The organism is Alcaligenes pakistanensis, from assembly GCF_014652815.1.
GTDB lineage: Bacteria > Pseudomonadota > Gammaproteobacteria > Burkholderiales > Burkholderiaceae_B > Alcaligenes > Alcaligenes pakistanensis.
In genome coordinates this window covers 345,647-401,898 of record NZ_BMZN01000004.1, presented here as the reverse complement: position 1 = coordinate 401,898, position 56,252 = coordinate 345,647, and the positions used below count along the sequence as shown (strand labels likewise).

53 protein-coding genes and 1 riboswitch are annotated in these 56,252 nt (G+C 55.7%); of the genes, 20 read left to right on the top strand and 33 right to left on the bottom strand.

Annotated elements, in window-relative coordinates; translation table 11 throughout:
* Positions 1-94 precede the first annotated feature (94 nt).
* A riboswitch (glycine riboswitch) is annotated at positions 95-183 on the bottom strand.
* 154 nt (positions 184-337) lie between these two features.
* Positions 338-1,279 carry a DedA family protein/thiosulfate sulfurtransferase GlpE gene (locus IE156_RS14720; RefSeq protein ID WP_189393298.1) on the top strand — a complete coding sequence of 314 codons (942 nt, stop codon included), beginning with the start codon at positions 338-340 and terminating at the stop codon, positions 1,277-1,279.
* Positions 1,280-1,323: 44 nt separating this feature from the next.
* On the opposite strand, the gene IE156_RS14715 is transcribed toward IE156_RS14720, so the two are convergent.
* The 5 genes from IE156_RS14715 to aqpZ all read right to left on the bottom strand — a co-directional run bounded on the left by IE156_RS14715 (position 1,324) and on the right by aqpZ (position 5,259).
* Entirely contained in the window at positions 1,324-1,752 is a 429-nt protein-coding gene (locus IE156_RS14715; RefSeq protein ID WP_189393297.1) for a DoxX family protein, read from the bottom strand.
* A gap of 24 nt (positions 1,753-1,776) precedes the next feature.
* Complete coding sequence (locus IE156_RS14710) at positions 1,777-2,652, bottom strand: DMT family transporter (RefSeq protein ID WP_189393296.1); 876 nt, start codon at positions 2,650-2,652, stop codon at positions 1,777-1,779.
* Between the two features lie 144 nt (positions 2,653-2,796).
* Positions 2,797-3,711: a LysR substrate-binding domain-containing protein gene (locus IE156_RS14705; RefSeq protein ID WP_189393534.1), complete on the bottom strand. Its 915-nt coding sequence runs from the start codon at positions 3,709-3,711 to the stop codon at positions 2,797-2,799.
* A 139-nt stretch (positions 3,712-3,850) separates the two neighbouring features.
* Positions 3,851-4,270, bottom strand: coding sequence for a lysozyme inhibitor LprI family protein (locus tag IE156_RS14700; RefSeq protein WP_189393295.1), 420 nt, complete (start codon positions 4,268-4,270; stop codon positions 3,851-3,853).
* Between the two features lie 290 nt (positions 4,271-4,560).
* Positions 4,561-5,259: an aquaporin Z gene (gene aqpZ / locus IE156_RS14695; RefSeq protein WP_189393294.1), complete on the bottom strand. Its 699-nt coding sequence runs from the start codon at positions 5,257-5,259 to the stop codon at positions 4,561-4,563.
* A gap of 659 nt (positions 5,260-5,918) precedes the next feature.
* On the opposite strand from aqpZ, the gene IE156_RS14690 reads away from it, so the two are divergent.
* Positions 5,919-6,284, top strand: coding sequence for a nuclear transport factor 2 family protein (locus tag IE156_RS14690; RefSeq protein WP_189393293.1), 366 nt, complete (start codon positions 5,919-5,921; stop codon positions 6,282-6,284).
* A gap of 104 nt (positions 6,285-6,388) precedes the next feature.
* Here the strand turns inward: IE156_RS14690 and IE156_RS14685 are convergent, their stop codons facing one another.
* From IE156_RS14685 to IE156_RS14635, 11 genes are all read right to left on the bottom strand, one after another.
* Entirely contained in the window at positions 6,389-7,258 is an 870-nt protein-coding gene (locus IE156_RS14685; RefSeq protein WP_189393292.1) for a DUF3325 domain-containing protein, read from the bottom strand.
* Complete coding sequence (locus IE156_RS14680) at positions 7,255-7,551, bottom strand: DUF3649 domain-containing protein (RefSeq protein WP_189393291.1); 297 nt, start codon at positions 7,549-7,551, stop codon at positions 7,255-7,257. The genes IE156_RS14685 and IE156_RS14680 overlap by 4 nt, the downstream gene beginning before the upstream one ends.
* Positions 7,548-9,206 (bottom strand): PepSY-associated TM helix domain-containing protein, encoded by a 1,659-nt coding sequence (locus IE156_RS14675; protein WP_229841378.1) that lies wholly within the window; start codon positions 9,204-9,206, stop codon positions 7,548-7,550. The genes IE156_RS14680 and IE156_RS14675 overlap by 4 nt, the downstream gene beginning before the upstream one ends.
* A gap of 359 nt (positions 9,207-9,565) precedes the next feature.
* Positions 9,566-10,927 (bottom strand): SLC13 family permease, encoded by a 1,362-nt coding sequence (locus IE156_RS14670; RefSeq protein WP_189393290.1) that lies wholly within the window; start codon positions 10,925-10,927, stop codon positions 9,566-9,568.
* A 141-nt stretch (positions 10,928-11,068) separates the two neighbouring features.
* Positions 11,069-11,545: an isochorismatase family protein gene (locus tag IE156_RS14665; RefSeq protein ID WP_189393289.1), complete on the bottom strand. Its 477-nt coding sequence runs from the start codon at positions 11,543-11,545 to the stop codon at positions 11,069-11,071.
* Positions 11,546-11,639: 94 nt separating this feature from the next.
* Complete coding sequence (locus tag IE156_RS14660; protein WP_189393288.1) at positions 11,640-12,644, bottom strand: YeeE/YedE family protein; 1,005 nt, start codon at positions 12,642-12,644, stop codon at positions 11,640-11,642.
* A gap of 34 nt (positions 12,645-12,678) precedes the next feature.
* Complete coding sequence (locus IE156_RS14655) at positions 12,679-13,974, bottom strand: NAD(P)/FAD-dependent oxidoreductase (RefSeq protein WP_189393287.1); 1,296 nt, start codon at positions 13,972-13,974, stop codon at positions 12,679-12,681.
* 2 nt (positions 13,975-13,976) lie between these two features.
* Positions 13,977-14,333 (bottom strand): c-type cytochrome, encoded by a 357-nt coding sequence (locus IE156_RS14650; protein ID WP_189393286.1) that lies wholly within the window; start codon positions 14,331-14,333, stop codon positions 13,977-13,979.
* A 165-nt stretch (positions 14,334-14,498) separates the two neighbouring features.
* Positions 14,499-14,825 (bottom strand): thiosulfate oxidation carrier complex protein SoxZ, encoded by a 327-nt coding sequence (soxZ, locus tag IE156_RS14645; RefSeq protein ID WP_189393285.1) that lies wholly within the window; start codon positions 14,823-14,825, stop codon positions 14,499-14,501.
* Between the two features lie 13 nt (positions 14,826-14,838).
* The gene (locus IE156_RS14640) at positions 14,839-15,342 is read right to left on the bottom strand and encodes a thiosulfate oxidation carrier protein SoxY (protein ID WP_189393284.1); all 504 of its coding nucleotides are present in this window, start codon (positions 15,340-15,342) and stop codon (positions 14,839-14,841) included.
* Entirely contained in the window at positions 15,329-16,657 is a 1,329-nt protein-coding gene (locus IE156_RS14635; protein WP_189393283.1) for an FAD-dependent oxidoreductase, read from the bottom strand. The genes IE156_RS14640 and IE156_RS14635 overlap by 14 nt, the downstream gene beginning before the upstream one ends.
* Before the next feature lie 371 nt (positions 16,658-17,028).
* Between IE156_RS14635 and IE156_RS14630 the strand changes: the two genes are divergently transcribed.
* Positions 17,029-17,238 (top strand): cold-shock protein, encoded by a 210-nt coding sequence (locus IE156_RS14630; protein WP_189393282.1) that lies wholly within the window; start codon positions 17,029-17,031, stop codon positions 17,236-17,238.
* 165 nt (positions 17,239-17,403) lie between these two features.
* On the opposite strand, the gene IE156_RS14625 is transcribed toward IE156_RS14630, so the two are convergent.
* A complete protein-coding gene (locus IE156_RS14625) occupies positions 17,404-18,762 on the bottom strand; it encodes an ATP-binding protein (RefSeq protein ID WP_189393281.1) in 1,359 nt (452 codons plus the stop codon).
* Positions 18,763-18,774: 12 nt separating this feature from the next.
* Complete coding sequence (locus tag IE156_RS14620) at positions 18,775-19,437, bottom strand: response regulator (RefSeq protein WP_189393280.1); 663 nt, start codon at positions 19,435-19,437, stop codon at positions 18,775-18,777.
* A gap of 252 nt (positions 19,438-19,689) precedes the next feature.
* On the opposite strand from IE156_RS14620, the gene IE156_RS14615 reads away from it, so the two are divergent.
* From IE156_RS14615 to IE156_RS14600, 4 genes are read left to right on the top strand one after another with little or no spacing between them, the layout of a single operon-like run.
* Positions 19,690-21,285: a cbb3-type cytochrome c oxidase subunit I gene (locus IE156_RS14615; RefSeq protein WP_189393279.1), complete on the top strand. Its 1,596-nt coding sequence runs from the start codon at positions 19,690-19,692 to the stop codon at positions 21,283-21,285.
* Positions 21,282-21,932, top strand: coding sequence for a cbb3-type cytochrome c oxidase subunit II (locus tag IE156_RS14610; RefSeq protein ID WP_189393278.1), 651 nt, complete (start codon positions 21,282-21,284; stop codon positions 21,930-21,932). The genes IE156_RS14615 and IE156_RS14610 overlap by 4 nt, the downstream gene beginning before the upstream one ends.
* 8 nt (positions 21,933-21,940) lie before the next feature.
* The gene (locus IE156_RS14605) at positions 21,941-22,756 is read left to right on the top strand and encodes a c-type cytochrome (RefSeq protein WP_189393277.1); all 816 of its coding nucleotides are present in this window, start codon (positions 21,941-21,943) and stop codon (positions 22,754-22,756) included.
* A 21-nt stretch (positions 22,757-22,777) separates the two neighbouring features.
* Positions 22,778-23,866, top strand: coding sequence for a c-type cytochrome (locus IE156_RS14600; protein WP_189393276.1), 1,089 nt, complete (start codon positions 22,778-22,780; stop codon positions 23,864-23,866).
* Between the two features lie 341 nt (positions 23,867-24,207).
* On the opposite strand, the gene IE156_RS14595 is transcribed toward IE156_RS14600, so the two are convergent.
* The 4 genes from IE156_RS14595 to IE156_RS14580 all read right to left on the bottom strand — a co-directional run bounded on the left by IE156_RS14595 (position 24,208) and on the right by IE156_RS14580 (position 29,058).
* Positions 24,208-24,876, bottom strand: a complete 669-nt coding sequence (locus IE156_RS14595) for a metallophosphoesterase (protein ID WP_189393275.1) — start codon at positions 24,874-24,876, stop codon at positions 24,208-24,210.
* Between the two features lie 142 nt (positions 24,877-25,018).
* Complete coding sequence (locus IE156_RS14590; RefSeq protein WP_229841371.1) at positions 25,019-27,358, bottom strand: TonB-dependent siderophore receptor; 2,340 nt, start codon at positions 27,356-27,358, stop codon at positions 25,019-25,021.
* A gap of 179 nt (positions 27,359-27,537) precedes the next feature.
* Positions 27,538-28,524: a FecR family protein gene (locus IE156_RS14585; RefSeq protein WP_189393274.1), complete on the bottom strand. Its 987-nt coding sequence runs from the start codon at positions 28,522-28,524 to the stop codon at positions 27,538-27,540.
* A 27-nt stretch (positions 28,525-28,551) separates the two neighbouring features.
* Positions 28,552-29,058: an RNA polymerase sigma factor gene (locus IE156_RS14580; protein WP_189393273.1), complete on the bottom strand. Its 507-nt coding sequence runs from the start codon at positions 29,056-29,058 to the stop codon at positions 28,552-28,554.
* A 195-nt stretch (positions 29,059-29,253) separates the two neighbouring features.
* Between IE156_RS14580 and IE156_RS14575 the strand changes: the two genes are divergently transcribed.
* Both IE156_RS14575 and IE156_RS14570 read left to right on the top strand, forming a co-directional pair.
* Positions 29,254-30,387 (top strand): aminotransferase class V-fold PLP-dependent enzyme, encoded by a 1,134-nt coding sequence (locus IE156_RS14575; RefSeq protein ID WP_189393272.1) that lies wholly within the window; start codon positions 29,254-29,256, stop codon positions 30,385-30,387.
* 317 nt (positions 30,388-30,704) lie between these two features.
* Positions 30,705-31,106 (top strand): hypothetical protein, encoded by a 402-nt coding sequence (locus IE156_RS14570; RefSeq protein ID WP_189393271.1) that lies wholly within the window; start codon positions 30,705-30,707, stop codon positions 31,104-31,106.
* Between the two features lie 27 nt (positions 31,107-31,133).
* Here IE156_RS14570 and IE156_RS14565 read toward each other — a convergent pair whose 3' ends face one another.
* Genes IE156_RS14565 through IE156_RS14550 form a run of 4 tightly spaced genes read right to left on the bottom strand, consistent with a single transcriptional unit; the run spans position 31,134 to position 36,485 of the window.
* Positions 31,134-32,618 carry a TolC family protein gene (locus tag IE156_RS14565; protein WP_189393270.1) on the bottom strand — a complete coding sequence of 495 codons (1,485 nt, stop codon included), beginning with the start codon at positions 32,616-32,618 and terminating at the stop codon, positions 31,134-31,136.
* Between the two features lie 4 nt (positions 32,619-32,622).
* On the bottom strand, positions 32,623-33,309 hold the full coding sequence (locus IE156_RS14560; protein ID WP_189393269.1) for a MarC family NAAT transporter: 687 nt from the start codon (positions 33,307-33,309) through the stop codon (positions 32,623-32,625).
* A 27-nt stretch (positions 33,310-33,336) separates the two neighbouring features.
* Positions 33,337-34,809 (bottom strand): metal-dependent hydrolase family protein, encoded by a 1,473-nt coding sequence (locus IE156_RS14555; RefSeq protein WP_189393268.1) that lies wholly within the window; start codon positions 34,807-34,809, stop codon positions 33,337-33,339.
* A gap of 41 nt (positions 34,810-34,850) precedes the next feature.
* Positions 34,851-36,485: a Na+/H+ antiporter gene (locus tag IE156_RS14550; protein ID WP_189393267.1), complete on the bottom strand. Its 1,635-nt coding sequence runs from the start codon at positions 36,483-36,485 to the stop codon at positions 34,851-34,853.
* A gap of 202 nt (positions 36,486-36,687) precedes the next feature.
* Here IE156_RS14550 and IE156_RS14545 point away from each other — a divergent pair, with 202 nt between their 5' ends.
* From IE156_RS14545 to IE156_RS14525, 5 genes are all read left to right on the top strand, one after another.
* On the top strand, positions 36,688-36,942 hold the full coding sequence (locus tag IE156_RS14545; RefSeq protein ID WP_189393266.1) for a YtcA family lipoprotein: 255 nt from the start codon (positions 36,688-36,690) through the stop codon (positions 36,940-36,942).
* Positions 36,943-36,949: 7 nt separating this feature from the next.
* Positions 36,950-37,999: a multidrug transporter subunit MdtN gene (gene mdtN / locus IE156_RS14540; protein ID WP_189393265.1), complete on the top strand. Its 1,050-nt coding sequence runs from the start codon at positions 36,950-36,952 to the stop codon at positions 37,997-37,999.
* Positions 37,986-39,737, top strand: coding sequence for an FUSC family protein (locus IE156_RS14535; RefSeq protein ID WP_189393264.1), 1,752 nt, complete (start codon positions 37,986-37,988; stop codon positions 39,735-39,737). Before mdtN ends, IE156_RS14535 begins: the two co-directional genes overlap by 14 nt.
* A 316-nt stretch (positions 39,738-40,053) precedes the next feature.
* Entirely contained in the window at positions 40,054-41,433 is a 1,380-nt protein-coding gene (locus tag IE156_RS14530; protein WP_229841369.1) for an NCS2 family permease, read from the top strand.
* Between the two features lie 69 nt (positions 41,434-41,502).
* Positions 41,503-42,114, top strand: a complete 612-nt coding sequence (locus IE156_RS14525) for an HAD family hydrolase (protein ID WP_229841368.1) — start codon at positions 41,503-41,505, stop codon at positions 42,112-42,114.
* Between the two features lie 156 nt (positions 42,115-42,270).
* On the opposite strand, the gene IE156_RS14520 is transcribed toward IE156_RS14525, so the two are convergent.
* The 4 genes from IE156_RS14520 to IE156_RS14505 form a co-directional block, all read right to left on the bottom strand.
* Entirely contained in the window at positions 42,271-42,840 is a 570-nt protein-coding gene (locus IE156_RS14520; RefSeq protein ID WP_189393263.1) for an HdeD family acid-resistance protein, read from the bottom strand.
* Positions 42,841-43,193: 353 nt separating this feature from the next.
* Positions 43,194-43,673 carry a copper chaperone PCu(A)C gene (locus tag IE156_RS14515; RefSeq protein ID WP_189393262.1) on the bottom strand — a complete coding sequence of 160 codons (480 nt, stop codon included), beginning with the start codon at positions 43,671-43,673 and terminating at the stop codon, positions 43,194-43,196.
* A 20-nt stretch (positions 43,674-43,693) separates the two neighbouring features.
* Positions 43,694-44,311: an SCO family protein gene (locus IE156_RS14510; protein WP_189393261.1), complete on the bottom strand. Its 618-nt coding sequence runs from the start codon at positions 44,309-44,311 to the stop codon at positions 43,694-43,696.
* Positions 44,312-44,367: 56 nt separating this feature from the next.
* Positions 44,368-44,781, bottom strand: a complete 414-nt coding sequence (locus IE156_RS14505) for a hypothetical protein (RefSeq protein ID WP_189393260.1) — start codon at positions 44,779-44,781, stop codon at positions 44,368-44,370.
* Positions 44,782-44,863: 82 nt separating this feature from the next.
* Here IE156_RS14505 and IE156_RS14500 point away from each other — a divergent pair, with 82 nt between their 5' ends.
* The gene (locus IE156_RS14500) at positions 44,864-45,028 is read left to right on the top strand and encodes a hypothetical protein (RefSeq protein ID WP_189393259.1); all 165 of its coding nucleotides are present in this window, start codon (positions 44,864-44,866) and stop codon (positions 45,026-45,028) included.
* Between the two features lie 24 nt (positions 45,029-45,052).
* Here IE156_RS14500 and IE156_RS14495 read toward each other — a convergent pair whose 3' ends face one another.
* Entirely contained in the window at positions 45,053-46,759 is a 1,707-nt protein-coding gene (locus IE156_RS14495; protein ID WP_189393258.1) for an FMN-binding glutamate synthase family protein, read from the bottom strand.
* A gap of 373 nt (positions 46,760-47,132) precedes the next feature.
* Here IE156_RS14495 and IE156_RS14490 point away from each other — a divergent pair, with 373 nt between their 5' ends.
* From IE156_RS14490 to IE156_RS14480, 3 genes are all read left to right on the top strand, one after another.
* Positions 47,133-49,052, top strand: coding sequence for an FUSC family protein (locus IE156_RS14490; protein ID WP_189393257.1), 1,920 nt, complete (start codon positions 47,133-47,135; stop codon positions 49,050-49,052).
* Positions 49,052-49,516 (top strand): MarR family winged helix-turn-helix transcriptional regulator, encoded by a 465-nt coding sequence (locus IE156_RS14485; protein WP_189393256.1) that lies wholly within the window; start codon positions 49,052-49,054, stop codon positions 49,514-49,516. Before IE156_RS14490 ends, IE156_RS14485 begins: the two co-directional genes overlap by 1 nt.
* A 127-nt stretch (positions 49,517-49,643) precedes the next feature.
* The gene (locus tag IE156_RS14480; protein WP_189393255.1) at positions 49,644-50,174 is read left to right on the top strand and encodes a CinA family protein; all 531 of its coding nucleotides are present in this window, start codon (positions 49,644-49,646) and stop codon (positions 50,172-50,174) included.
* Between the two features lie 23 nt (positions 50,175-50,197).
* Here IE156_RS14480 and acnA read toward each other — a convergent pair whose 3' ends face one another.
* Complete coding sequence (gene acnA / locus IE156_RS14475; RefSeq protein ID WP_189393254.1) at positions 50,198-52,867, bottom strand: aconitate hydratase AcnA; 2,670 nt, start codon at positions 52,865-52,867, stop codon at positions 50,198-50,200.
* Positions 52,868-53,037: 170 nt separating this feature from the next.
* On the opposite strand from acnA, the gene IE156_RS14470 reads away from it, so the two are divergent.
* Both IE156_RS14470 and IE156_RS14465 read left to right on the top strand, forming a co-directional pair.
* A complete protein-coding gene (locus tag IE156_RS14470; protein WP_189393253.1) occupies positions 53,038-54,045 on the top strand; it encodes a GntR family transcriptional regulator in 1,008 nt (335 codons plus the stop codon).
* A gap of 4 nt (positions 54,046-54,049) precedes the next feature.
* Positions 54,050-55,210, top strand: a complete 1,161-nt coding sequence (locus IE156_RS14465) for a 2-methylaconitate cis-trans isomerase PrpF family protein (RefSeq protein WP_189393252.1) — start codon at positions 54,050-54,052, stop codon at positions 55,208-55,210.
* Here IE156_RS14465 and IE156_RS14460 read toward each other — a convergent pair.
* Complete coding sequence (locus IE156_RS14460) at positions 55,207-56,193, bottom strand: AraC-like ligand-binding domain-containing protein (protein ID WP_189393251.1); 987 nt, start codon at positions 56,191-56,193, stop codon at positions 55,207-55,209. The genes IE156_RS14465 and IE156_RS14460 overlap by 4 nt on opposite strands.
* Positions 56,194-56,252 lie beyond the last annotated feature (59 nt).

The window sequence follows — 56,252 nt, the reverse complement described above, 5'->3', positions numbered from 1 at the left end:
CTCTGTACCCCCTCTGTCCGTTTACCTGAGAGCTTATCCATCGGCGGGCGATGGTCCCCTTCGGTGGGCACTGATGTGCCTCTCTCCAGAACGTCAAGGGTTCAAGATTCTTTTGCCTGAGAGATTCCGGGGTCGTTGCTCCGTCGGCGCTTCATCAAGTGAAGACTCTCACCTGAACCGTTATTGACGCAGGTATTGTATAGACAGGTAAAAAGTGCTGGCTACTATCGTTAACCTGTAGGGTTTTAATGAGAATAATTCTTGTTTATTGATGAATTTTGTGGCTGGAGAATCAGCCTACAATACGCGCTATCTGGCAATTTCTGCGCTTGGCAATATGGTCGAATCAATTCTGCAACTTATCGAGCAACACGGTCTGTTGATTGTGTTTTTCAACGTTCTGGTGGAACAGGCGGGGGCTCCCGTGCCTGCTTATCCCGTCCTGGTGGTCACAGGCGCTTTGCATGAGTCTGGCGGGTATAGCTTGTGGGCTTTGTTGGGCGTGGCGGTCCTGGGGGCGATGATTGCAGACTACGGTTGGTATCTGGCGGGACGTCGTTACGGTGGTAAGCTGCTGGCCCTCTTGTGTAAGATTTCTTTGTCGCCGGATTCCTGCATTCGGCAGACTGAATCCATTTATATGCGCTGGGGAGCACCGTCTTTGATGGTGGCCAAGTTCATTCCTGGCTTTGCCTCGATTGCCAGCGTTCTGGCGGGTACGGTGGGTACGCGTAAACGCAGCTTTTTGCTTTACGACATTATCGGGGCCACGATCTGGTCGGGTTCGGCTGTGTTTTTAGGCTCTTTGTTTAGCTCGGCGGTGGACGAATTATTGAATGTGCTGGTTGGCCTGGGTGTGTTGGGCGGGATATTACTGGCCTTGGCTTTAGCTGTGTTCGTTGCCAAGAAATGGTGGCAGCGTCACCGCTTTATCAAGTCCTTGTGCATGGAGCGGGTTAGCGTGCAAGAGCTGCACCAGATGCTGTCCTCGGACACGCCTCCTGTCATTGTGGATGTACGCTCGGCCTTTATTCAGGCGCAGGGGCGGATTCCGGGGGCGGTGACCTTGGCACTGGGGGAAGCGACCTTGAGTCTGGTCACCGACGGGGAAATTGTTGTGTATTGCGATTGCCCCAACGAGGTGTCAGCGGCACTGGTTTCCAAGCGCTTGCTGCAAAGTGGTTATAGCCGGGTGCGCCCTTTGGAGGGGGGGCTGGAAGCGTGGCAGGCCGCCGGTTTTGATGTGCAGCGGGATCAGGCACAGAGTAGCGCCAGTTAAAAAATGGCAGGCATAGAGTCTATGCCTGCTGGATAGCTGCTGCATCAATACAGGTTTTCGCTACGTGACTGACGGTGCGCCTGAGCCAATGCGGCGGCGACCAGTAGCCCTCCGATTACGCTGATATGGTCTTGCACCAGCGCCTGCTCCAGAAAGGCCTCCAGACCTTGCATTTCCCAGAAGCGATGTGCCAGAGGGATGGTGGATAAGGTAAAAACACTGAGCATCAGCGCCCCTAACCAGGCCAGGCGGCTGGCGCTTAGCAGCAGCCATGTGCCCAGCAATTGCACCACAATAGTCAACAGTGCAAACAAGCTTTGTGGTTCAAGTCCGAAGTGCGCCATTTCCATTTTGGCCGCGTTGAAGTCCCAAACTTTGTTTAGCCCGCTCCACCAGAAAATGTAGGTTAAAAGCAGGATGGCCAGCAGATAAAACAGTCGGGACCGCAGTATTTCTTGTATGAAGTGATTCATGATGCTCCTCCTTGGATGCTCAGATCATGGTTTATGCACTGAGGCTTCCAGCGTCGAACGTGCCACAGCCAGTGTTTTTTGACTCATGACCAGCCCCCCCATGACGAGCGCTACTCCCACCAGTTGCAGGGACGTGGGCCAGACTCCTTTGATCAGCGCATCCAGAATAAAAGCGGTCACGGGTACCAGCAGCATGAAGGGGGCCACGGTCACTGCACCCAGCTGTTTGATGGCACTGAACCATAGGGCGAAGGGGCCAGCTGTCAGTACGGTTGCCAGCAGGAACAAACCCACCCAATGAATTGGAATGATCTGGGTAGGAATATCCTGGGTCAGCAACGCAATCAGGCTTAGCTCAACGCCAGCAATCAGCAATTGCCAACCGGTAAAACCCAGCAGCGGGATCGGTGGCGCACCCCATTTGTTCATCAGTACGCCGCCAGTGGCAATGGATAGCATGCTACCCAGGGCGGCAAAAATGCCGATCATATCCAGGTGGGCCTGACTGGACATCACCACCAAGGACACGCCCAGTGCGCCTAAGAGGACAGCACCAATGCGCATCAAAGCAGGGCGAGCACCCAGAATGCCCCAGGCAATAAAAATGGTAGCCAGCGGGGTGAGAGCCTGGAAGATGGCGGCCACGCCACCGGGAAGGCGAGTGGCGGCAATAAAGAACAGACCAAAAAACAGGCCGGTGTTCAAGGTGCCCAGCACAGCCAGACGTCCCCACCAAGCACGGGGGGGCAAGCTGCGGACCAGTACCAGCAAGACGATGGCGCCACCCAATGCCCGGACAGCAGCCAGGAACAAGGGGTTAGGCGGTAGCCAGGTGGTGGTCAGTATGTAGGTAAAGCCCCAGAGAATAGCGGCAATGGCCGCGGCCAGTTTGGCGTTCATGTCGATGCACTCCCCATTATGAATAGTTGCTTGAGGAGACTATAGAAGTGCGACGATGGCTTGAATAGATGGGAATATGGTCATCAGCGTTCCATAATTAGAACGACTATGAGACTACTTCGTTTGGGGCGTGAGGCCGGGAATTCAGGAGGTGGGAGTATGCAAAATAGTCACGAATTCCTGGCCCAGAAAGTCCAGGAGGGCACGTACGGCTGGCACCAGGCCTCGGCGTGATGGGAAGACGGCGTGCACGACACCGGGTCGAGGATTCCATCCGGGAGCGACATCGACCAGCCTGCCATCCTGCATAAACGGAGCGACCAGCATGGCGGGCATTTGCACTACCCCAATGCCTTGCAGCGCGGCTTGCAGCAAGGTCATGCGGTCATCACAGACCAGACGGGGTTGATACGGTACTTCCATCGATGTGTTTTCTGCCGTTTGCAGTTGCCAGATGGGGCTGCGTAGCAGGTGCTCGTCGCTTAAGGCGGGCCAGCTTCCCAGTAAATCCAGCGTTGGCAGTCCGCCCATACGCTCGATCAAGGCGGGGCTGGCGACTAGATACTGTGTGCTCTCGCCCAAGACTTTCATGACCAGACCGCTATCTTCCAGGGGAGGAAAGCGGACGCGCAGAGCCACATCAAAGCCTTCGCGAATGACGTCTACACGGCGGTTGGTACTTTCAATTTCCAGTTTGACCTGGGGATACTCCGCCATATAGCGGGCCAGCAAGCCATTGACCCCGTAATCGAGCAAAGCCAATGGGCAACTGATGCGCACCGAGCCCTGTGGTTCGCTACGATGACGCTCGATTATTTCTTGGGCGGAATCTGCTTCTACCAGCATGGCAAGGCAGCGCTGGTAATACATCTGGCCGATTTCCGTCACGCTGAAATGACGGCTGGAACGCTGGATCAGGCGTACGCCCAAGGACTCTTCCAATAAGGTGATGCGTCGGCTTAACTTGGATTTTGGAATGCCCAAGGCTCGTCCGGCAGGCGCAAACCCACCGTGGTCCACGACTTGTACCAAGTAATAAAGGTCGTTCAGATCGCGCATGGACTGGAGTTTGGTGTCAGGCATGTGGGGGGCGTGTTGCTAATGCGTATAGGAAAGTTAGGGCCCTATGCTAACAAGGACGCCGCTTCATGGCAGGCATCTTCTCAGCGGCGAAAGGCTTAGGGCCCTATTCCAAGGCTTACATTTCCGGTGGAACTGGGCAGCCCAAATCACCTTCTTGGCAGGATAAATAGGTTTTGAAGTCTTTGACACGAGTTTGGGTAAGTTCGTTGCGGCAACTGGTGATCAGCATGGGATGTACGCTGCCACCTTGAGTTTTAAAAGCCGCAAAGTCGCACTCGGCATCGCGGAAACTGACCCAGGCACGTTGAGCGTTACGTAATGCCTTCAAGTTGTCGCCATCGTCTTTCAGGCGAGTGCTGATTTCTTTATAGAGTTTGTTGAGTTCAGCGTCCGTGCTTTTGTACTCGTTGTTAACGCATTGATTGATTGCGCTTTGGTCGGTCAGGCTGTCGCAATCGGCCGCCTGTACGGAAGAGATACTTGCCATCACGCTCAGTCCTAAAGCGATAAGGCCGGTGTGCAATGCTTTCTTCATGTAATTCTCCGGTTTGGTCGGGCTTTCTTGCTCGTATGTAGCGTGATCAAGCGCCAAGGGATGGGCATAGCGGGCGGCGTTTGATCTGTGCATTTCGCTCAAGAGTAGGGTGTAAATCCTACTATATAAGAGAGTCTCGTCTTGGAGGTTGCGATCTGTTTGTGGATTAAATGATGTTCGATGATGTGCGTTGGCCCTGTATAGCATTGAGCCGCATCGCTTTGAACTGGTTGGGTGCCCAGTTCAAGCCGATGCGGCTCAATAGTCCTGCGTGTAGCGATCCGTGATGCTTAGTCGTCGTTGGCGTGCAGAAAGCGGTACACCAATGCACCGATAACTCCGCCTATCAATGGAGCCACCCAGAACAGCCACAGCTGCTCCATGGCCCAGGTGCCCTGGAACAAGGCAACGCCGGTAGAGCGAGCAGGGTTTACCGAGGTGTTGGTGATGGGGATGCTGATCAGGTGAATCAAGGTCAATGACAGGCCAATCGCCACACCAGCCAGGCCTGCATGACCGCGTTTATGCGTGGCACCCATGATGATGAACAGGAAGAAGGCTGTCAGCACAATCTCTGCAATCAAGGCAGCGTTGCGGCTGTAGTTGTCTGGCGAGTGTTCGCCAAAACCGTTGGATGCAAAGCCAGCAAGGGGATCAAAGCCGGTTTTACCGCTGGCGATCAGGTACAGCACGCCGCCAGCAAGAATACCGCCGACCACTTGCGCGACGATGTAAGGAATGGCCTCGCGAGCTGGGAAGCGCCCACCGGCAACCAGACCCAGCGTTACAGCAGGGTTAATGTGGCAACCGGAGATATTGCCGATGGCATAGCACATGGTCAGCAAGGTCAGGCCAAAGGCCAGGGCGACACCTGCAAAGCCAATTCCCAGTTCCGGATATGCGGCGGCGAAGATTGCGCTTCCACAACCCCCAAAGACTAACCAGAAAGTGCCCAGCGTTTCTGCGGTGCATCGTTTAAGTAAAGACATGATATTGCCCTGTGAGTAATTTGACACGGCATGAGTCTATAGTTAATTGAAATGACCGGAATCAAGGCAAAGGAAAATAAATGTCAAAGTTTTCTTTTGTTGATGGTGGGTGTTTTTTTATTGTAGTTGTTAGAAATATTTTTTATGTGGTGGTGCTGTGTCACTGGTAGGGTTTTGTTTTGTTTGTGACGAGTTGGTGTGATTTGGATGAGGCTTAGCAGAGGGAGAGGGATAGTACAGATTACTGATTTTTATGGATATTTTTGATCTTGGAAAGAGGGCTGAAGGAGAAGGGTAGGAGGTAGGAGGTAGGAGGTAGGAGACTGGGGTTTTGTTAGTTTTCCTTATATGAGATTTTTTATTTATTATTTTTCTTTCTGCATTTAAGTCTTTGTTTCTTTGTTTCTTTGTTTATCTGTTTTTTTGTGTGTTTTCTTGGTTTTGTTTTTTTGTTTTTTTTTGTTTTTTTTGTTTTTATTTATTCGATTTAAATTTTATTTTTCATTCTAATTGTAATTAACCTATTTGATTTATCGCATGTAAGCTCTTTGTTTTATTGAGCCCCTTCTCTGCAAAAACCTGAACTCAGCAGCGTATAGTGCCACCTTGATGTCAGCACTATCGATCACCTCTACCCATTTCCAGCCTGGAAAAATCCCATGTCCCAGCCTCTATACGACCAAATCCTTGCCCTTGAGGAGCGTTTGTTCAATCGCTCTACCCGTAGGAATGTCGCTGAGCTAAGCCAGTTGTTGGCAGACGAATTTGTGGAATTCGGCGCTCGGGGTGTTGCATGGGATAAGGCGGAGGTGTTGGAGTCTTTGCCGGAGCAGCAATTTGTGCAGCGGCGCTTAAGTGGTTTCAAGCTGACGATGCTGGCCGAGGATGTCGTCTTGGCAACCTATATATGCACCATGCCCGGCAGCGAGGGTTTGCAAGGCTCTTTGCGCAGCTCAATCTGGCGGCAGACGCAGGGCCGTTGGTTGATGGTGTTTCATCAAGGGACCCAAATCGCTGAGGAATGAGGGGTGAATGGCTGACGAAGGATATGTCAGCCCTCAACCCGTCGAACAATGATCTACGGCCTTGGCTATCAGCAAGATAACTCCGGGCCGTCCTCTTTCCCTTCTTAAAGACTTTGCTGAATAAAAGCCGCTGTGGCAGGGGAGACATGTTGGAAGTCAAAGGCCTGGTGATACAGATCGCCGCTCTTGGCTTCTACTGTTAACCATAGCTGGTGCTCCAGTTTGCTGTCAGGCGGTATGGCGATTTCCACCGCTCGTGTCCAACGCGCGCCCCCAAACGCTTGTCGGGGCGAGGGCTTGGTTTCTGGCTTGTTGATTTGCAGATAAGCACTGCGAATATCCGTGTCGCAGGTCTCGCAAAAGCGGATCTGGAAGGCTTTGGTGTGGGGGCCGGAGCCGGAGCTGGCCGGTGCGTGCGCATTGGTTTCGGCCAAGACAAAACGCCACGGGCCAATTTGGCCTTGTAATGCATCTTCCCGGAATACGGGAGCGGGCCCCAACTGAGCGAGGTAGGCAAGAAATGCCACCGGGATGGCCAGCAAACTGCCAGCAAAAATCAGATTGCGTGGGGAGATGCTGACCGGCACTTGGGCGGTAGAGACAACGGGCTCCTGGGATTCTGTATTTGAGTCTTTAGCACCTGCTTTGGCGACCGGGGCAGGGCGGGCACGTACGGGTTTTTTTTCTTGCCAAGGCCACCAGGGCAGGTAGAAGGCTAGGCCCGCTCCGGCCATGGTCAGCCAACCCAACCAGGAAACGACGCCCATGCTGGCTCCCCATCCCTCCACACACAGTGCCAGAGCCAATGCCAGCAGGGGCCAGCCTATGATACGAAATACCAGGCGCTCTCGTTTAGAGGCGCTGCGATGCAGTAGAAACTCACCCTGCCTATCACTGGCCAGCGCCAGACAGATGAAGCCCGCCAGACTACTGATAAAGACGGCCAGATTCAGCCACAGACTGGTGTTAATCATGACAAGGCTCCTGCAGGGATCAGCAATAAGCTCAGCAGGGCGATCACCGCGCTGGGCAAGACCATGCCGATCCATGCACGGGTGGCGCTTTTAGTGCTGAACACCCACATCACGGCGATGGTGTACCAGACAAAGCTCAACATATTGGCCGCTAGGACTGCTTGCCCTTTAGGCAAAGGCCAGAGCAGGGTCAGCAAGACCGTGGCCGCAGAGGCCAGTGCGTAACCGCCGACGGTGGCCGCCACAATGCGCGAGAAAACCTGCAGGCGATAGCTGGAAGTCAGGCTACTCATGAATTGGCTCCTACTGTCTGCAGACCAGCGTTGGCTGTTGCTTTGGCTTTCAGGCTGGCAATCTGCCATTTACGTTTCATTTTGATGGCGATATAGGCAAAGGTAGCGGCTAAGCCAAACATGGTCAGATCAAAGCCAGCCAAGCCCCAGTCGCCATACGGTAGGGTGATACCCAGGTGACGATCGGTGGTCAGCATGTTCAAAAGCGGGATCAAGGCATAGGCAGCCGCTGTCAGCCAAAGCAGTTCCAGCCAGGCGCGTTTCAGGGGCCGCCAGGTAGCGAACAGAAAAGACCAACCCCAGACCAGGAACAGGGCATGGAATTCCCACGCAGCACGGTCGGCCATCGTGACAGGCAAGAGGCGATTGGCCCAGAAGTAGGCCGCAAGACCCAGCGGTAAACCGGCCAAGGTGGCTGCATTCAAAATTTCCACCAAACGCAAGCCCGCAGCATCAAAGCGCTCGGAGGTGCTTAGACTGGCGTTTTTTGCTGTGCGTTTTTGATGTTGGGTGCGGCGCTTTACCGTCCACAGCACCAAGCCGGTTCCAATGACGGCGCAGCCTAGCAGGCCAGAAATAAAATACAGCCAGCGCAACCACCACTCTGCAAAAACGCCTTCATGCAACGCCAGCAGAACCCGTTGGGTGTCGCCGGTCAGGTTGCTGGTGTCTTCTTGCTCCATCGCACTGCCGTCCAGGGCGTTAAAACGCAGCGTTTCAGCGCGGGTCCAGTACACGCCAGTCACTCCCGTGCGGCGCAGCTCGACATAAGGCTGACTGTCTTGCGGGTGGGTGATTTGCACCGAGGCAATGCTGTTTTTACCCCACTGCTGTTCAGCGCTTTGCGCCATCGTAGTCAGCGATGCCTGGGGCAAGGATACCGGTAGAAAGTCACGTTTCTGGTTGCGAATATCCTGAAAGTAAGCCTGCCGTCCTGCGTCGCCCGTGCCGTACATGACATCCCGCCCCGAGGGCATATAAATGGACATGAAAAAGATCAGGCCGGTGTAGGTAATCATCAGGAAAAAGGGTAGGGACATCACGCTGACGATGTTGTGCGCATCCAGCCAGGAGCGCTGCCCCTTGCCGGGCCTGAAGGTAAAGAAATCGGTGAAAATTTTCTTGTGCGTTACCACTCCGGTAATCACGGCCAGCAGCATTAACATGGTGCAGATACCGACCAGCCAGATAGCAACCGGGTAGGGCATATAGTGCAGGGCATAGTGCATGCGGTAGAGCCCAGTGCCACCGGCAGTGGCGCGGGGTTCGATCTCTGGCTGGATCTGCCCGGTGGCCGGGTCCAGGGTTTCACCCCCGCGACGCCCTCGTTGGCCAGGTTGGGGCATTTCCTCCCAGCCTATGGACAGCCCTTGGGTGGCACGCGGGTTCAAGGCTTGATGCGGCAGGGTAATGCTCCAGGCTTTGGACTCAGGCGCATGGGCCGCCAGCTGTGTCAGCGCCAGATCCAACATGGTGCTGGTCTGCTCAGGCATGATTTGTGCGGGTAGGGGACGCTCGGGTTCCATCCAGCGGGTGATTTCATCGTCGACATAACCGGCGGTGCCGGTCACGAAAACGAAAAACAAAATCCAGCCCACCACCAGACCGACCCAGGTATGCAGCCATGCCATACATTGACGAAATGACTCTTTCACGCTGACGCGCCTCCTACTTCAACACCGTGTCGGGTGTTGGATTGATAAGCATAAAACCGAGAAAAGCCGTGCTTGCCGGGCAACTGGGGTGATGGATACGTTCCATCATTCTTATTAGCTGCGCTCATCACGAACTCCCGCTCTTTTTAGGGGGCGGGTAGTGGGTGATCAAAGGGAAAAGAGGGCATCAGGCTGGTAATAATCGCAGAATAATAGCAATCATTCTCATTCTTATGTGGAAATAATTCAGCTTTTGGGGCTTTCTGCAGAATTTAGTGTGGCGCCATAGCTGTTTTGGCATTGCCCATAGGGGAAATGGGCTTGTGGGGCCTGTCGGACAGCGTATTGATCAACAGGTGTTAGAGCACAACAAACAGTAGCCACACCACTACCGGAGCGATGACCGTGACGGCGGCACCGTACAACAGCAACTGACGGAAGAAGACATCACGTGATATGCCCTGTGCATTGGCCAGTACCAGTGCGCCATTGGTAGAGAAGGGGCTGACGTCCACAATGGTGGAGGACACCGCCATGGCCGCGATAAAGCCCACCGCTCCCACACCGCCATCGCCTTGCAGAAAAGGCACGGCCAAGGGAATCAAGGAACCCAGAACGGCAGTTGAAGAGGCAAACGCTGACACCACAGCACCTACAAACAGCAGCAACAAGGCGGCCATGAGTGGAGAGGTCAGCTGGGCGACGCTATGGCCCACAAAATCAATTGTGCCCATGGACTCCAGTACACCGACATAGGTGCTCACGCCCACAATCAGCATGATTTCCGGCCAGGACACTTGCCCCAGAGCGCGTTTTTGCAGATTGGGGGCCATCAAGGTCAGAACCAGGCCGATGGTAATGGAGGTGAAGCCAATGTCCTGCTTGAAGAACAAGGTCAGCACAGCCAGGATGAACAGACCAAGCAGGGTGGCGACCCGGTACCAATGGGGGGATTCGCCAACTCCATTGCTGGCTTCGACCAAGGCATCCGGGCTTTTCTGGGCTGTTTTCCGTTCTTCACCAAATGCTTCGGCTTCGGCATCGCCAAACACTTGCGGGCCACCCGAACCATGTGCCACGCGGGCTACCTTGACCTCGGCCGAGCCTAAGTCCACTTTCTGGCGCATCAGCTTCAGGCCGCCCATCCAGACGAACAGCAAAATGGACACAGCCAGGTTGATACCCAGACTGGCCATCATGGTGGCCATTTCACTCAAGGGTAAACCGGCAGCGCTGACCACCCGATTGGTAATGCCGCCATAAATACTGATAGGAGAGAAGCCGCCCCCTTGCGCGCCATGGATGACCAGCAAACCCATCAGCAAGGGGCTGATGCCGTATTGCCGGGCAAAGCCTAAAGCAATAGGGGCAATGATGGCTACCGCTGCTGGGCTGACCGCGCCGACTGAGGTCAGGGCGGCGGTGATCAAAAACATGATCCAGGGAATGGCGGCGATGCGTCCGCGTACGGCCCGAACAGCCATGCTCACCAGCCAATTGATGGTGCCGTTGTTCTGGGCCAGCGCAAATAAATAGGTGATGCCGGCCAGTGTCAGAAACAGGTCAGCCGGAAAGCCGCCCATGATTTCTTTGGCACCCATACCCGCCACCAGCGTACCGACTAAAAAAGCGCCTACGAAGGCAATAAGCCCCATATTGATGGGCAGGGCCGTTGCCAGTACGAACATGCCTCCTAATACGGCAATGGATAGCCAATGCATATGTCTCGTCTCCTCGTAATTGAACCTTTTGCAGGTTTCTGGAGATGACCATATCAGTGGCGGTATAGGGCTATCAATAAAGCTTATGGCTTTAACGTTACGTTAAACGTAAAGATCAGTCAGGCAGGCGATGGTTTAACTTTAAATCAGCTCGGCCAGGACGTCGCGGCTGTGAATGGTGCGCCCAAAGTGGTGTTTCCACAGTTTGATGCCCAGCTCTCCCGACCGGTCCAGGGACGAGCCTACAGTCAGATCGGTAATCAGGGTGGGGTGAAGCCCGGCATCAAACAAGGCAAAGCCTGCCGCCAGCACGCAGGTATCGGTTTGAATGCCGCAGACCAGAATGCGATCTGCTTGGCTTTGCTTTAAATAGTCCAGCGCAGCTGGACTGGGCGCGTAACCGTGTTTGATGAAAATCTGCTTGGCATTAACCAGACAGCGGTCAGTGCGCGGTGGGCACCAGCCCAGCTGGCTGGAAAAGGGCGTTTGGGATTCGTCATGCAATTCGATCAGAGCCGCGCAGGGCATACGGGTACTAAGAGCGTTGATGCCCTCAATCAGCCAAGGGGGCGGTGAAAAGCAGCCTTGCACATCGACAACAAGCAGGATCTGTCGCATAGCGGGAGTCTCAAGAGCAGCGCATCAGGAGGGCCAGACGGAGTTTGTCTGGACTGTTTGATGGCAGGAATGAAGCTCTTATTGAAACACGGAGTCAGGCTGTTTTGCGGGTCCAGCACAGGCGTGAGCCAATGACAATTCCCACCACCGCTAATAGGGAGCTGATCGACAGCGTAGACAGGCCGCTCAAGCCTTGGCCTATGGTGCAACCCAGGGCCAGGACGCCGCCCACCCCCATTAAGGTACCGCCTGCGATAGAGCGCAACATCTGGTGGGGGGATTCAAAGCCCTCCAGCTTCCAGCGACGGCGCAGCAGGGCACTAAGTAGGGAGCCAACCAGCACACCGACCACAATCATGATGGTGAAACGGGGGCTCATACCGGTGGAGATCATGGCGTACTGAATGGTTTCGCCAATTGGGGCTACAAAGCTGAGCGAGCTGATGGGCAGGGGCTCGAAGGGATCATCGCCCAGCCAACCTGTGCTTAACCAAGCGGCCACAATCAGCAAGCCTACAAAGGCTCCGGCCAGAAGGTCGTTCAAACGCTGGCCGTCCTGCCGGCGTCTCAAGGCAAAAACGAATAAGGCTGCGACGATCACGATGATCAGAATAGTTTTGGGCAGACCATCAGCCAGAGTAGCGGCAGGCAAGGTAAGGCTGCTTAGTGGCGCGATGCTCATTCGCAGCGGGGCTAATAAGCCGGTCAAGGTCATATAGGCCGCAATGCCCAGACAGAGCAGTACGACCAAGGAGCGCAGATTGCCCTGTCCCAGTAAAACTAGTGCGCGTGCGCCACAGCCATTTGCCAAGGTCATGCCTGCACCAAACATCAGGCCACCAACAGGCACCAGCAGCCAGGAAAAAGTCGGGTTCAGGTACAAGGACTGGGACAGGTTGACCAGGCCATTGCCTGCCACCAGCTGTGTTCCGGCCAGGGCAACGGCCAGCGCCAGGGCAAAGCCCTGGAGCTTATAGCCGCTGCGCCCGGACCAGCGCTCGGTCAAACCACGATAAAAGCAAAAACCACTGAGCTGGCCGCAAATGCCAAAGAGCAGGCCAATGGCCAAGCTGACCCACAGTACAAGTTCTGTATTCATCATTTGCGCTGGATGTTAAGACCGGGTTATAGATTTAGCCTTTGGTGCCCCAGATGTCCCGGCTGATGGCGGCATACCAGGCTTCGCCATATTGGGCTTCCTGCTTGCGGAACGCCGCACTGGCTTCTTTGGGGCTGACCCCGCCGGATGCTTCAGCCAGTTTGTCGTCGGCAAAGGCATATAAATGCCCCACGGAAATGCCGTAGTCGGGGGCGATCAAACTGTAGCAGGTATTGCTCAGTGTGGCCTGTGGCGTGGGCTTGCCGCTGAGTGCATTAATGATGGAGGCGGCTGCCAGCTTGGCTTGTGTGTTGGCCGAAAAACCCGACTTGGGCATGGGCGAAGCAATGGTCGCATCCCCCACCACATAGATGTCCTTGACCTGCTCGGACTCAAACGTGTGCGGGTCAATCGGTACCCAACCGCTAGCGTTGGTGACGCCGGCTTGCTCGGCAATTGCTCCGGCTTTTTGAGGCGGAATGACGTTCAGCACATTGGCCTTATGAATCTCGCCAAACTCGGTTTCTACGCTGAGTTTAGCGGCATCTACGCGGGTAACTTTGCCGTCTTTGGAGAAGGGTACCCATTCGATCATGTCGCCATAAACTTGCTTCCAACCGTCCTGGAACAAGCCTTGTTTGGAGAAGTTGTCCTTGGCATCCAGAATCAGAATCTTGGATTTGGGTTTGTTTTGCTTGAAGTAGTGGGCCACCATGCTGGCGCGCTCGTAGGGGCCGGGCGGGCAGCGGAAGGGATTTTCAGGGGCCACCATAATGAAGGTGCCGCCATCGGGCATGGCGTCCAATTGGCTTTTCAGCAGACGGGTTTGATCACCGGCTTTCCAGGCGTGCGGAGCCAGCAAGGAAGCGGCCTCGTCATAGCCTTCTAATGTGTTCCAGCGAAAATCAATGCCGGGCGAGAGCAGCAGCTTGTCGTACGACAGCTTCTGGCCTTTGGCCAGCGTCACTGTTTTGGCCTGGGAATCGACTGCGGTGGCAAGGTCGTGAATTACGTCAATACCGGCAGCACGCAAATCGTCAAAGCCGTGGCCTTGCTGTTCAAAACGGCGTAGCCCAGCCAGATACAGATTGGTGAACGGGCAGGTGTAGAAGGTTTGGGCGGGTTCAATCAGCGTCACTTTCAGGGACGGATCACCGCGCTTCAAATAACGGGCAGCGGTCGCACCACCAAAGCCGCCACCGACCACAATCACATGGGCAGTGCTGCTACGTGCATAGACGGGCAAGGTGCTCAAGGCCAAACCGGCGACACCGGTTTTACCGACACGGCTTAGCCATTCACGACGGGAAGAGTTCAAGGGGGTGCTCATTCTTAACGTCCTTGCACAGCGCTGCGAGGGGTGGGGGAAACTTCAGAGAAATAACGGGCCAGGGCTTCCAGATCCGCGTCCTGGTAGCCTTTGACCAGACGGCTCATGATGGTGGTGCCAGCAGGTGGTGTTTCCGAGGCAAAGGCGCGCAGTTGTTCCAGCAAAGCCGCTTCAGGGCGGCCAGCCAGTGAGGGAATAATGGTCGTGGAACGCCCGTCCGGGCCGTGACAGTTCGCACAGGAGCTGGCTACAACCTTGATATCCAGCGTCGTGGAACTGGCCCATAGCGGTGCGGCGGCACTGCTGGCCGCCAACACGGCAGGGGCAATCAGGAGACGACCTACGAGAGAGAGGGACATGGGCATTCTTCTTGTCAATGTGCATCGTTGTAGGAAAGGACGCTCAGCGTAGCATTACCCTTAAGCCCGCCCAGTATGACTATATAGAACGCTGTTATGAACTCAGCGCCCAAAGTGGGCGCTGAAGCTGCGGGTTGGGTGATCGGCTGTGAATGCGGACTTGAATCAGTCCTGGATCGTCAGTTCGGTCTGGCCATTGATGATGCTGCCTTGATCGTCCGTCCAGCTCATTTCCAGAGCGCCGGATTGCCGCGCGACAAAGGTAAATTCGATATAGGGGTTTTGCGAAATCGCGGTTTCCGGCTGCCAGTTGAACAAAGGCTCACCGTTAAAGGTGGCTTTGAAGTCGTGGATGATGTTGCGAGGAACCGCCTGGCCTTCTTTATTCAAACGCAGACCGCTTTCCATGCGGTGCTCGACCAGGGCGCGCACGCGCACCAACTCGCCCGTTTTGGGCTTGGCATTGCTGATCCAGATACGTGGTTTACTCATGGGTGCCCCTTGATTACATGCCGCAGCCGCCAGCGGTCACGGTGATGTGATGCTGGGCGCTCAGGACTTGGCCATCGCTTAAGCGTGCCAGGGCACGAATGGTTTGGGTTTCGATCAGACGCAGGCGTACAGCCACTTCAGTGGTACCTGCCAAGGCCGTGAAGGTGAAACGGCAGGCCAGTGGATGCGGGTTTCCCTGGGCCAGAATGATCAGCTCCTGGCAATACACATCGTCCTTAAGCGGCATATCCAGTACCACCTTCACAGGCACTGCAGCAGGGTTGTCGCCCAGTGCCGGCATGCCCAGTTTCAGGCCTTTTTCTTGCGGGGTGGCTCCTTTCAGGAACTCGTCCACAAGCGCTTGCACCTGCGCGGCGGAGGCGGGCTTCAGTAGCTGGTCAAAGGCGGTTTGCGCTTGCAACTTAATGGGCAGGAAGCTGACGCTTAGTCCAGCCGCACTGCCCAGCAACAGCTGGCGGCGGCGGACAAAACGGGAAGGAAGTTTAGAGGAAGTCATTGAAACGGCTCTCGATCCACTGGAAGTCTTCTTTAACAAGGTCGGGGGTACGGACGTCCATATCAATCTGCGTTTGCAGAACCTTACCGCTTGCGTCCAGCTCGTATTCAAATTTGACCGAGATTTCTTCTTGCGGGTCCCCGTTGACCATCATGTAGCACAGGTTATCGGGCAGGACAGGCACCACTTCTTTGCCTGCGATACGTTCGGCCAGATTCTGGGAAACGATCTTGGCAACGGCGTGCGCGACGTGCGCACTCTTGGGGTAGTGGCCGAATTGGTCGGAAATAAAGCCCATGGAGTCACCCACCACATAGACATTGTCATCGTCCTTGGCGGTGAAAAGGCGCGGATCAATATTGGCCCAGCCCGTGGGTTTGCCATCCGTGCCCGTGCCGACCAAACCGGCGTTCCAGACCATATCAGCGGCCTGATGAGGCGGCATCAGTACCGCGTCGTCAAAATCAAAGTCGCCGGCTGTGGTCTTGATGTGTTTCTTGAAGGGATCAACTTCACGTACACGGGCATTGGGCACGTGGGTGATGATGTCCGGGTACAGCTCCTGGAAGGCTGCGCGGTAGCCTTCACCAATCGGCCCAATGGTGGGTTTGGGGTCCAGAATAATAATTTTGCCTGGAATCTTGTTGGTCTTGATATGCCAGGCCATCAGACAGGCGCGCTCGTAAGGCGAGGGCGGGCAGCGGTGCGGTGGGGGCGGCAGTGTCATGACAATAGTGCCGCCTTTGAAGGCCTTCAGCTTGTTCTTTAAGGCGAACATCTCTGCATTCGGGATGTAGGCATTGGGGAAGTGCTGGCGGGTGTATTCAGCCGCATAGGTGTCATTGCCAAACCAGGCATCGTAAGCATTGCGTATGCCGCCGGACAGAATCAGGTAATCGTATTCCAGTGCGCCTTGTGTGGTGCGTACGGTTTTCTTGTCCCGCTCGATGGCGGTGACTTCGGCATGCACCAGGCTGTAGCCATACTTGATTGAGGGCGCGAGCATGTCGTGGTTCAGGAAATCGGTATTAACGATATCAATCAGCCACTTATTGCTCATGGGCCCCGACCAGAAAGTGGGATTGCGCTCGATCAGCACCACTTGTGCCTGGGGCACTAGTTTGGACAGGTATTTGGCGGCTGTCATACCTCCCCAACCGCCACCGCAAATAACAATGCGTGGCCCCTTGGTGTGGCGGGGCAGAATCTGGCTGGTGTTGGTAATAATGGCGGGGGCTGACAGGCTGGCGGTAGGAAGAATCAGGGTTCCCAGTGCAGCGGCTGGGGTGGCCAGCATGAAGTTTCTACGATTCATTGTTGTGCTCCTCGTGATCATGACATGACACACGTCAATCAGGCTAGGTAGACCGCGTAGTGCGAGCCAGTATAGCCAAGAGTGCTTTGATTGCGTGGGGATTTTTATAGGCGGCGGGTACTTTCTCAAGACTCGAACACGGGCTAGGGGCTAGCCGGCATATCTGGTTTTGATACTGGCATCAACACCTTGTAGAGGGCTGGATCAGGGTGGAGACAGAGGAGAAAAGGGCGGTTTTAGGATCAAGAAACAACAAAATTCCCTTTTTTTTAAAATAAAATCGTAATAGAGCTATCTTTATGGGCGTAATCAGGCGATAGTTCTTGAAGGGATACTTTTTTCCCTGATAGACATTACATCTAGGATATATTTTGAAGACAGAAATTGGTATTGTGAAGTGGTTCAACAGCGAAAAAGGCTTCGGTTTCATCATGCCGGAGAATGGCGGCAAGGATCTCTTCGCACACCACAGTGAAATTCAGGGCACCGGGTTCAAAACTCTGGAAGAGAACCAACGTGTTTCCTTCGTTGAAGGTGCAGGCCAGAAAGGCCCATGCGCAACTAAGATCCAAATTCTTTGATGATTGGCTTGCCTGACTAGGCAAGCACAGCATCAAAATAGAAAGGCCGGACCCCATGAAATATGGGGACCGGCTTTTTTTTTGTTCGTAATTTGAGGCTGAGCTGTGGTTGAGGCAGATTGTGCCGGCACACTGACGACCACAACCGCCAGAGATAAAACCTAGCTAGGGTTGGACGGTTAGGTCAGCCAGCAGCAAGGTCAGTCTTGCTTCCAAACCACCACTTTGACGATTCAGCAGTTCCAGCATGCCACCGTGCTGGGTGGCAATTGCATTCACTATAGACAGCCCCAGCCCGTAGCCTGCTTGTTGTTGTGAACCGCGCCAGAAGCGGCTCATGGCCAGATCGCGTTCGCTCTCGCTGAGACCAGGGCCGTGATCAAGCACACTGATGCGCAAATAACCCGGCTCGCCCGCTTCAATGCGCAGGCTGATCGGCTGCAGGGCCTGGGTATAGCGCAGGGCATTATCAATCAGGTTTTGCACCGCCACGGTCAGCAGGGATTTTTCAATCTGCACCGGGCCGGGTTTGCTACGTATATCCAGCGTGATCTGATCAATAGTGTCGCCGTAGATCGCTTTGAGCGCATGCAGGGCGGCATAGACGGCTTCATCGGCCTGACTACTTTCCGCTCTGGCGCTTTGACCATCCAGGCGGGCCAGTTCCAGCAGCCGTTGCAGAATGTTTTGCAGTTGTTGTACCCCTTGATCCGCCTGACTCAAGGCGGCATCCAGGGTGTTGCGCTCACCTGGGCGTTGTGCGGCCAGATGAGCCACCTGAATATGGGTTTTGATGCCGGTTAGCGGGGTGCGTAGTTCGTGGGCAGCGCTATCGGTGAAACGGCGCTCGCGCATGATGGCGGCTTGCTGCCGTTCCAGCAGCTCCTCGATGGTACGCAGCAAGGGCTGCAGCTCAACCGGGGCTTTGACTTTAGGCAAAGGGCTATCGTCGCCAGGACGGCGGCGGGACAGCAGATCCCGAATGCGCTCCAAGGGGGCCAAACCGTGTGTAATCCCTACCCATAACAGCAGCAAGCTGCCAAACAGGGCGACGACAAAAGGCAGGCCGGCCGAGATCATGATTCCCCGAACCAGCGATTCACGCAGCTCGATACTGTCAGCTGCGGCGATCTGGATATGGCCCTCACGCAAGACAAAGGTGCGCCAGCGCTTGCCGCCGTGCATATGCGTGCCAAAGCCCAAGGCTACTTGTGACATATCCGGGCTGCCTGCGGTGCGGCTGACCGCCTGGATTTCGACTTCGCTACGCACCACGCTGATTTCGCAGGCCACACCATCGCGGGCAATGATGTCTAACGGCCGTTCGGCGGATTGAGCCAGCTCCTGTAAGTTCGGAAATTGGGCGACCAGACCGGCCACCATACGGGCCGAGGCGGCCAGTCGACTATCTAGTGCTTCGCGCAAAGACTGACGTGCATCCATCAGCATCCACGTGGCGACGGCGCTCCAGAGCACCGTCAGGGAAATGCCGATAATCAGTAGCAATCTAAGGCGTAAGCTCATGACGTCACATACCTAACCGGCAGGTCCCAGCTTGTAGCCTAGACCGCGTACGGTCTCGACAATCTGGCTGCCCAGTTTGCGGCGCAAATGGTAGATGTGCACATTGATGGCATTGCTCTCCAGGTCCTGGTCGTAGCCATAGACGCTGTCGCACAATTGCTCGGCACTTAAAATTGCATGGGGTTTGGTGAGCAGGGCGCGCAGCAAAGAGAGCTCGCGGCGGGCCAGACTGACAGGTTTGCCATCCAGGGTGACATGACCAGTGGATGCACAGAAACTCAGCCGTCCATATTCAATACAGTCGGTTTCATGCCCGGCCAAACGGCGAGTCAGCACATGCAGGCGTGCCAGCAGTTCGTCCAGATCAAAGGGTTTGATGACGTAATCATCGCCCCCGCCTAGCAGCCCCTCGACCCGGTGGTGCAGGGCATCACGGGCCGTCAAAATCAAAATAGGCAGTTTGCGGCCTTGCTCACGCCAGCGGCGAAGTAGCGTGAGCCCGTCCTGATCGGGCAGGCCCAGATCCAGAATACAGACATCAAAGTGCGAGGACAGCAAGGCTGTGTCAGCCAGGCTGGCGGTGCCCACATGATCGACAGTCAGTCCGTGCAGTCGTAGGCCCGCCACAATCCCACTGGCGACAAGCGCATCATCTTCAACGAGTAAAACGTGCATTTCCCCCCCCTAGGCGATGCCGGCTTGCGTACTGAAAGCCTGATGTTTATTACGTTTGAGCGTTTATGTTAGCAGCCTTGAGGTCAGGGGAGAGAGGGAAAGTTCTCTTAATTTGCCCTTAATCCTGATCCTCTACTGTGATGTAGATTGCATTGCATTTTTACCTCGGTACTTACTTTTTTAATAAAACCGGCTTGGGCAATGACGTTTCTTTAGGCTTAGCCGCATGACAGATATCGGGCACTTACTCACATGACTCCTATATTAGGAATATTACTGGCGACCAGTTTTGTCGCCTCTTTGGTGGCACTGGGCATTCTTGTCTGGGCCGTGGCAAACAAGCTGATTTTCGTGGGCAAAAACGAAGCTGAGACCATCTTCATGAAAGGTGAGCTTGGCCAGCCTGACGATAGTGCTTCCTTTGGAGGGGAGAACGAGGCACATACACACCATTTTGACGTTTTGCGTGCAGGCATTGACCGCAGTGGTCGCGGTCCGGTTCTGCTCCTGGTTACGGTCGGGATTACCTGGTTGCTGATCGGTTCGGTATTCGGCGTGATGGCCTCGCTGAAACTGCATTGGCCTGATTGGTTGGCCGATGTGGCGCAAGTGACCTTTGGCCGTGCACGTACTTTGCATCTGAATATTGTGGCGTACGGCTGGTTATCGGTAACCGGGATCGGTGTGGCCTTGTGGTTGTTGCCGCGTATTTTCCATACGCCCTTGCGACGCCCCAATATGGTGTACGTCGGCGCTACGCTGTGGACGCTGGGTGTCTTGTGCGGCACGATTGCTGTCGCCAATGGCTGGTCCGATGGGATCGAGTGGCTGGAGTTCCCCTGGCAGATCGACATTATGCTGGCAGTAGGCGGCTTTTTCCTGGCTTGGCCCGCCATTGAAACCGCTGCTAATCGCAAGTCGCGCCATATTTATGTGTCGGGATGGTACTTCCTGGCCGGCATGGTGTGGTTTCCTTTCTTGTTCCTGGTATCCAACATTCCTGGCCTGCACATTGGTGCCCAGCAAGCCACCGTGAACTGGTGGTTTGCCCATAACGTGCTGGGCCTGTGGCTGACCCCGATGGGGGTAGGCGCGGCCTACTACATCATCCCGAAAATCATTGGCAAGCCGGTGTATTCCTACAACGTGTCCTTGCTGGGTTTTTGGAGTCTGGCGCTGTTCTACAGTCAGGTTGGTATTCACCATTTGATGGGTGGTCCGGTTCCTACCTGGGCGGTTACCTTGTCTGTGGTGCACAGCATCATGATGTTTGTACCGGTGATTGCCGTCGCTATTAACCAGCACGTAACCGTTGCCCAGAATCTGTGGGCCTTCAAACAGTCCATGGCGCTGCGATTCGTCTGGATTGGCGCGCTGATGTATACGCTGTCGTCCTTCCAGGGCTCGCTGGAAGCGATCCGTTCGGTGAACTCGGTGACGCACTTTACCCATTACACGGTGGGCCACGCCCACCTGGGTGCTTACGGTTTTGTGTCCATGGTGATGTTTGGCACGCTGTACTACATGATGCCGCACATTCTGGGACGTCGCTGGCCCTTCCCAGCCTTGATCAAAACCCACTTCTGGCTGGTGACTGCTGGCTTCACGATCTACGTGCTGGCCTTGAGCATTGCCGGTGTGGTGCAAGGCATGGGCTTGATGGACCCTGGTTCAAGTTTTGGCGAGATCACTCGCAAGATGGTTCCGTATCTGGAAGCACGCTCCATTGGCGGCACCATGATGACTTTGGGCCACTTCGTTTTTGCGGCTCACTTTGCCTTGCTCTTGCTGCGTAAAGAATCCGCCATTACTGCGACTCCTACACTTGCTCGGGCAGATGCGTCATGAATCGACTCTTACCTTTACTAATCGGGGCCATCGGCGTTCTGCTGCTGGCGACCTTGATGCTGGTGATTTTGCCAGCTTGGCAATTGCGTACGTCGGAGCCGCCGGAGCAATTGAAACCTTATACCGCTCAGCAATTGTTGGGACGTGACGAGTACGTGGCCAATGGCTGTTTGTACTGTCATAGCCAACAGCCGCGCTCTACCGGTCAAACCTTGTTTGATACGGCGCGTGGCTGGGGCCGTGCGTCCACTCCGGGTGATTACTTTTACGATTCGCCCCATTTGCTGGGCACCATGCGTACCGGCCCCGACCTGTTCAACGTTGGCGCGCGCATGAAAAGTCGTGACTGGCACTTGACTCATCTGTATCAGCCTCGAGCCATTTTTGACTGGAGCCTGATGCCGTCCTATCCCTATATGTTCGAGCTGAAAGACCAGATTGCCGAGGGCGATGTGGTGGTGCGTTTGCCAGAGTCTCTGCAGCCTGCGGGCAAGCATGTGGTTGCCCGTAAGGAAGCCCTAGATTTGGTGGAGTACCTGCTGGCCTTGGATCGTACTTACGAAACCAGCGCCCAGGAGCTTGATAAACGTGACCGTGGCTACGATCGTCGCCCCACAGAGGCCTCGACGGGTTCGAGCGCTAAATAGGACAAGTCATGACAATGGAAAAAGATTCTAGTTCGCCTCAGGTCGAGAACATTGACCCTACTTTCGAGCCTTGGGAGCCGCCGCGTCCCATTCCGATTTTCCTGCTGGCGGTGTTAGTGGCCTTAGCCTTGGCAGGGGTAGGGCTGTATCTGCACGATCTGGCTCCGCATGCGGCAGCGGATGAGCCTACCGCTGCTATCGTCAACGTCAATGCGGGTGGAACGCCCGTGGTACCTGCTATCCCCGCGCTGAAAGATGCTCCTGTGCTGGTGCATTCGGGGCAGGGTAGTGTCTGGAGCTGTGCTTCCTGTCACGGTGAAGCGGGTGAAGGCGCTGGCATCACGCCTCGCCTGGCGGGTATGCCTGAGGCCTATTTGCTCAAGCAGTTGGAAGACTTTGCCAAAGGCACTCGTCTGAACGAGTCCATGCAATACGTGTCTCGCGGTTTGCAGCCCAACGATATGAAAGAGCTGGCAGCTTATTACGCCAAGTTGCCTGTACCCGCCATCAATGTGCCCAGCTCGGAAGCGAGTCTGGCCCGTGGCGAGGTGCTGTTTCATAAAGGGGATTGGAAGCAGAACGTGCCTGCATGTATCAGCTGCCATGGCAGTCAGGGCGAGGGCGTCGGTACGTCCTTCCCTCCTTTAGCGGCTCAGCAGGCGGAGTACCTGTTTAGCCAGCTGTCGGCCTGGAAGGGGGGGCATCGTCACAACTCACCACAAGGTCTGATGGATGACATCGCCACGCGCTTGTCCTACGAGGACTTGTATGCGGTTTCCTACTACGCCGCCTCGCTGCCAGCTCATGGCAAGCAGGCGAAATAAGATCAGAACAGAGAGCTTCCTATGAAAGACACTCAAAAAAATGGTCGCAGCAAGTCCACTATGTCGGGTGGGCGCAGACTGGCCTGGGGGGCCGGTATTGGTGTGCTGCTTTTTGCTATTGGTTATGGTTTGAATTCCAAGGGCTGGTTGTCCTTTTCCTTGAGTTCGTCCGATCAGGCGACGACGCAGATCGGTACGGCTGCTTATAGTCGCGAGGCGATGGAAGCGGACCGTAAGGTTCAGAGCAAGGACAAGAAGGCGGTTGCGGCGGGTGTGCCAGTGGGGGCGGATGGTTATTTTGTGCCGCCACCCGAGAGCAGCATTCCGGATACGCCGTATGGTGAGGCGATTCGTCGGGGTCAAACGATCTTTATGGAAACGTCGACTACGGTATCGGATCATGTGGGCAATACGTTGGCGTGTGTGAACTGTCACTTGGATGGTGGCCGTCGTGAGCATTCTGCGCCTATGTGGGGGGCTTATGTCAGCTACCCGGCGTATCGAGCCAAGACCAAGGCTATCAGCACGCTGGAAGATCGCATTATTGGCTGTTTTACTTTTTCCATGAATGCGCAGGCGTCCTCTTCAGGGATTGCTCCTCCGGCTGGCAGCGATGTGTATCGTGATTTGATGACGTATATGTATTGGATGTCGGATGGTGCGCCGACGGGGCAGAAGTTGCCGGGTGCAGGTTTCCCCAAGGTTAAGAAGACGGAGCTGGGTTATGACCTTGCGCGTGGTAAAGAGGTTTACGCCAACAACTGTGTGCTCTGTCATGCGGTAGATGGTCAGGGGCAGAAGGACGCGGAAAGTGATGTTGTGTTCCCGCCTTTATGGGGTGCTAATTCCTATAACTGGGGGGCTGGCATGGCGCGTATTGATACGGCAGCGGGTTTCATCAAGGCCAATATGCCTTTGGGTAAACCGTTTTCTTTGTCGGATCAGGATGCGTGGGATGTGGCGGCTTATATCAACAGCCATGAGCGTCCTAAGGATGCGCGTCAGAAGGGCACGGTTGAGGAGGCTCGTGTGGAGTTCCACGATGGTGAGGAAAGTTATTACGGTAAGGATGTGAACGGCGTGATTGTGGGTGGGGGCGTGGAGAAGTAAGCCTTTGGCCGTTTTGCCGTTTGTTTGAAGATGAGATCGCCTCGGTTTCTTTTGGGAACTGGGGCGGTTTTGTTTTGACTTTGTATGTTGTTGTTAGCAGTGATAATCGCTGCCGCTTGAGATATGGGGCAAGGGCTACAGGTTTAGATCGTGTCCCGTGAAAACGCCGGTCTGGGCCGGGGGGCTGTCCTCTGGGCTGGCCCCTTGCCGGTGCGCAGCGCCGGCCAGTGCTCAGCCCCGGCACCCCCACAGAGACTGAACTGGCGCTTTTCCAGAGACTTGTGTCTGCAAAGAAACTCTCTATATCTCTCAACAGTTACTAAGAGACAAACAGTCCTAATCTACAAAGCCACCAAACGCTTCAAATCCAGCAGAGTGAAGTGTCGATCATCTAGCCATCCCCCGGTATCGATGAAAAACACATTTCCCAGCTGCCGCATCTTGTGTGTGGTTTGATGACCATGTACCAAAGCCCGAATATTGTTCACCATGCCATCGTAGCCAGTGACGTAGCGATCCCTGGACCACATGCATACATGGCGGTCATGAGCATCGAAGCGATCGGAATAAATATGCTGCCAATCATCATAAGGAAAGTCGGCATGCACCATGCCGACCAAACCTAGTGGCGTTTCAATTTCTATCGCCAGAGGCAGGGCTTGCAGACGTTGGGCAATAAGTTCTTGTTCGTCAGAAGTGCAGTCATCCAACCAGAGTCCACCATGCACTCGATGGTCGACCTCTTGAATAGGCTGCCCAATTGCCCGCCGCCAGGTCAGCTCCTCATGATTGCCACAAATCGCATGAAACCAGGGCAGATCCAGCCACTGCAAAACATGATGGGATTCAGGCCCACGATCCACCAGATCACCCACCGAAAAAAGCCGGTCCTTGGACGCATCAAAACGAATCCGTTTCAACGACGCTTTCAGCTTGGTGAAACAACCGTGGATATCGCCTACGGCAATATCGCGCCCCAAGGTGTTTTGGCTAAAGTGTGCTACCTGCATGATGAATAAACCCAGACGAGGTGAAACGTGCTCATCACGGTACTCAGAGCAGCAGGCCGAGTCAAGAAAGACGCGGCCTACCGCTACACTCAGTCAGAGGAAGCCTTACTTGCTGAGCAAGATATCTCCATACAAAACAGCATTACCAATACAAATTCATGTTCAGCATCACTTCCCGCTCCATGCCACGGAACTGGCCGGTGTAATACTTCTTGTTGAACACATTGTTTACGTTCAAGGCCACCCGGTAGCGAGAGGTCTCATAGGCAATCGCCATGTCCGCCAGCGTGAAGGACGGGTTGTAGTTCAGACTGCCATCAGGTCGTACGTCATTTGGCGACTTGCCCCGATAACGAACACCCGCTCCCAACATCAAGCCCTGAATCTGTTGTGGTCGATAGTCCAGCCACAGACTGGCGGTTTGACGCGCTGTTTGCAGCGTCTGCCTATCAATCTCCGCCGGACGTTCGCTCTGTGTAGTTCGTGGGTCCAGATAGGTATAGCCCGCCATCACGTTCAATTCAGAGGTGATAGGCAGCTTGGCCTCCAGCTCAATACCCGTGGATCGCACTTCGCCCGTCTGGACGCTGAAACGAGGGAAGCTTGGGTCGGGCGTGGTGACATTTGTCTGGCGCAGATCAAACACGGCAGCGGTAATCAAGGCATCGGTACCTGGCGGCTGATACTTCACCCCGGCTTCGTATTGCTTACCCTCGCGTGGCTTGAATGCCGTGCCATCTGCGGCCCGGCCCGTTGTTGGATCAAAGGCTGTGGAGTAGCTGATGTAAGGGGCCACACCATTGTCAAACAGATACAGCAAACCCGCGCTGCCGGTAGTGGCGCGGTCAGTCATGCGGGGTTGGGTCGCGCTACTTTGTACGATGCGAGCGGTGTCATGACGTAAGCTGACATTGGCAATCCATTGATCCCATTTGAGCTGGTTCAGCATATACACACCGGTTTGCTTCAGGTCTCGCTCGGAGTAGTCCATCTCAGGTGGTGCAATCGACAGCCCATAAACTGGGTTCAGCATATCCAGATCGGGCACGTTCCAGCCAAAGCCTAAACCGTCGTTTTCTTTGTAGCGCAGATAATCCACCCCGAACTCCAGCGTGTGCTCGACCGCGCCCCAGTTGAAATCTTTGCCTGCGCGGCTGTCTACGGTGAAAGTTCGACCTTTAGTTTCTTGAGCCAGACTCGCCCGCGAGACGCTGCGTTGGTCGGCCAAAACCGCCATGGCATAGATGTGGCGGTAATCAATGTCGATTTCTGAATAGCGCAGGTTTTGACGCAAACGCCAGCCACTCTCGGTGTCATGCTCCAGAGCGTAGCCGATAGCCTTGGTGTCGCGATTGAAGTAATCAAAGGCGGGGTCGCCGGCCGTGCGCTTGAGCGGTAAGTCAGTTACTTCTGGGTAATAGAACAGGTTAGGCCACCAGGACTTTGGGGTGCCGCGCTCTTTCGAATACGAACCCAATAGCGTCAGGCTGGTACGGTCGGAAAGTTTCCAGAGAAGGGAAGGGGACACCGAGATGCGGTCGTCGCGTGAGTCTATGGTGCGTCCATGGCTTTTGCGGCCAGAAAAATTCAGTCGATACAGCAAGGACTGATCGTCGTTCAAGGCTCCGCCTATATCCGCCGTTAATTGACGACGCTGATAGCTGCCATAGCCCAGGCCCAGACTGTTAACGTGATCCGCAGTGGGGCGTTTAGACACCACATTGACCACGCCGCCGGGACGACCCTGACCATACAGCACCGAGGCGGGGCCTTTCAGCACTTCGATGCTATCCAGGCTGTCCATATCGTCGTTCCAGGAACCATAGGTTCCGGCTGAAAGCTGCTTCAAACCATCCTTGTAATAGGCACTGCCATCACTAAAACCACGTATCACCGCGCCGCTCATACGCAGGTCGCCAGAGCCGGAAACATCAGTTTGCACACCGGGGGTATAGGCCAGGGCACGCTCAATACTCTGCGGCGCCAGAATTTTGAGCTGTTTTTGCGTGACGATAGAGATTGAACGAGGAGTCTCGATCAAGGGTGTGTCCAGCTTGCCACTGCGGCTCCTCAAGGCCGTATAGCTGTCCGAGGTGTCTGTGGGCGCGCGTCGAATGGTGACGGGGGTAAGCTGGGCCACACCTGCGGACAAGGTAATCGTATTGCCGTCTTTGGCGTAGTTGATACCGCTACCGTGTAAGAGTTGGCGCAAGGCTTGTTCGGGTGCCAGACGGCCGGAGATGGCGGGGGCGTGACGACCAGCGACGACATCTTGAGAGAAGAAAATCTGCAAAGAGGTTTGTTCGCCCAATTGCAGCAAGGCGTCACCCAAGGGCTGGGCCTGGATTTGAATAGAGACGGTTTGTTGGGCCAGTGCAGCAGTAGGAGCCAGGCTAAAGGCCAAGCTCAAACTCAGGGTCAAGGCACTCAGATTCACCCGCAAAAGGGGTGAGCTGCGACGACGTGGGGTAAAAGGGCTCACGATCCTACGTTTTCCAATGAAAGTATGTCTCGCGCGGTAAGCGCGCCAAGCCTTTGGCCAAAGGTACTCAAGAGGCTGCCGTAATATGGGCAGCCCCCTTCAACTACCTAGACGCGCAAGGTGGCGAATCACCGGAATGAGAATCATGATTATTTTGTAACAGGCGCGAGGGCCGTGTTTTAGCGTGCCACGATGTGCAGCACGCCAGCCGCATCGCGTTGAATGCGGATCGGTGCAATAGCCGGCAGGGCCTTGATGACGGTCTCGGGCTGATCAATGTCGAAGACCCCGGAAATACGGTGCTGGCGCAGAGCCGGGGCGTCCAGATTTAAGGTCTGCGGGAGATAGCGGGCCATTTCCTGCACGACCGTCTCCAGAGGGGTGTTTCTGAAAATTATTTTGCCGCGTTGCCAGGCCGTCAGGCTTTCTACATCGGCAGTTTGTACGGGGCTGGGTTCGGTGCCCTGCCGCAAAAGAACCTGCTGTTGAGCACCTAACAGACGTTCTTGTCGACGCCACCACGGCCCGGACTGCACTTTCACCGAACCGGATTGAACACTGACCAGAACGCTGTCTGCTTCGCGTCGCACGTTAAAACGAGTGCCCGTAACGGTAATCGTCCCCAAGTCTGTGTGCACGACAAAGGGGAGGGTTTGGTAATGCTCAACGGAAAAAAAGACTTCGCCCTGAATCAGTTCAACTTCACGTCGGTCTACAGACAGACGAGCATGAGCAATGGTGTCGGTATTCAGGTCCACGATGGAGCCGTCGGGCAACTTGATCTGTCGGCGTTCGCCTTTGGCGGTGACGAGCTGCACGGTTTCTTGGGCTGAGTCCAACCATCCAGATTGATGCAAGGTTCCGGCGGTCAGGGCCAGTACGCCCAGTGCCCCCAAACCCAAGGTCAGATAACGACGTTTTGCGGATGGTGCAGGCACCGGAGAGTCGGGCAGCAGGCTACGCAGGCGTTTATCTGGTACAGCCTGGGTGGCGCGCCATAGATACTCGACTTCCCGATAGCGGCGTGCGTTTTCTGGTGAAGCGTCCCGCCAGGCTCGGAAGGCCTGATGATCCTGCTCGCTGGCTTCCCCCGATTGCATACGGGCGAACCAATGAGCGGCATCGCTAGGGTGATCCAGATCGTCGGAGGCAGTAGGGCAGGTCATTGCGCGGGCTTTATGTACGGCATGGCGTCAGTCAGGTACGTAATGGTGCAGCCGTTCATGGATGTGACGCAAGGCGCGAGTCATGTATTTTTCCACCATGCTGCGGGAAAGGCCCATGTCCTGGGCGATTTCAGTATGTGTCCACCCTTCCAGACGGTGCTTGATGTAAACCTCTCGGCATTTTGGCGGCAGGTCGGCCAAGGCGGTGACCAAAGCATCCGCCAGTTGCTCAAATTGTGCACTGCTGTCGGCACCCGCTTGGCGAGGATGTTCGGTATCGCTCAGCTCGTCCAGTGGTAGCACTGTTAAGACGGTTTGATGGCGATGACGGCTGACCAAGCGGTTGCTGGTGCCTCTGGCCAGATAGGCCCGTGGGTTGTCGATGACTCCCGTGTTGTTTTCGAGCATACCGACGACGGTGTCATGCATGGCATCTTCTGCGTCTTCCCGGCTCTCGGCTTTGCGCCGCCAGACGCCAAATAGCTCGCTATAGGAAGCGAGCCAGGCTTTTCTGGGACGGGAAGGGTGAGACATGGGGCGGGCAGGCGGAGCAGACTGGAAAATAATACGGAATAATAACAATAATTCTCATTAAGGTTTCCATTGTTGCTGTAAGCCTTCAAAAATTTTCTGACCGGGGGGCTCTTGTGGTCAAGCTGCCCGTACAGAGCGGCTTGGTCTAAAATCCACCGATCTTTATATCTTCTCTCTCTGAATTTCGAGGTTTTCATGTCTCAAACCAGCACTCCCGTTGATCCGGACGGCCTGCTTGAATATTCGGTGGTCTACACCGACCGCGCCTTGAACCATATGTCCAAGACCTTCCAAGAGGTGATGCGCGAAATCTCCCGTACCTTGAAGCAGGTGTATCAGGCGCATTCGGCGATTGTGGTGCCCGGTAGTGGTTCGTTTGGTATGGAAGCAGTGGCCCGTCAGTTTGCGACGGATCGCAAATGCATGGTGATCCGTAATGGCTGGTTCAGCTACCGCTGGTCGCAGATTTTTGACATGGGTTCTATTCCTTCCAGCACCACGGTTCTGAAGGCCCACCCGATCGAGGAAGGCAAGCAGGCGGCTTTTGCTCCGGCTCCGATCGAAGAAGTGGTCGCGGCGATTCAGGCTGAAAAACCGGCTTTGGTGTTTGCTCCGCACGTGGAAACAGCGTCCGGCATTATGTTGCCCGACGACTATATGCGTCAGGTCGCGGATGCAGTGCATGCGGTGGGTGGTCTGTTTGTGCTGGACTGCATTGCCTCGGGCACGGTTTGGGTGGATATGAAGGCGGTCGGTGTGGATGTGCTGATCAGCGCTCCGCAAAAAGGTTGGACGGGCTCGGCATGTTGCGGTTTGGTGATGTTAAGTGAGCGAGCACGTCAGCATATCGAGACGACAACGAGCACTAGCTTTGCCTGCGATCTGCGCAAGTGGTTGCAGATTATGGAAACGTACGAGAACGGTGCCCATGCCTACCACGCAACCTTGCCCACGGATTCGTTAAAGGTTTTGCAGGAAGCGATGGCAGAAACCGAAGCGCTCGGCTTTGACTGGATTCGCAATCGTCAGCTGGAGTTGGGTCGCAAGGTGCGAGCCTTGTTAAGCGAGCACGGTTTCCGCAGTGTGGCTGCACCGGGTTTTGAAGCACCGGGTGTGGTGGTTTGCTACACAACGGATGAGGGGATTCATTCGGCTGCGAAGTTTGCCAAAGCGGGCTTGCAGGCGGCGTCAGGAGTGCCCTTGCAGTGTGATGAACCGGCAGATTTCAAGACGTTCCGGATTGGTTTGTTTGGCTTGGATAAGCTGAATAATCTAGAGCGTTCGGTAGAGCGTTTGGAAAATGCCTTGAATGCGATTGAACAGCAGTAAGCTTTGTTGAGCGGTTTAGTTTGCTCAAGAGGGGGGGCCTTGATGAGGGGCTCCCTTTTTTTTGGGATTTTTTTCGCCCTGATGCAGATCTTCGTCGCCAGCCCATATCAGAACTCAACCTCAGCCCTGGAGTTCTGTGGGGAAAGGCACGTTTTTGGGACTGCCCCGTACATGATTCAGGTTCTCAACAAAGGTTTAAAAAACGTTCCTGCCAGGGGGGAGCAATGTAGTCCGGTATTTTGAGAGACAAGATTAAACGCTTTGCTAAACCCTTGCTTGCTGTAATCCGGGCCTGACTTTAAGCAAGGGTATGAGTAATGAAAAATGTTGTGGCGGCTGCGGTGGTATTGGCTTTGTTGGCTGGCTGTGCAGGGCGCTCGGCTAATCCGGTGCCGATTCAGCAATATGGCGATGACTCCAAGTCGTGTGCGGCCTTAGAGCATGATCTACGTTTTGTTGAGGGTGAGATTCGGCGTTTGATTCCCGATACGCATAAGGCTGGCAAGAATGTGGCATTGGGCGTGACCGGAATCTTCTTTTTGGTGCCCTTGTTTTTTATGGATTTGAGTCAGGCTGAGCAGGTGGAGGTGAATGCCTTGCGGCAGCGACATAACCATTTGCTGGTTTTGTCCAAGGACAGGGGGTGTGCGATTAAGGCACAACCTATCGAGCCTTTTGAAAAGAGCTCGGCCCCCGTTGCTGAGTTTGTAGCGCCGTGATCGTTTTGGCTTGATGCTATCTGCCGACTAAGGCTGTTTAGGTGCTTGGTTCAGTTCACCCATGGCAAAGGCCAAATTAACCGAACCGACCAGCCCTGCCGTATGGGCCATGGTTTGTGCTTCTTGTGCGCCCAGTAATCCGCTGTGGGCTTCGGTCAGCAAGGTCATGCCGGTCAGCCCTTCTTTGTAGGATTCTAGTGCACCTTGGTAGGTGATCTGTGCGGCTTCGACCAGGCTGGATGCCGCGTGATGGGATTCCAGTGCTGCACGAAGCGCCTCGGCAGCGATGATCATCTGTTTGTAGGCATTCTGCTCGGTTTTGGCGACTCGCTCGCGGGCGGTGTCGGCGCGTAGCTGGGCCTCGCGTACCTGCTTATTGCGTAGTCCCGCGTCGTAGAGCGGGATGTTTAAGGCCAGCACGGCTCCACGGGAAGAGGATTGCGGGCTGATGTCAGGCAGGCTGCCCACGCTTAAGGATCCCAGACGTTTGGACATGAATCCCATCAGGGCAAGCTTGGGCATGAAGCTGGCTTCGGCTGAATTGATCCCCGCCAGACTGGCCTGATGGGCAGCTTGCAGAGCCTGTACGTCGGCGCGCTGAGCAATGGCCTTTTTCAGGGTGTCGTTGCCAGGGATATCCAGATCTTCGGGCAGGGAGCGGGATGCGCTGTCAGCTACTTGTAGCTGGGTGTCGGGAGACAGGCCGATGGCGCCCAATAACGTTTGGTAAGACTGGTGGGCTAGGGTGCGCGTGTTGACGTGGTGCAGACGGGCTTGGGCTTTCAGTTGCCGTGCCTGGGCTACTTCAATACTCGTGCCCAAGCCGTTGCGCTGTCGCTCCAGGGCAATGTCTTCAATCAGGGTGGCATTTCTCAGGCCCAGGGCCGAGATTTGTTCTCGTTGCCGGGCCGAGTTGTAGTTGAAGTAGTTGATAGAGACTTCCGCAATCACGGCTTGATGCACGCCGCTGAAGGTGATGCGGCTGGCCATGGCCAGTTTGTCGGCAGCTTCTTGCAAGGCCGCCCGCTTACCAAAGTCAAATAGCAGCCATTTCAGGGTCAGAGAGGGGACAGCCCCACTTAAATGGGTGTCGTAATCCACATCGATGTCTCTGCCCAGAATGTTTACGCTGTCGTCCCGGTCGCTACGCATGTAGCCACCTACGATGCTGGCAGAGATCAGCGGCAGATAGGCACTTTGAATCATGCCGGCAGCTTCTGCGGCTTGTTGTGCTTCGCCCCAGGCGATACGGGTGCTGGGGTTCAGGCGTTGGGCCAGATCGATCAGTTCAGGCAGGCTGTACTCGTGATTGGCCTGGATGCTGGGGAAAGCTTGGTTCTGATCGGGGCCTTGGACCTCTGCCAAGCTCAGTTGGGGTGGCTCGATTGCATCTTGTTCGGGCATGGCCTGCGCCAGGGACTGATGACGATTGGGCGTCCCACAGGCGGCCAGCGCAAGAGCGGCGGCCACGGCCAGGGAGAAACGCAGGACAGGCAAGCAAGACATAGACATAAATTTAGTGCGCGGCAGTGTGAGTCAGCAGCGTAGCAGCATACTGCTGTCCGCCTTCCAGGACGAGCTGTACGGCCATGCAAACCAGTAAAAATCCCATGATGCGCGAGATGGCATCGACGCCGTTATGACCGATTACGCGCACGATGCTGAGCGATGAGCGCAGGCAGATGAAAAAAATCAAACCGATCAGCAAGGCCAAAATGACAGGGACGGCCATCAGCACCCATTCAGCATAGTGCGCACGCATGGTCGTCATTTTGGAGGAGGCACTGATCACCAGGGCCATGGTGCCGGGGCCGACGGTAGAGGGCAAGGTTAGCGGCACAAAGGCGATGTTGTTATGGGCAGCCGTGTTTTGATCAGCCGCTTTGGAGACGACTTCGGCGACGTCAGGTGGGAACAGCATGCGAAAGCCGATGTAGGCCACGATCAGCCCGCCAGCAATTCGCATATCCACCATGGAGATGCCCAGTGCCGAGGTAATCCACAAGCCAGCGTAGTAGGTGATCAGTAAGGCAGCGATCACATACAGGGTAGCCTGGCGCAGTTGCTGCTTTTTCTCTTGGGCGCTAAGGGACTCGCCTAAAGATAGGTACATCACCATGGAGGTCAGCGGGTTGGCCAGGGGGAGCAAAAATGCCAGCCCCAGGCCGACCAGCTTGAATAACTGCATCACTTCATTGGTCATGAGCATTCCTTGATGGTGGCTGAGTTTTTAGGCAGGCAAGGCGTTCTTGTAAATTTTGCCGTCTTTGATGATCAGCAGCAGGTTCTGGTCGGGCTGCTCCAGAAAATCCAGGCTTTGTTCTGGTTCGCCATCAACCAGAAGCAAGTCAGCCAAGGCGCCGGGGCGGATGACGCCAAGCTCGCCTTCATACGGTTGACGCATGCCGGACATTTGTAGCAGCCGACCGTTGTCACCGGTGGCCATTTTCAGCACCTTGAGCGGCTGGTAAAAGCGCGTCAGCTTGGACAGCATACGGCCATGGTGGGGCAGATGAGCCGGGGTGAATAGAATGTCCGTGCCCCAGGCTGTCTGGATCTGGTATTTATCTGCCAGCTCGTAAGCGCGCACGGTTCCGATGGCGACTTGCTGCTGTTTGGCCTTGCTGCGTGGGTCGTGTTGAACGTTGGCGTCTTCATCGGCCAGAAAGGGCTGCAGGCTCCACCACACGCCTTCGCCTGCCATCATGCGGGCGGTTTCTTCGTCGGCAAGTTGTCCGTGTTCGATGGATTTCACACCTGCCTTGATGGCGCGCTGGATGCCACGGGCGCAGTAAACGTGCACCATCACGTAGGTACCCCAGTCGTTGGCGGCACCGACCGCAGCGCGCAACTCGGCATCGCTAAATTGCAGGCCTTCCAGCGGGTCGTACAAGGACGTGACCCCGCCCCCGGCCATCAGCTTGATCTGACTGGCACCTAGCATGAGCTGTTCACGTACCCGGCGCAGGACCTGATCGGCACCATCGGCAATGCAGGTGACGCCAGCACGTTCGGTATGGCTTAGTTCGCCGTCGGCACGGGGCACTTCGTAGCGCATCCGAAAATCGGCATGACCACCTGTTTGCGCAATCATGGCCCCGCTGGGGTAGATGCGTGGGCCGTGTAGCAAGCCCATATCAATACCGCGTTTCAGGGAGAAGCTGGGGCCACCGGCATCGCGCACCGTGGTAAAGCCGCGCAGCAAGGTGCGCTCGGCTTCTTTGCTGGCAATTAAGTGCAGGTCTGCGGGGTCCGCCATCATGGCGGTCATCTGATCCACTGCGCACAACAGACTATGCCAGTGCGCGTCGATCAGGCCGGGCATCAGGACTTTGTTGTGGCAGTCCATAACGGTGGCGTCGGCCGGGATTTCAGCGACGGGCATCACTGCCGTAATGCGGCCTTGATCTATCTGTACTGCCAAGCCTTTTTGTAATTCCAGCGTCTGACCATCAAATAGGCGCAGGTTACTCAGAATTAATTGGGGTGCCAACGCCAAGGGCTTTTGATCCAAAGCATTATTGGATTGAAAGGCTGCACCTGCCGGGGCTGCGTTTGGAGCGAAGCTGGCTGCCGCGCTCAAGCGCCTGTGAATGAAAGGAATGGAAGGATGAGCACAGACGCAGGCCGGTAAACCGTGGCGGTAGGCCTGGCGTTGCTGGCGCAGGGCGGGGGATTGGCCCAGGTAAGAGTAAGTCTGCATGGCGTCCTGAAAAATCAAGGATAGATGAAAGGAGGGCGGACTTAAGACATACGCAATTCGATCAGGTCTAGCAAACGGACCCTTTCGCGAGCGATTTCATCGGATATCTGGTGTGTACGAGCTAGAGTGTAAACGGCCTCACGCGCTGCGTGGATAGCTTGGATCTGCATGTTTTTTTCCTGTGCTTGTTCTGCTAGGTCCTGATCTACTCCGTCCCCGTCAGGGCTGTGGGCAAGATTGCTCAGAACACGATCGGCCATGGCAGTGTAACGAGCGCCTGAAGACTCGGGATTGTGTGTTATTAGCTCGTTAAGCGTCTGTGCTACGGATTGGGCGCTGGCATAACGCACTGCCTGCTCGGCCCGTTCCTCCTGATCCTGACGGCGACGCAGGGCAGGGAAAGACACGCGTTTCATCAGCGGCGGCAAGGCTAGGCTAGCCGTCAGCAGGGAGACGATGATGACAACCGAGGCCAGGAAAATGGCCAGGTCGCGTGCAGGAAAAGGGCTGCCATCGGCCAGGGTCAGTGGCAAGGTCATGACGCCGGCCAAGGTGACTGCACCTCGTACCCCTGCAATGGACAGCACCAGCACCAAGCGTGGGTTGGCTTGTGCGGTTTCGTCATCATGGCGCAAGCCCACCAGAGACAGGCCGCGCCGCAGCCACAGGTAAGCGTAAACGCAAAGAAAGCGTAGCAGAATCAGTGTTGTACACATGGCTACTGCATAGACGAGCAGCCAGGCCGGATTGTGGTGGCCGGTTTCCTGAACGACCTCTATCGCTCCGCGAAAGATGGCGGGCAGTTGTTCGCCCAGCAGGACGAACATGATGCCATTCAAGCTAAGTTGCACGGTGTCCCAGACGGTCTTGCGCTGCATACGGGTGGCGGCCAGTGCATTGCCCGAGAGCTCGGCATAGCTCATGGTGACGCCCGCAGCGACAGCGGCCAGAATGCCCGAGGCCTCCAATTGCTCGGCCAGAAAATAGGAAGCAAAGGGCAGCAGCAGGCTGAACAAGATTTCTGCCCCTGGCTCTTCACCCCAGCGGCGTACAAAGAGATTGCGCAGCAACAGCAGGGCGCGTGTCGTCATGACGCCCACGGCTAAACCGGCCAGAGTTAACCACAGGAAGTTCTGGCTGGCCGATGTGACGGAAAAAGAGCCGCCTAGAGCCAGCGCGACAGCAAGACGAAACGCGACCAAACCGCTGGCGTCATTGAATAGTGATTCGCCTTCCAGCAAGGCCTGCAGCCGTGGGGGAAGAGGCACGCGGCGGGTAATGGCTGAAACAGCTACCGGGTCAGTGGGCGAAACAATGGCAGCCAGTGCAAAGGCCACCGGCAAAGGCATGGCAGGAATTAACCAATGCAGGACGTGACCTAATCCGAACACCGTTAAAAACACCAGGATAAAAGCCAGTACCAGAATGCCGATCCGATCCCGAATTAAACTTTCTTTGGAAATGCGCCAGCCGTCCAGAAAGAGTAAGGGCGGCAGAAACAGATAAAAGAACAGATCCGGATTAAGGGTCATCCCATGATTGAACCAACCCGCAATCAGAAAGCCGAGCAGAATCTGTACTAGAGGGGCAGGGATGGCAATAGGTATTATCTTTACCAGGCTGTTGCTGATTAAAACCGCAGCCAACATGCTTAAAGTAAGGTTTACGTCGTCCATGGCAACTCTGTGTAAATGATTGCTGTCATTAAGACCCTATCAGAAAGTTGTTTGTCACTATACGCGTAAAAATGATAGCTACCCAGATGCCCTATCTGCGGGAATAAATGGGATGTGTTGGAAAGGGCTCAGGTACAATTCTTCGCATCGACCGGGGCAGAATGCACGGATCGCATTAAAAATAATCCGGGAGATGCCACGCATGCGTGCGCTTATAGCCTGTCTGGCAGGTTTGCCCTTGTTGGGGGGATGCTCCTTTGCGCCTTCGGTCTATATGGCGGGTTCGTATTTCCCCGCTTGGCTGGTCTGCGTGCTGGGTGCTTTGCTGCTGACTTTACTGATCCGTTGGGGGCTGATTCGTGCCGGTGTGGACGATGCCCTGCCCATGCGCCTGCCTGTCTATGCCTGCTTGACGCTGGCACTGACGTTTGCCGCACTTCTTCTTTTCTTCGAGTAACTGAGCCATGACCCAGGCACAGAAATCCTCCCCCCGCAAAGGCCTTGCCCGCCTGTTGAGCGTGCTGATCGTTGTGGCCGCCATTGCCCTGGCCTGGTGGTACTTGCAGCGTTCAGCCAATAACCCTTTGTCTGAAGATGCTGTGATCGGTGCGGATGTGGTGCATATCTCCAGCTCCCTGCCCGGGCAGATCGAGCGCATGGTGGTGCGCGACGGCCAGTTCGTCAACCGCGATGAATTGCTCTTTACCGTGGATCCGGTTTTTTATCAGCTGCGTTTGGAGCAGGCTCAAGCTGAGCTGGCGTTGGCACAGGCCACACTGGACATGAAGCAGCGGGCTGTGCGGGCAGAGGGGCATAACGCGGTTATTGCCGACGACCAGATCACTCGCGCCAAAACCAATTTGACGATGGCTACCCAAAGCCAGCGCCGCTTGGCAAACCTGGCGGCCAAAGGTTATGTCTCCCAACAACAATTGGATGAAGCCAATACCTTGTTGCGCGATGCCCAAGTCACCTTGAAGCAGGCCACGGAGCAATCCGGTGCAGCCCAGGCTTTGGTGGGTAATACGCAGGCCGAAGAGGCGATGGTGCAGGCGCGTCAGGCCGGTCTGGCCATGGCCCAGCGCGACTTGGAACATACCCAGGTCAAGGCACCGCACAATGGCCGCATTGTGGGTTTGCGTACAGGTTCGGGCGAGCATTTGATGCCCGGCATATCCGTCTTTACGTTGCTGGATACGGACTCCTGGTATGTCACCGGGATGTACCGCGAAACCGATCTGAAAGAGATCAAGCCCGGTACCTGTGCCACGGTCTATGTTCTGTCGGACCCATCGCGCAAGCTCTTAGGCAAGGTGGAGGAAATAGGTTGGGGGGTCAGCAGCCAGGAGCAGATCAATCTGCCGCGTAGCCTGCCCTATATTCAGAAGTCCCTGAACTGGGTGCGGGTAGCACAACGCTTTCCCGTCCGTATCCGACTGGATGCCCCACCCGCGGACTTGATGCGCATGGGTGCCTCAGCGACCACCATTATTCATCGCGATGGCGACTGCTAAGACCGGCTTGTCGAGTTTGGTGCAGCTTGTCTGGCAAGACTTGCAGCCCACCCCTGGTCGTCTGGCGCTAAGCTGGCGCGTCGCGGCGCTGTGCGCCTTGATGGTCTTGCTGGCCATGAACTACGGGATTCCCGAGTCCGCCGTCAGCTGCTTCGTCATTTTTTTTGTGATGAAGTCCGACGCGGGTGAAAGCTCGGTCCTGGCACTGGCCTTGGTGGTGCTGGTGTCATTTGTGGTGCTCTTGATGGTGCCACTGATTCAAGTCACGATTCAGTATCCTGCCTGGCGTTTGCTGGCCATGGTGCTCACTTCTTTTGTGCTGCTTTTTTTAGGTGTGGCCAGCAAGCTGGGTCCCTTGGGCGGCATTATTGCCTTGGTCATCGCCTTTGTGCTGACCTTGTTGGGGTATGTGCCCTTTGGTGAAATCGCTACCCGCGCCGTGCTTTATGCCTGGTTGATGACATGCGCCCCCATGGGTTTAGTGCTGATTTTTAATCTCTGTTTTGGTCTCTATCCGCACAAGGTTTTACGGCGCGAATTAGCCGCGCGCTTGCGGCTGGCGGCTCAGGGTTTGATGGGGCAGGCTAACACGCAGGACTTATGGGATGAACTGGCTTTGGGTGTCAGTGCTCAGCAAAAGCGTCTGGGTTGGATACGACTCTTTCATCTGCTGCCAGCACAAAGCCAGGCCGAATTGGATCAGACTATTTTGAATAGCTATCGCGCTTTGCTGGCGGTGGCTGTTTTGCGCGATCAGCATCTGGACAATGACCAGGCCACCGTTTTTGCGCAGCTGTGTGAACGCTGTGCCCACGAGATCGAGCAAGGCCGCTTGCCGCAGATGAATGATCTGCCAGAATTACCTTCTTCCAGCTCTTTGGCCGAGCAGGATTTGCGCGATGCGTTGTTGGCATTGTCGGGTGCGGTGTCTATTGGTCGTGCAGAGCCTGAGCATGATTCTTTTATGGTGCCGGATGCCTGGCGCAATCCTGTGTATCAGCACCATGCCTTGAAGGCGACAGCCGCCGCCGTTCTCTGTTATTTGATCTACAGTGCAGCCGACTGGCAAGGCATTCATACCGCCATGATCACCTGCTATGTTGCCGCCTTGGGCTCGACCGGGGAAACGGTACATAAGCTGGCATTGCGAATTGTGGGCTGTTTGTTGGGGGCGGCCTTAGGCTTTTTAACCATCCTGTTTGTGATGCCGTATCTGCTGGATATTGGTGCGTTGATGGCGGTGGTGTTCCTGGTGTCTTTATTGGGTGCCTGGGTCTTTTATGGGCCTGAACGTATTTCGTATGCCGGTATTCAAATTGCCTTTGCCTTTTATCTGGTGACTTTGCAGGGCTTTGGCCCCAGTTTTGATCTGGACTCGGCCCGTGATCGTGTTTTAGGTATTTTGCTGGGCAATGTCGTTATGTACGTGATGTTTACCCAGGTGTGGCCGGTTAGTATCGCCGGCTCGGTGCGTCAGCGTTTGTCCAAGGCTTCTGCAGGCTTGATGGGCTTAGGAGCGTTGTGGCAGGAGCGTCCGGCCCAGGCTGTGCAGCAGTCAGCCAGCGTCGCTCAGGAGTTGTCTGCCGCTAAATATGGGCTGGCTTTGATGAAGCTGGAGCCAGCGCGTCTGCGTCCCGATGATGAGCAGACCCAGGCCATGCAAACTCAGTGGCAAGAACTGCGCCAGCAGTTTATTGGTGAGGCCTACGTGCCTGCCTCCCGTCACCCAGGCGATTGATAACCCTCATTACCCAGAGGTGATTTTCCCGGCTTTGACGGCTCGTAGAATGAGCCTCACTTCCCATTATCGGGATCAAAAGAAGCGCCGCAAAGGCCTCGGTTCGGTCGGAGACACCCCCGTACACCTTCTTCTTTCTGCCTATTCATGCCTAATTTTCGGGCAGGGCAAGACGCGTCTTTGCTCCGTGCAGACTTTTGATTCAGCTTGTGAGAAATACCTTGCCCCGTTTGGGGCTGGGTTTGTCCATTACTGATTCCTGATGACGGCAACGCACCGTTTCAGACATCACAATACTGATAAAGGAGCATGACGTATGGCTGAGCAAGAATCCGCATTGCGGCCAGGGCAGGAGGCCCTGGTCCAGCCGGTTGCAGGCAACTGGCTGGAAAGACATTTTGCTTATACGGAGCGCGGCAGCTCCTTGCGCCAGGAGATCCTGGCCGGGCTGACGACGTTTCTGGCGATGGTGTATTCGGTCTTTGTGGTACCGAGCATGCTGGGTAAGGCAGGCTTTGATACCTCTGCAGTGTTTATTGCCGTGTGTCTAACCAGTGGTCTGGGTTCTTTGTTGATGGGCTTCTGGGCCAATCTTCCCATTGCCGTGGGCTGTGCGCTTTCCTTGACAGCATTTATGGCTTTTGATCTGGTGCTGGGGCAGCAGTTAAGTCCGGCGGTCGCCTTGGGCGCGGTATTTCTGATGGGGCTGATCTTTACCCTGATTTCCGCCACCGGTATTCGCACCTGGATTTTACGTAATTTGCCTTTGGGTATTGCTCATGGCACAGGCATAGGAATTGGCCTGTTCTTGCTGATGATTGCTTCCAACGAAGTGGGGCTGGTGACACGCAATACGGGAGCGGGTCTGCCGCTTGCTTTGGGCGACATCACCTCGATGCCGGTATGGCTGACTGTACTGGGTCTGGCGGCTATTTTTGGTCTGGAACGTCGGCGTATTACAGGCAGTATTTTGCTGGTCATCGTGGGCTTGTCCATTTTTGGCCTCCTGTTTGATCCCAATGTGCACTACACGGGGTTGACGGCTAGCCCGCAGTTTGGTGGTGAACACTCCTTGATCGGTGCCATGGATATTGGTGGGGCCTTGAATGCCGTGGTCTTGCCCAGCGTTCTGGCCTTGGTGATGACGGCGGTCTTTGATGCTACCGGTACCATTCGTGCAGTAGCGGGTAATGCCGGGCAACTGGATAAGGATGGGCAGATTATTAACGGCAGTCGCGCCTTGACGACGGATTCGCTCAGCTCTTTAGTATCGGCCAGCCTGGGTGCGTCCCCAGCCGCTGCCTATATTGAGTCGGCTGCAGGCACCGCCGCAGGTGGGCGTACGGGCTTGACCGCTGTTGTAGTCGGTTTGGGCTTTTTGCTGCTGATCTTCTTCTCGCCCTTGGCAGGTCTGGTGCCTTCCTATGCTACCGCCCCCGCGCTGATGTATGTTGGGCTGCTGATGCTCGGTGGGGTACGTCATCTGAATACGGAAGACACCATTGACACCATGGCCGGTTTGGTCTGCGCGGTGTTCATCGTACTGACCGTCAATATCGTGACGGGCATTATGCTGGGCTTTTGCACCCTGGTCTTGGGCCGTCTGTTCGCCGGTGAATTACGCCGCTTGAATGTGGGTACGGTTTTGATCGCCCTTGCCTTGGCCGTTTTCTACCTGGGTGGCTGGGCTTTATAAAGTGGGACTTGGGAGGGGCTGGTTTTCCCCTTTACACTAGCCCTTTTCTTCAAACCGAAAGGGGCGTGTGTGCTGGTCGCATTTGATTTTGATGGCACGATTACAGACCGAGACAGCTTGCAGGACTTTATACGTCGCATGCGAGGCTGGCCGGTCTGTATTCGTGCCTATTTAGTGTGCGTGCCCCGTGTGCTGTATTGGGATCGTGGTCCGCAACGTCGTCAGGCGATCAAGCATCGTTTTCTGCGAAGTGCCTTGGGTGGACTGAGTCGTGCCCAAATCCAGGCGTTGGCCGATACCTATGTGCGGGATTACGTGCCGCAGATTGTGCGCCCTAAAATGATGGAGCGCGTTCGTCTACACCGAGAGCGCGGCGACACCGTGGTCTTGGTCAGTGCCTCACCGTCTATTTATTTGCAGCCTTGGGCACAAGCTCAGGGCATGGTTCAGGTGTTGGCGACCGAGCTGGCTTTTGACGAGCAGAAAGGTTGCGTGGGCATGGCCAGTGCCAATTGCTGGGGGCAGGAAAAAGTGAATCGTCTGCAGGCTTGGCTGGGAGATAAACCGGTAGAGTTGGACATGGCGTATGGCGATAGTCCCGGTGATGCGCAGATGCTGGCCCACACGCATCAGCCTTGGTTAAGAGGGCGTGATGTGGCTTTGCCAGACTTGGCGGCCTGAGACTAGTCCTTGGATTTTCCAGGCCTTTGCTAAAAACAAAACAATGCCCGACCAGAATCAAGTTCTGGTCGGGCATTGTTTATGGAGTCATTGTTAGTGATTCATTAAGCAAGGATCAACTGCTCAATAAGCAGTGATCTGATTCTTGCCGATGGTTTAACTCTGTGTACGTTTGATTGCCATGCCAATCAGCAGGCTAGCCCAACCTTGTGTCAGCAAATCAATACCTAGAATTAGACCCAGAATCCACACGCTATTGCCCGGCCAGCCAGCGGCAATAATCAAGCCGGCTGCCAGGGTGATGAGGCCGGAAAAAGCGATCCAGCCGCTCCCAGCTTGAGCGCGGTTCTGGAACCAGATCCACAGCCGGAACGCACCCGAGGCAATCAGGAAAGCGCCAAAAACCAAGGTCAGTACCGTGGCGCCTACCAAGGGGTTGCTGATGGCAATCAGACCAGCGACCAGATACAAGATGCCGCTCAGGCTCCAGAACAGAAAGCCACGCCAGCCTTTGGCGCTCCAGGCATGAGCCAGATGCAGCACGCCGCCGATGCTCATCAAAATACCCACGTACACCACGCTGGCAACCGTGGCCCCAACAACATAGGCCAGGGCAATCAGGCCCAAAATGATCAAGGCAATGCCCAGACCAATGAACCACCCGGGTTTCAGGGGCAGTTGACGTAGCAACTCAGAGCGATTGTTGTCATGTGGACTTAAAGCCATCTCTGTACTCCTTGCAAGGTTAAACCGACGCTACGGTCTTAACTGTACTCCAGACCTGTGCAAGGACCTAGCGGTATGCAGGGGCAAGGGCTCTTTTTTCATGAAAATGGAAGGGCCAGAAACGCGAAGGCCCTACCGTTGCGGTAGGGCCTATATGGCCGCTTTGGCGGCGCTGAACTGCCATGATGGCAGTTTGGGAAAGCTGCGTTTCAGACAGCTTACTGACACTATGTCAGTGATTCCACTGTACGTTAGCTAATCAAATCCAGCCAATTATGGAAAACCCGCAAATCTGAAACAGCCCTTTTCAAACCCTGTAAACAGGCGGCTTGCAAAGGGCGAATCGCGCTCTCTTAGTGGCCGTGACCGCCTTTGTGAGCTTGACCTGGCTTGCTGTTCAGAGCACGCACCGGGGCAGTCACGTTCACTTCTTCTTTCTGGCCAGCAGCGTTCTGAATGTGCAGGGTGATGTCCACCGAACTGCCCGTTTCAACTTGCTTGTCCAGGCCCAAGATCATGATGTGATAGCCGCCGGGTTTCAGTTCTACCGCCTTGCCAGCAGGGAGCTCGATTTTTTCGACCTGTCGCATGCGCATGACGTCATTTTCCATGGCCATTTCATGTACTTCCACCTGCTTGCTCAAGGAGCTGCTGGCACCCAGTAATTGGGCATTGTCCGTGGATTGCAGCACCATGAAGGCACCCGTGGCCTGTTGGCCGGGTACCGTGGCACGTACCCAGGGATCGCTTACGGTGACTTCGGCCTGGGCTAGGGTGGGCAGGCTCAGCATTGCGGCCAGGGAAAAAAGGGAGCTAACAATAGTACGTTTCATGTCGGTAATCCTGTTGGGGTTCACTTGCTCAAAGCCAGCACTTGGCGGATATCAGCCACGGCCTCTTCAGCCGTTTGCGTGTGACGCAGGGCGATCTGCAGCTTGCCTTGGGTGTCGTACACATAGGTCAAGGCGCTGTGGTCCATGGTGTAGCTGGAGCCGGTAGGAACCTTTTGGTAGAAAACTTTGAAGTCACTGGCCGTTTTGGCCAGTTCTTCTTCAGTGGGACGCAGGGCCACGAAGTTCGGGTCAAAGGCCTGCATATAAACGCGCAGCAGTTCTGGCGTGTCGCGCTCCGGGTCAATGGAGATAAACAGGACTTGTAGCTTGTCTCCGTCCGCGCCCAATTGTTCCTTGATCTCGACGGCACGCATCAAGGCTGTCGGGCAGACGTCGGGGCATTGCGTAAAGCCAAAAAAGATCAATACGATCTTGCCGCGGTAGTCGGCCATGGTGCGACGTTGCCCTTCGGTATCCAGCAAGCTGAAATCCTTGGCAAAGTCGGCACTGCTCATGTCCACGCCTTCCAGGTTGCGAAAAGCGGGCTGCTTGGGGGCCTTGTCGCCGCAAGCGGTCAGGACCAAAGGGGTTGCCAGCATGGCAAGCAAAAGCTGGCGGCGAGAGAAGGGGACGTTCATAAAAATATCCTGCTAATTGACAAGGTAAAGTGGCAGCGCGTGGCGGCCGGAACGGGTCAGGCAAGCAGGGAGGCCGGCGGACCACGGGCACTTAATGGCGGGCCGGTCAGGGGAAGCAGGGGGGCAGCTGCCAGTTGGACACTGCTCCAAGTATGAATGGGGGCTGGGCAGGGCGTCCAGGCAGGGCTGGGCTCATCGTTCAGGGCCTTTTGAGCCTGGGCCTGCGCAAACAAACAGGCGGCGTGCAGGCTGTGTTGCTCATCATGTTCGGGGCCGGGTAGCTGACCGCTCCATTGCGCCAGGAAAGGATCACCTTGTACGCACAGGCTCAGGGCCGCGGCATTGTCCGGGTTGGCGCTGGGCATGTAGCCATTGGGGATCAGGCCACGGATCAGCAGGGCGCATAGGGCCAGCACCAGTAAAAACCGGCTGCGTGTACCTGAGAAGGGGGATGCGCAGTGCCTGATCATGATCAGAGCATTCTAGTACAGATGGAAATCTGTTTGCCCAGATTCTGTGGCACAGTGAACGCCTATCATCAAGGAGCTTGATATGCGACAGATTTATGGGGTGCTGAGTGCCTTGACCATTGTGTTGGGGCTGGCAGCTTGTTCAACACCGGATCGATCCGCCGACAGTAGTTGGAGCCGGCCTTCCGGGGTGGAAGTCTATGGAGAAATGGATGCGGGTATAGGGACAGTGCGGCAGTCCCGCTAAGGAAGCTGCCGCCTGTTGCAGGCGTTAGGCCAGTGCTTGGCCTGCCGTGTCTGCAGCGTCCTGTTTTTTTAGAATATCGTCAGGTTCGGCTTCGTCATTCAAGTGCGACAACGCTTTGCTCAGGCTGTAAGCCGGCTCAAAAGAATCGGGATTAGCCATAGGCCAGCCTACGCGGAAAATAGTTTGCCTATAGTGACCGCGCAGCAGCTCGCCTTTTTTCAGATCGGGGAACAGGGCCGACATCACACGCACTTCGCCGTTGCTGATGCGGCGGGCAATATGGTGAGGGCGGAGTTGGTCAGGGTGTTCCAGACCGGCCGCACCCAGCAACTCAGCCAGCGCTTTCAAGGTATTGCCATGGAAGCTGGCCACCCGTAAGGACTTGTCGTCCACCACCAGTGCTTTTTGACGCTGCGGGTCTTGAGTCGCAACGCCGGTCGGGCATTTGTCGGTATGACAGGCTTGGGCTTGCAAGCAGCCTACGGCGAACATGAAGCCGCGGGCGCTATTACACCAGTCCGCACCCAGGGCCATGATGCGGGCCATATCAAAGGCACTGATGATCTTGCCTGATGCGCCCAGACGGATTTGCTCGCGCAAGCCAATACCCACCAGCGTGTTGTGTACCAAACGCAGCGCTTCGCGCAAGGGTGTGCCCACGTGATCGATGAATTCGACCGGAGCGGCACCGGTGCCGCCTTCCGCGCCATCAATCACAATAAAGTCGGGGGTGATGCCGGTTTTCAGCATGGCCTTGGCAATGGCAAACCATTCCCAGGCATGGCCAATACAGAGCTTGAAACCCACGGGTTTGCCGCCGGACAAGGTGCGCAGTTTGGCCACGAATTCCAGCAATTCAACCGGTGTGCGAAAAGCGCTATGGCTAGGGGGCGAGTTACAGTCCACACCCTCGGGCACCCCCCGTGCCAGGGCAATTTCTGCTGAAACCTTGGTGCCGGGCAAGATGCCGCCGTGGCCGGGTTTGGCCCCTTGCGACAGCTTGATTTCAATCATCTTGACGTGATCCTGGGTGGCACGCTCGGCAAAACGTTCAGGCGAAAAGTTGCCGTGTTCATCGCGGCAACCAAAGTAACCCGAGCCGATATTCCAAATTAGATCCCCACCGTGGCGCAGGTGATAGGTGCTGATGCCGCCTTCGCCGGTGTCATGCGCAAAATTACCCATTTTGGCGCCCTTGTTCAGGGCCAGCACGGCGTTGGCCGACAGCGCCCCAAAACTCATGGCTGAAATGTTCAATACCGACAAGGAATAAGGCTGGGTACAGTCCGGCCCGCCCACATCAATGCGGAACTGTGAGTTCTTGATATGGGTAGGCGTCATGGAGTGGTTGATCCACTCGTAGCCATTGTTATAGACCTCTTGATGGGTACCAAAAGGTTGCTTGTCGATTTGTTGCTTGGCGCGCTGGTAAACCAAAGAGCGATCAGCCCGCGAGAAGGGCAGTTGCTGTGCGTCGCTTTCCAGAAAGTACTGGCGGATTTCGGGGCGGATGGCCTCGAAAATAAAGCGCAAATTACCGATAACGGGGTAGTTTCGGCGAATGGCGTGTCGAGTCTGGGTGATGTCCACCAGGCCTTGCACGCACAGGGCCAGCCCCGGTATCGCCAGCCATAGCCAGCTTGCGCTTCTAAATAGAGAGAGCAGCAAGAAAAGGGCGGTCAGGCCGATGATGATGTAGAAGGCGGTGTAGCGTGTCAGCCACTTTTGCATAATGACTCCTGCCAAGAAAACGGGGTGATGGAGCAGGATTTCGGGTACCCGCCCATCAGGATGCCAACATCATAGAACGGGGCCGTACGGTTTGACCATGCTTGGTGGCGGATAGTTTATGAAAACTAACAATGAAAGGTTCTGTAACTCGACAAGCATGAATCAGGCTTGGATTGTTTAACTATTCAAGATAGGTAGAAAGCGGTGATCCTGCTGCGACGCAGCATTCAGGCCGTTTTTTTCTTGAAGCACACGAATAGAGCGGGCTCGCCGCAGGCTGCGGCAAAAATGACATTAAGCTGCCTGTAATTATATAGATAGGTAAGCTATCTATATAATCATGTTTTAGCCTCTATTCTGTTTCCTTTCCCTTATGTCTGCTTTTGCTCGTTTGATCCAGTTGGATCGGCCTGCGCTGTTACATGGCCTGAATTTGGCCTTAGCGGCGTGGCTGTCTTTCAGCATCGCGGTTTTGCTTTCTGTTGATAATCCGTTTTGGGCGGCAATGCCCGTGTGGGTGCTGTCCCAGGCCTATCGAGGTTTGGTGTACGAGCGGGCCTTGTGGCGAATCCTGGGGACTCTAGTGGGAGCAGGGCTGGGTTTGGCTTTTTTGCATCTGCCCAACCCTTATCTGCAATTGCTGGGGATGGCCTTGGTAGTGGGTGTGGCCTCAGCGTTGACGCATGTGTTTCGCGGTGCCTTGTCCTACTTGCCCATGCTGGCGGGAATTACGATAGGCGTCGTGGTCTTGCCTTCTGTGTTGACTCCGGATGCGTCTTTGGATCTGGCTTTGTCGCGGGTGGAGTGCACCTTGATCGGGGTCTTGGTCACGACCTTGCTGTGCTCCCGGACCACACCGCGCAGTCAGCGCAAGCATTATTACGAACGGGTGCGGGTTCTGGCGGCTGATGCCTTAGGTCTGGCCGCGCAGGCCTTGGGGCCATCTTACGACCAGCCAGATCTAGCTTTATTTCGTCGGATTCGACAGGAAATCGTAGATTTGGACTCGCAGGCCCGCCTTCTGGCCGCGGGTTCTTGGGACGCCTATCGCCGCTTGCCCTATGTAGATGCGTTTTTGTATGCAGTGATCGAACTTCTGGCCGCCAGCGAAGTGATTGTGCGCCAAAGAGAAAGGGGGCTGGCGCCTGCAGCAGACTATGAGCGAGCAGTACTGGAACAAGCCCAGCGCCTGCAAGACGGCCAGCCCTTAAGGGTGCTAAGAAAAGTTGCTGTTCGACAAGAGGGGCAAATCAGCCTGGCGCGTTTGCGCCGTGCCATGGGGCAAATTCAAAGAGCAGAAGAGGGTTTGTTTGCGGCCCGTGCGCCCGCCCGACGTGGCCGCCATCGTTTTCTGACCATTCCGGCTATTTCTGTTGATTGGCCATTGGCAACACGGACCGGCCTGATCAGCGGCTTGGCGGCCTTTAGTGCCGGCGGCATTGCCTACGCTTTAGCTAGTCCGGCGCTGGAGCTGATGGCAATCGGTGTGTGTACCTTCTCCATCATCCTGGGTTCCATGCCGCGGCCACAATTGATGAGTCGAACCATGTTTACCGGCATCGCAGTGGGGGTACTGGTGGCCAGTTTTTATCGTTACGTGATCCAGGGGTATCTAGTGACAGATTGGGAGGTCATCGCCTCCGTACTGCCATTTTTGGTGATTGGTGGTTTGTTGCGCGCTAACCGACCGACGTCGGCCTGGGCGCTGGATGCCAATATGTGTTTTCAATTGGCCAGTCAGGCGGGTATGGCGGCGGTCAGCTGGCCCATCATCATGAAGCAGTCTCTGCCTTTACTGGCAGGTTCAGCAGTAGTTTGCAGCGCTTTCTTTCTACTGCCACGGCGCACTCATCCGCGTGGGCAGGCTTTGGTGCGGCGTGTGGTGCGCGAGATTTATCCCTTGATACGCCGTTCTCGCCCACGCTTGTTCCGGGTATGGCGTGGACGTGTCGCCCGGCAATGGGTGCGTCTGCTGCATTGGATGGGGGAGCAAACGCCCCAAGGGCTGTTGTCGCTCATCAATCTGGGACATGGCGTGGTGGCTTTGAAGCGTTTGGCGAAACGTGGATCGGAGCAGCAGGCTTGTGTACGTTTAGTCTGCGAATTGCTGGAAGGGTTTGAGCACCAGCCGCAGGAACTGGCCCAGCAATTGCAGCGCATCAGCCAGTCTTGTGCCGATACGGTTCTGGCACAGGCGATTCTGGATGTGGCGCAGTCCTTGCAGGGAGCGCACGCCGTTTTGGTTTATGCTTACCCGCCTAATGCGATGCCTCGTGCTGTGGAGACCTCCTGATGAATCACCAACTTTATGAACGGTTTGGCTTGTCCATGATTGTGCTGGCACGTCTGTATCGTCGTGAATTGGATCAGACTTTGGTGCGTTATGGCGTCTCCGAAGCCACCATCTTACCTATCCGTTATCTGGCGCAGTTGGGTGAACCCATACGGCAGGGGCAATTGGCGCGCATGATGCGCCTGGAAGGGCCAACCTTGGTGCGTCTGATCGATCAGCTGGAATCCGGTGGCTTGCTGGAACGCCTGCCTGACGAGCAAGACAAGCGGGCGCGTTTGTTGTCCCTGACAGAAAAAGGGCGTGACTTTCACGAGCGGTTATTGGAATTGTTGCGCCAGTCTCGCGCCCCTTTGTTTAAGGGCATTGCCGAACAAGATATAGAAGCCGCCTTGCGTTGCTTTGATGCGCTGGCCAACAATCTGGGGCTGGAGGCAACGGATATGTCCAGCTTGTTTGGGGACTGAACCTGATGTGCCCAGAGCTGCGTAAGCGCATGTTGCAGATGGTGAGAGAACCCCCAATCTGGTTTCCCGTCGTTTTTCTTTATGTTTGAATAAACCGTCCTTGTTTTATCAATAAGGAGGGTCTGTCATGAATGATGTGGATCTGGCTAGCCTGGTTAAGACTATGAGCGAGGCCAAACTGACGCTGGCAACGGCCGAATCATGTACGGCGGGTTTGATTGCCTCTACCCTGGCTGATCAGGAGGGCGCTGCCGCTGTGCTGGATTGTGCTTTTGTGACGTATTCACCGCAGGCCAAGTACCGCTGCCTGGGCGTGGAGCAAAGGGTGCTGGCGGAAAATAATTTATGCAGTGAGGCCGTAGCCAGGGCAATGGCCAAGGGGGCAGCCGAACTGACTCCAGCCAATCTGATCATTGCGAATACAGGCGTAGCCGATGATATTGCCGAGCCGCAAATTCCGGCCGGAACACAATGTTTTGCCTGGCTGTTCAAGCCGCAAGATAGGTTCGATCCCTTGGTAATCTATACCGAAACCATTGTGTTTGCGGGTACCCGTGAGCAGATTCGTCAACAAAGTGCGCACTACGCTTTAGGTCGGATCGAGCATTGGCTGCGCCTGGCCAAACAAGAACGCCAGGGCGTGAACCCTGGCGTTTGAAACGGCTAACTAGCGGGATAGACTCAACCTGTACAGGTTGAGTTCTCCAGATACGAGCGCCAGACGCGTGGCAGGATGCCGCCATGACGCCAGTACTCCATGTCCTCGACCGTATCCAGGCGCACAATCACAGGCACAGACTGTGTGCTGCCATCCAGACGTTGGATGATCAGCTCGGCTTGGGAGCGTACGCCTAGGTTTTCTTCCAGACCATTCACTCCAAAGGTTTCTGTACCATCCAGGCCCAACGTGTCGGCATTGGTGCCGTCCTGGAATTGCAGGGGCAGTACACCCATGCCCACCAGATTGGTGCGGTGAATGCGCTCAAAGCCTTCGGCAACTACCGCTTTCACGCCCAGCAGAGCCGGGCCTTTGGCGGCCGAGTCACGCGAGGAGCCGCAACCGTAGTTCTTGCCGGCAATCACCAGCAAGGGAACCTGTCGTTCCTGATAAACCTGGGCCGCTTCAAAAATACGCATCACTTCGCCTTCAGGCATCACTTTGGTGACACCGCCTTCCACGCCGGGAACAATCTTGTTGCGCAGACGGATGTTGGCGAAGGTCGCACGTTTGACTACTTCGTGGTTGGCGCGGCGGGTGGTGTAGTTGTTGAAGTCTTTCTGTTCTACACCCTTGGACAGCAGGAAGTCGGCCGCAGGCGTACCCAGGCTGATCGAACCCGATGGCGAGATGTGATCGGTGGTGATGGAGTCACCCAAAATGGCCAGTGGACGCATGCCGCGCAGGTTGGTCACAGGGGCAGGTTCGCGCTGCAAGCCATCAAAGTAAGGCGGTTTACGGATGTAGGTGCTATCGGCTTCCCATGGGTAGTGGCCGCCATTGCTTTCGCGGGCCAGCGCATCCCAAGGTTCGCCGCCGTCGTACAGCTCGGCATAACGTTCGATGAACAGGTCACGCTCGTAAGCGCCGTGGATGGCCGTTTGGACTTCAGCCGATTTGGGCCAGATGTCGCTTAAGTACACATCCTTGCCGTCCTGATCCTGGCCCAGCGAGTCCCGGGTCAGGTCCACATTCAGGTTACCTGCCAAGGCGTAGGCCACGACCAGAGCCGGGGAGGCCAGGTAAGCCGCACGTACGTTGGCGTGGATACGGCCTTCAAAGTTGCGGTTGCCCGACAAGACGGCGGTGGCAATCAGTTTTTCCGACTCGATCGCGTTGACGATATTGGCAGGCAAGGGGCCCGAACCACCATTACATGTGGTGCAACCAAAACCGGCGATGTTGAAACCCAATACGTCCAGATCGTCTTGCAGTTGGGCGCGTTCCAGCACGTCAGCGGTTACCTGGCTGCCCGGCACCAGCGAAGTCTTGACCCAAGGCTTGCTGCGCAGGCCACGAGCCACGGCATTCCGCGCCAGCAGACCAGCAGCCATCATATTGGCGGGGTTAGCGGTGTTGGTACAGGAAGTAATGGCGGCAATAACAACGTCGCCATCATTCAGCACAAAGTCTTCGCCTTCCACGGGTACGGCACGTTGCGGGTCGTAGGGACGGCCAGCAATTTTTTGATGATGAGCAGGGAAGGATTGGGCAGCAGTATCCAGATCCAGATGGTCTTCAGGATTGCTGGGGCCGGCCAGACTTGGCTTGATGCTGCTCAGATCCAGCTTCAGCACCGTGTCGTACACCGGCGCGGGAGCAGCAGGGTCGCGCCACAGCTTTTGAACCTTGCTGTATTGCTCGACCAGATCAATTTGCTCTTGCGGACGGCCTGTCATGTGCATGTAGTGCAGGGCAGCATCGTCAATGGGGAAGAACACGGCAGTGGCGCCGTACTCGGGGGCCATATTGGCAATCATGCCGCGGTCGCCCAGGGACAGCTCGTCCACGCTGGGGCCGAAGAACTCTACAAACTTGCCGACCACACCCATTTCGCGCAGTTTTTGGGTAATGACCAAGACCAAGTCAGTTGGCAGCACGCCGTCATTCATCTTGCCGGTCAGCTCGATACCGACCACGGCAGGCAGGGCGATGGCGACGGGCAGGCCCACCATCACCGCTTCGGCTTCAATACCGCCTACACCCCAGCCCAGAATGCCCAGGCCGTTCACCATCGGTGTGTGGCTGTCGGTGCCCACACAGCTGTCGGGGTAGATCAGGTCCACGTCCTTGCCTTCTTCGGTCCAGACCACCTGACCAATATGCTCAATGTGCAATTGGTGCATGATACCTTTGCCGGGCGGCACAACTTTCACGCCGTCAAAGTTGCTGGAACACCAGCGTAAGAAGGCAAAACGTTCGCCATTACGTTGGTATTCGCGCGCCAGGTTAACGTCGGCGGCTTTCGGGTTGGCCCAGCTGTCCACCTGCAAAGAGTGGTCAATAATCACGTCGATAGGCACTTGTGGGCGCACACGGCTAGCGTCACCACCGGCGGCTTGTACGCCTTCACGCAGGGCGGCCATGTCCAGCAGCATCACCAGACCCAGAATGTCCTGACCAAAAACGCGGGCAGGATAAAAGGTAATGCCGTCGCCCACCTTACGCTGAAGCAGGGAATCAATTTCCTGATCCACATCAGCGTGACGCACGGCCTTTTGACGACAGAGGTTTTCCAGCAGAACACGCAGCGAATACGGCAGGGTTTCAAGACCGGGTATGTCTGCGATAGGAACGTAACGCATGGAACGTCCGTTCAGGGAGAGCGTTTCTAGGGCAAGAGACTGAGACATGGCAAACGATTCATCCGTAATAAAGAAGCTGGGAAGGGGGCGCCGACCTTAGCGAGAATAATCAATAAAATTATGCGTCTGGAGCCTTGATAAAACAATTGAATTGTATTTTGTTTGTATATAATACAATAAAACGATCCAAGATCGCTTCGATTTTTAGGAATGTCGGCATGAAAAGCCAATCCAATTCTTTGCATGTCACCCTGGCGCATCGCCTGCTGGATTACGTGCGAGCAGGGCATTTGCAGGCCGGGCATCATTTGACGGAACAATCGCTGGCCCAAGCGCTGGGCGCTTCGCGCTCGCCCATACGGGGTGCGTTGGCGTATCTGGCAGAAAAAGGCATTGTGGGTGCGCAGCCACCTCGGCGTGGTCTGTTCCTGCTGAAGGGGGCTGATCAGTTAGGGGTTATTGAAGAAGAACTGGGCACCAGCCAGGACGATCAGATTTATCTGCAACTGGCGCGCGACAAGCTTTCTGGCATTTGGGGTGACACCTTGTCGGAAAACGACGCCATGCGTCGTTACGGTTTGACGCGAGAGCGTGTGCGCCGCGTCCTGGCTCGTGCGGCCAATGAAGGCTGGATGGAGCAACGTGCCAGCAAAGGCTGGTCTTTTCTGCCCATGATTGATGGCCCCCAGGCCTGCGAAGAAAGCTATACCTTGCGCCAGATGCTGGAACCGGCTGCCATGTTGCTGCCCGATTTCGCGATTGATTCCACCGTCTTGCGTCGTGTGCGCTTGCAACAACAAGCCTTGGCCGACGGAGGCTGGCGTCACGCCGGGCACGCCGAGATGTATCAGGCTAATGCCACTTTCCATGAAGCCTTGGCCTCTTTGTCGGGCAACCGTTTTATTGCCCAGACGGTCACGCGCCAGAACCAGCTGCGGCGCTTGCTGGAATATCAGGAAACCCTGGATCGGGAACGTATCCGTCGCCAATGTCTGGAGCATCTGGCGATTCTGGATTTACTGGAAAAAGGTGAGCGCGCCCAGGCTTCTGCGCTACTGGCCCGCCATTTGGGCAATGCCAGCGAGGAAAAAGTGCAGCAATTGCAGCGACAACAGCAAAGTACACCCCGATTCAAACCTCTTAGTGAACCGATTGTCTCTCACGCCGACCCCATGGAGGAGACGGCGCAGTTTTCTTTAATGGCGCAAGCCAAGAACCAGGAATAATGTGATGAAACAAAAATCTCTTCCCGCCGTGTTCATGCGTGGTGGCACCAGTAAAGCCTTGATGCTGAATATTGCGGACCTACCGGCTGAACGGGATGATTGGACGCCCTTGTTTTCGGCGGCTATGGGTACGCCGGATCCCTATGGTCGCCAACTGGACGGTATGGGTGGTGGTGTTTCGTCCTTGTCCAAGGTTTGTATTATCGGCCCGTCCAGCCATCCGGACGCCGATGTGGATTACACCTTTGCACAGGTCGCCATCAAAGAAGAGAAGGTGGACTACCGCGGTAACTGCGGCAATATGAGCTCGGCCGTGGGCCCCTATGCGGTGGAACAGGGCCTGGTCCAGGTGAAGGACGGCGACGCTTGTGTGCGCATTCTGAACACCAATACCAACAAAATCATTCATGCCCACTTCACGGTGGAAGACGGCCAGCCTCGTTATGACGGCGATCTGTCTATTCCTGGTGTGGGTGGTACGGGTTCGCCTATTCGTCTGGATTTTGTGGAACCCGGTGGTGCCTCCACAGGCTCCTTATTACCCAGCGGTGAATTGAGCGAGTGGCTGGACGTGCCCGGTGTAGGCCGCATTGAAGTGTCTTTGGTGGATGCCGCTAACGCCGCTGTGTTTGTACGCGCTGCCGACGTGGGTCTGACGGGTCTGGAGCTGCCTGACTGGCTGGAAGCCCACTCCGAAGTGTTGGAGCGTCTGGACGCGATTCGGGTTCAAGCCTCGGTACGCATGGGCATTGCTCCTGATGTGGAAGCAGCCCGTCAGATTCGTATCGTGCCTTTTGTGTGCATCGTGTCCCCCGCACAGGACAACCCTACTTTGTCGGGTGATGTGGTCCCTGCCAAGGATATTGATCTGGTCGCTCGTGTTATCTCCAACGGCCAACCACATCGCGCCTTGCCGCTGACTATCTCGCTGTGTACGGCGGTGGCCGCTCGTTTGACTGGCAGCCTGCCTTCCCAGTGTTTGTCGGACTCGGTCGCCCCCCAAGGGCCACTGCGTTTGGGCATGCCGTCTGGCGTGCTGACCGTAGGCGCGGAAGTGGAAAAGAAGGATGGCCGATGGTTTGCCAAAGCCGGTTCTTTCTACCGCACGGCTCGTCGCTTGTTTGATGGCCGTTTGTGGGTTCCTGGCAAGGCCTTGAAGGATTAATCCATGATTCGCAAGTCCTGCGAGGGCAGTCGCCCGAAGCGGGACTTGTAGTCTGCACAGAAGCGGCCGAAATGGTTGAACCCGCAGCGCAAGGCAATCTCGCTGACTTGGGTGCCGGGCACGGCGTGGCGAATCGCCTGCTGGGCCGCTTCCAAACGAATCTGCTTTAAAAGCTGCATGGGGCTTAGCCCCCGTTCCGTGCGGAACGCCAAGGTCAGACTGCGTACGCTGGCACAGGCCGCGGTAGCAATCTGCTCCAAGGTCAGGGCCTCGTCCAGATGGGCCCGCATGAAATCCTCAGCTCTTTGTACCCGACGTGAGTGCGCTGGGCGCACGCTTTGTTGCAACTGCTGGCTGTAATTGCCCGGTTGGGTATGAAACAGATGCAGCAACAAATTATCTTCGGCCTGACGCGACCACTGATCCATTTCAGGCGGCAAGTGGGCGCCATAGGCCAGCAAACTGCCGATCTGGTGCTGCCAGGCACAGCCATGCGGCGAATCCAGAGGCATGGCGGCCGCAAATTCAATCGGCCGATCCAGTGTCAGCCCCAAGGTCTGACGGCCCACTTCTTCCAGCCTGTGGCGCGGAATCTTCACTAAAAACTGTTCACAGCCCTGTTCCCAATCCAGTTCTACCTGAAGGGAAGGGGAGATTACGCTGGCAATTTTTGGGTTGGCCTGAACGTACTCCCGACCAACCCGGATACAGGATCGACCCTGTATCGGCACCTGAAACAGCAAGAAATCTTCCAGAATGCCGGGCGACACTTGCACGGCCGCACCATATTTCAGCAAGACAAAAGAAAAGCTGTGGCTGCTGGCGTAGCGCAGGGATGCGTCTACGGGGCCGTCATTCCAGGTCAGACGGTGCTCGGTCAGGACCCCGGCAGTCTCGCTGCGCGTCTGATCGGGGCAGCGCGATTCAAAGCGCGGTGCACTGTGTTGCAAGGGGGCCAGCCCTGACATAAACCACGCTTGCATGATGTGTCTCCAAATTTTTGCCGGTTAGGGATAAGGCTTGCCGTATCTGGATAGCCGCC

What these genes read in the sequence shown, in the direction of transcription:
- IE156_RS14600 (WP_189393276.1), top strand. Translation starts at nt 22,778, where the DNA reads ATGAAAGACACTCAAAAAAATGGTCGCAGCAAGTCCACTATGTCGGGT.
- IE156_RS14500 (WP_189393259.1), top strand. Translation starts at nt 44,864, where the DNA reads ATGCGACAGATTTATGGGGTGCTGAGTGCCTTGACCATTGTGTTGGGG.
- IE156_RS14715 (WP_189393297.1), bottom strand. Translation starts at nt 1,752, where the DNA reads ATGAATCACTTCATACAAGAAATACTGCGGTCCCGACTGTTTTATCTG.
- IE156_RS14670 (WP_189393290.1), bottom strand. Translation starts at nt 10,927, where the DNA reads ATGCATTGGCTATCCATTGCCGTATTAGGAGGCATGTTCGTACTGGCA.
- IE156_RS14635 (WP_189393283.1), bottom strand. Translation starts at nt 16,657, where the DNA reads ATGAATCGTAGAAACTTCATGCTGGCCACCCCAGCCGCTGCACTGGGA.
- acnA (WP_189393254.1), bottom strand. Translation starts at nt 52,867, where the DNA reads ATGTCTCAGTCTCTTGCCCTAGAAACGCTCTCCCTGAACGGACGTTCC.
- mdtN (WP_189393265.1), top strand. Translation starts at nt 36,950, where the DNA reads ATGACCCAGGCACAGAAATCCTCCCCCCGCAAAGGCCTTGCCCGCCTG.
- IE156_RS14640 (WP_189393284.1), bottom strand. Translation starts at nt 15,342, where the DNA reads ATGACTTCCTCTAAACTTCCTTCCCGTTTTGTCCGCCGCCGCCAGCTG.
- IE156_RS14625 (WP_189393281.1), bottom strand. Translation starts at nt 18,762, where the DNA reads ATGAGCTTACGCCTTAGATTGCTACTGATTATCGGCATTTCCCTGACG.
- IE156_RS14580 (WP_189393273.1), bottom strand. Translation starts at nt 29,058, where the DNA reads ATGTCTCACCCTTCCCGTCCCAGAAAAGCCTGGCTCGCTTCCTATAGC.
- IE156_RS14705 (WP_189393534.1), bottom strand. Translation starts at nt 3,711, where the DNA reads ATGCGCGATCTGAACGACCTTTATTACTTGGTACAAGTCGTGGACCAC.
- IE156_RS14665 (WP_189393289.1), bottom strand. Translation starts at nt 11,545, where the DNA reads ATGCGACAGATCCTGCTTGTTGTCGATGTGCAAGGCTGCTTTTCACCG.
- IE156_RS14465 (WP_189393252.1), top strand. Translation starts at nt 54,050, where the DNA reads ATGAAACAAAAATCTCTTCCCGCCGTGTTCATGCGTGGTGGCACCAGT.
- IE156_RS14650 (WP_189393286.1), bottom strand. Translation starts at nt 14,333, where the DNA reads ATGTCCCTCTCTCTCGTAGGTCGTCTCCTGATTGCCCCTGCCGTGTTG.
- IE156_RS14575 (WP_189393272.1), top strand. Translation starts at nt 29,254, where the DNA reads ATGTCTCAAACCAGCACTCCCGTTGATCCGGACGGCCTGCTTGAATAT.
- IE156_RS14550 (WP_189393267.1), bottom strand. Translation starts at nt 36,485, where the DNA reads ATGGACGACGTAAACCTTACTTTAAGCATGTTGGCTGCGGTTTTAATC.
- IE156_RS14565 (WP_189393270.1), bottom strand. Translation starts at nt 32,618, where the DNA reads ATGTCTATGTCTTGCTTGCCTGTCCTGCGTTTCTCCCTGGCCGTGGCC.
- IE156_RS14545 (WP_189393266.1), top strand. Translation starts at nt 36,688, where the DNA reads ATGCGTGCGCTTATAGCCTGTCTGGCAGGTTTGCCCTTGTTGGGGGGA.
- IE156_RS14470 (WP_189393253.1), top strand. Translation starts at nt 53,038, where the DNA reads ATGAAAAGCCAATCCAATTCTTTGCATGTCACCCTGGCGCATCGCCTG.
- IE156_RS14610 (WP_189393278.1), top strand. Translation starts at nt 21,282, where the DNA reads ATGAATCGACTCTTACCTTTACTAATCGGGGCCATCGGCGTTCTGCTG.
- IE156_RS14660 (WP_189393288.1), bottom strand. Translation starts at nt 12,644, where the DNA reads ATGAATACAGAACTTGTACTGTGGGTCAGCTTGGCCATTGGCCTGCTC.
- aqpZ (WP_189393294.1), bottom strand. Translation starts at nt 5,259, where the DNA reads ATGTCTTTACTTAAACGATGCACCGCAGAAACGCTGGGCACTTTCTGG.
- IE156_RS14560 (WP_189393269.1), bottom strand. Translation starts at nt 33,309, where the DNA reads ATGACCAATGAAGTGATGCAGTTATTCAAGCTGGTCGGCCTGGGGCTG.
- IE156_RS14720 (WP_189393298.1), top strand. Translation starts at nt 338, where the DNA reads ATGGTCGAATCAATTCTGCAACTTATCGAGCAACACGGTCTGTTGATT.
- IE156_RS14490 (WP_189393257.1), top strand. Translation starts at nt 47,133, where the DNA reads ATGTCTGCTTTTGCTCGTTTGATCCAGTTGGATCGGCCTGCGCTGTTA.
- IE156_RS14605 (WP_189393277.1), top strand. Translation starts at nt 21,941, where the DNA reads ATGACAATGGAAAAAGATTCTAGTTCGCCTCAGGTCGAGAACATTGAC.
- IE156_RS14485 (WP_189393256.1), top strand. Translation starts at nt 49,052, where the DNA reads ATGAATCACCAACTTTATGAACGGTTTGGCTTGTCCATGATTGTGCTG.
- IE156_RS14460 (WP_189393251.1), bottom strand. Translation starts at nt 56,193, where the DNA reads ATGCAAGCGTGGTTTATGTCAGGGCTGGCCCCCTTGCAACACAGTGCA.
- IE156_RS14700 (WP_189393295.1), bottom strand. Translation starts at nt 4,270, where the DNA reads ATGAAGAAAGCATTGCACACCGGCCTTATCGCTTTAGGACTGAGCGTG.
- soxZ (WP_189393285.1), bottom strand. Translation starts at nt 14,825, where the DNA reads ATGAGTAAACCACGTATCTGGATCAGCAATGCCAAGCCCAAAACGGGC.
- IE156_RS14535 (WP_189393264.1), top strand. Translation starts at nt 37,986, where the DNA reads ATGGCGACTGCTAAGACCGGCTTGTCGAGTTTGGTGCAGCTTGTCTGG.
- IE156_RS14685 (WP_189393292.1), bottom strand. Translation starts at nt 7,258, where the DNA reads ATGATTAACACCAGTCTGTGGCTGAATCTGGCCGTCTTTATCAGTAGT.
- IE156_RS14680 (WP_189393291.1), bottom strand. Translation starts at nt 7,551, where the DNA reads ATGAGTAGCCTGACTTCCAGCTATCGCCTGCAGGTTTTCTCGCGCATT.
- IE156_RS14505 (WP_189393260.1), bottom strand. Translation starts at nt 44,781, where the DNA reads ATGATCAGGCACTGCGCATCCCCCTTCTCAGGTACACGCAGCCGGTTT.
- IE156_RS14480 (WP_189393255.1), top strand. Translation starts at nt 49,644, where the DNA reads ATGAATGATGTGGATCTGGCTAGCCTGGTTAAGACTATGAGCGAGGCC.
- IE156_RS14530 (WP_229841369.1), top strand. Translation starts at nt 40,054, where the DNA reads ATGGCTGAGCAAGAATCCGCATTGCGGCCAGGGCAGGAGGCCCTGGTC.
- IE156_RS14620 (WP_189393280.1), bottom strand. Translation starts at nt 19,437, where the DNA reads ATGCACGTTTTACTCGTTGAAGATGATGCGCTTGTCGCCAGTGGGATT.
- IE156_RS14690 (WP_189393293.1), top strand. Translation starts at nt 5,919, where the DNA reads ATGTCCCAGCCTCTATACGACCAAATCCTTGCCCTTGAGGAGCGTTTG.
- IE156_RS14615 (WP_189393279.1), top strand. Translation starts at nt 19,690, where the DNA reads ATGACTCCTATATTAGGAATATTACTGGCGACCAGTTTTGTCGCCTCT.
- IE156_RS14510 (WP_189393261.1), bottom strand. Translation starts at nt 44,311, where the DNA reads ATGAACGTCCCCTTCTCTCGCCGCCAGCTTTTGCTTGCCATGCTGGCA.
- IE156_RS14655 (WP_189393287.1), bottom strand. Translation starts at nt 13,974, where the DNA reads ATGAGCACCCCCTTGAACTCTTCCCGTCGTGAATGGCTAAGCCGTGTC.
- IE156_RS14555 (WP_189393268.1), bottom strand. Translation starts at nt 34,809, where the DNA reads ATGCAGACTTACTCTTACCTGGGCCAATCCCCCGCCCTGCGCCAGCAA.
- IE156_RS14585 (WP_189393274.1), bottom strand. Translation starts at nt 28,524, where the DNA reads ATGACCTGCCCTACTGCCTCCGACGATCTGGATCACCCTAGCGATGCC.
- IE156_RS14570 (WP_189393271.1), top strand. Translation starts at nt 30,705, where the DNA reads ATGAAAAATGTTGTGGCGGCTGCGGTGGTATTGGCTTTGTTGGCTGGC.
- IE156_RS14710 (WP_189393296.1), bottom strand. Translation starts at nt 2,652, where the DNA reads ATGAACGCCAAACTGGCCGCGGCCATTGCCGCTATTCTCTGGGGCTTT.
- IE156_RS14595 (WP_189393275.1), bottom strand. Translation starts at nt 24,876, where the DNA reads ATGCAGGTAGCACACTTTAGCCAAAACACCTTGGGGCGCGATATTGCC.
- IE156_RS14515 (WP_189393262.1), bottom strand. Translation starts at nt 43,673, where the DNA reads ATGAAACGTACTATTGTTAGCTCCCTTTTTTCCCTGGCCGCAATGCTG.
- IE156_RS14520 (WP_189393263.1), bottom strand. Translation starts at nt 42,840, where the DNA reads ATGGCTTTAAGTCCACATGACAACAATCGCTCTGAGTTGCTACGTCAA.
- IE156_RS14495 (WP_189393258.1), bottom strand. Translation starts at nt 46,759, where the DNA reads ATGCAAAAGTGGCTGACACGCTACACCGCCTTCTACATCATCATCGGC.